The sequence below is a fragment of the Streptococcus sp. genome (assembly GCF_032481935.1).
GTDB lineage: Bacteria > Bacillota > Bacilli > Lactobacillales > Streptococcaceae > Streptococcus.
This window is the reverse complement of sequence record NZ_JAWERU010000011.1, coordinates 1-57,671: the sequence shown is the minus strand read 5'-3', so window position 1 is coordinate 57,671 and position 57,671 is coordinate 1. Positions and strand designations below refer to the sequence as shown.

The 57,671-nt window shown below is 37.2% G+C and carries 59 protein-coding genes and 2 pseudogenes (1 of these 61 running past the window's edge); 21 read left to right on the top strand and 40 right to left on the bottom strand.

The genetic code is table 11. The annotated features are described in order from the left end of the window. From E7C97_RS03475 to E7C97_RS03440, 8 genes are all read left to right on the top strand, one after another. Positions 1–274, top strand: the 3' end of a protein-coding gene (locus E7C97_RS03475) for a glycosyltransferase (protein ID WP_398581201.1). Its footprint begins 770 nt before the window's first position; only the last 274 of its 1,044 coding nucleotides appear in the window; the start codon falls outside the window, past its left edge; its stop codon occupies positions 272–274. After that, positions 271–1,182, top strand: coding sequence for a phosphodiester glycosidase family protein (locus E7C97_RS03470; protein ID WP_223140948.1), 912 nt, complete (start codon positions 271–273; stop codon positions 1,180–1,182). The genes E7C97_RS03475 and E7C97_RS03470 overlap by 4 nt, the downstream gene beginning before the upstream one ends. Continuing rightward, entirely contained in the window at positions 1,163–1,609 is a 447-nt protein-coding gene (locus E7C97_RS03465) for a hypothetical protein (protein WP_316108169.1), read from the top strand. The genes E7C97_RS03470 and E7C97_RS03465 overlap by 20 nt, the downstream gene beginning before the upstream one ends. Before the next feature lie 214 nt (positions 1,610–1,823). Continuing rightward, entirely contained in the window at positions 1,824–3,836 is a 2,013-nt protein-coding gene (locus tag E7C97_RS03460) for a glucosaminidase domain-containing protein (protein ID WP_316108156.1), read from the top strand. Positions 3,837–3,912: 76 nt separating this feature from the next. Further along, positions 3,913–4,245 carry an Imm40 family immunity protein gene (gene imm40 / locus E7C97_RS03455; RefSeq protein ID WP_316108155.1) on the top strand — a complete coding sequence of 111 codons (333 nt, stop codon included), beginning with the start codon at positions 3,913–3,915 and terminating at the stop codon, positions 4,243–4,245. A gap of 168 nt (positions 4,246–4,413) precedes the next feature. Next, complete coding sequence (gene ylqF, locus E7C97_RS03450; protein ID WP_316108154.1) at positions 4,414–5,265, top strand: ribosome biogenesis GTPase YlqF; 852 nt, start codon at positions 4,414–4,416, stop codon at positions 5,263–5,265. Then, on the top strand, positions 5,252–6,031 hold the full coding sequence (locus tag E7C97_RS03445; RefSeq protein WP_316108153.1) for a ribonuclease HII: 780 nt from the start codon (positions 5,252–5,254) through the stop codon (positions 6,029–6,031). Before ylqF ends, E7C97_RS03445 begins: the two co-directional genes overlap by 14 nt. 15 nt (positions 6,032–6,046) lie before the next feature. Beyond that, complete coding sequence (locus tag E7C97_RS03440; RefSeq protein ID WP_316108152.1) at positions 6,047–7,597, top strand: chloride channel protein; 1,551 nt, start codon at positions 6,047–6,049, stop codon at positions 7,595–7,597. 568 nt (positions 7,598–8,165) lie between these two features. Here E7C97_RS03440 and E7C97_RS03435 read toward each other — a convergent pair. Both E7C97_RS03435 and E7C97_RS03430 read right to left on the bottom strand, forming a co-directional pair. Beyond that, positions 8,166–8,756: pseudogene (locus E7C97_RS03435) on the bottom strand (IS982 family transposase); the annotation flags it as partial. Positions 8,757–9,316: 560 nt separating this feature from the next. Further along, positions 9,317–10,330 carry a hypothetical protein gene (locus E7C97_RS03430; protein ID WP_316108151.1) on the bottom strand — a complete coding sequence of 338 codons (1,014 nt, stop codon included), beginning with the start codon at positions 10,328–10,330 and terminating at the stop codon, positions 9,317–9,319. A gap of 205 nt (positions 10,331–10,535) precedes the next feature. Here E7C97_RS03430 and E7C97_RS03425 point away from each other — a divergent pair, with 205 nt between their 5' ends. After that, complete coding sequence (locus E7C97_RS03425; protein WP_316108150.1) at positions 10,536–10,799, top strand: zinc-ribbon domain-containing protein; 264 nt, start codon at positions 10,536–10,538, stop codon at positions 10,797–10,799. Between the two features lie 235 nt (positions 10,800–11,034). Beyond that, on the top strand, positions 11,035–12,105 hold the full coding sequence (xerS, locus tag E7C97_RS03420) for a tyrosine recombinase XerS (protein ID WP_316108149.1): 1,071 nt from the start codon (positions 11,035–11,037) through the stop codon (positions 12,103–12,105). 85 nt (positions 12,106–12,190) lie between these two features. Here the strand turns inward: xerS and E7C97_RS03415 are convergent, their stop codons facing one another. From E7C97_RS03415 to E7C97_RS03320, 20 genes are all read right to left on the bottom strand, one after another. Further along, positions 12,191–12,832, bottom strand: a complete 642-nt coding sequence (locus E7C97_RS03415; RefSeq protein WP_316108148.1) for a hypothetical protein — start codon at positions 12,830–12,832, stop codon at positions 12,191–12,193. 110 nt (positions 12,833–12,942) lie between these two features. Beyond that, a complete protein-coding gene (locus E7C97_RS03410) occupies positions 12,943–13,932 on the bottom strand; it encodes a lipoate--protein ligase (RefSeq protein WP_316108147.1) in 990 nt (329 codons plus the stop codon). 60 nt (positions 13,933–13,992) lie between these two features. After that, the gene (lpdA, locus tag E7C97_RS03405; protein ID WP_316108146.1) at positions 13,993–15,675 is read right to left on the bottom strand and encodes a dihydrolipoyl dehydrogenase; all 1,683 of its coding nucleotides are present in this window, start codon (positions 15,673–15,675) and stop codon (positions 13,993–13,995) included. 39 nt (positions 15,676–15,714) lie between these two features. Beyond that, positions 15,715–16,758 (bottom strand): dihydrolipoamide acetyltransferase, encoded by a 1,044-nt coding sequence (locus E7C97_RS03400; protein ID WP_316108145.1) that lies wholly within the window; start codon positions 16,756–16,758, stop codon positions 15,715–15,717. 215 nt (positions 16,759–16,973) lie between these two features. Further along, positions 16,974–17,966, bottom strand: a complete 993-nt coding sequence (locus E7C97_RS03395; RefSeq protein WP_316108144.1) for an alpha-ketoacid dehydrogenase subunit beta — start codon at positions 17,964–17,966, stop codon at positions 16,974–16,976. Positions 17,967–17,982: 16 nt separating this feature from the next. Continuing rightward, positions 17,983–18,951: a thiamine pyrophosphate-dependent dehydrogenase E1 component subunit alpha gene (locus tag E7C97_RS03390; protein WP_316108143.1), complete on the bottom strand. Its 969-nt coding sequence runs from the start codon at positions 18,949–18,951 to the stop codon at positions 17,983–17,985. A 177-nt stretch (positions 18,952–19,128) separates the two neighbouring features. After that, positions 19,129–20,469: an MATE family efflux transporter gene (locus tag E7C97_RS03385; protein WP_316108142.1), complete on the bottom strand. Its 1,341-nt coding sequence runs from the start codon at positions 20,467–20,469 to the stop codon at positions 19,129–19,131. A gap of 11 nt (positions 20,470–20,480) precedes the next feature. Continuing rightward, a complete protein-coding gene (locus tag E7C97_RS03380) occupies positions 20,481–20,741 on the bottom strand; it encodes a hypothetical protein (RefSeq protein ID WP_316108141.1) in 261 nt (86 codons plus the stop codon). 10 nt (positions 20,742–20,751) lie between these two features. Then, complete coding sequence (locus E7C97_RS03375) at positions 20,752–22,023, bottom strand: dihydroorotase (protein ID WP_316108140.1); 1,272 nt, start codon at positions 22,021–22,023, stop codon at positions 20,752–20,754. A 12-nt stretch (positions 22,024–22,035) separates the two neighbouring features. Next, entirely contained in the window at positions 22,036–22,500 is a 465-nt protein-coding gene (locus E7C97_RS03370) for an 8-oxo-dGTP diphosphatase (protein WP_001135775.1), read from the bottom strand. Positions 22,501–22,509: 9 nt separating this feature from the next. After that, on the bottom strand, positions 22,510–23,163 hold the full coding sequence (locus tag E7C97_RS03365; protein ID WP_316108139.1) for a uracil-DNA glycosylase: 654 nt from the start codon (positions 23,161–23,163) through the stop codon (positions 22,510–22,512). Between the two features lie 13 nt (positions 23,164–23,176). After that, on the bottom strand, positions 23,177–23,932 hold the full coding sequence (locus tag E7C97_RS03360; protein WP_316108168.1) for a DUF4336 domain-containing protein: 756 nt from the start codon (positions 23,930–23,932) through the stop codon (positions 23,177–23,179). Between the two features lie 120 nt (positions 23,933–24,052). After that, positions 24,053–24,268 carry a hypothetical protein gene (locus E7C97_RS03355; protein WP_316108138.1) on the bottom strand — a complete coding sequence of 72 codons (216 nt, stop codon included), beginning with the start codon at positions 24,266–24,268 and terminating at the stop codon, positions 24,053–24,055. 168 nt (positions 24,269–24,436) lie between these two features. Next, positions 24,437–25,405 carry a hypothetical protein gene (locus E7C97_RS03350; RefSeq protein ID WP_316108137.1) on the bottom strand — a complete coding sequence of 323 codons (969 nt, stop codon included), beginning with the start codon at positions 25,403–25,405 and terminating at the stop codon, positions 24,437–24,439. Positions 25,406–25,815: 410 nt separating this feature from the next. Further along, entirely contained in the window at positions 25,816–26,508 is a 693-nt protein-coding gene (locus E7C97_RS03345; RefSeq protein WP_316108136.1) for a YjjG family noncanonical pyrimidine nucleotidase, read from the bottom strand. A gap of 65 nt (positions 26,509–26,573) precedes the next feature. Then, positions 26,574–27,710 (bottom strand): phospholipase D-like domain-containing protein, encoded by a 1,137-nt coding sequence (locus E7C97_RS03340; protein WP_316108135.1) that lies wholly within the window; start codon positions 27,708–27,710, stop codon positions 26,574–26,576. Between the two features lie 307 nt (positions 27,711–28,017). Then, entirely contained in the window at positions 28,018–28,992 is a 975-nt protein-coding gene (pta, locus tag E7C97_RS03335; protein WP_075230517.1) for a phosphate acetyltransferase, read from the bottom strand. Positions 28,993–29,007: 15 nt separating this feature from the next. Beyond that, entirely contained in the window at positions 29,008–29,907 is a 900-nt protein-coding gene (locus tag E7C97_RS03330; protein WP_316108134.1) for an RluA family pseudouridine synthase, read from the bottom strand. Further along, positions 29,904–30,722, bottom strand: a complete 819-nt coding sequence (locus tag E7C97_RS03325; protein ID WP_025171265.1) for an NAD kinase — start codon at positions 30,720–30,722, stop codon at positions 29,904–29,906. Before E7C97_RS03325 ends, E7C97_RS03330 begins: the two co-directional genes overlap by 4 nt. Continuing rightward, on the bottom strand, positions 30,706–31,377 hold the full coding sequence (locus E7C97_RS03320; protein WP_000627444.1) for a GTP pyrophosphokinase family protein: 672 nt from the start codon (positions 31,375–31,377) through the stop codon (positions 30,706–30,708). Before E7C97_RS03320 ends, E7C97_RS03325 begins: the two co-directional genes overlap by 17 nt. Before the next feature lie 134 nt (positions 31,378–31,511). On the opposite strand from E7C97_RS03320, the gene E7C97_RS03315 reads away from it, so the two are divergent. The 7 genes from E7C97_RS03315 to E7C97_RS03285 all read left to right on the top strand — a co-directional run bounded on the left by E7C97_RS03315 (position 31,512) and on the right by E7C97_RS03285 (position 36,285). Beyond that, on the top strand, positions 31,512–32,081 hold the full coding sequence (locus E7C97_RS03315) for a CYTH domain-containing protein (protein WP_316108133.1): 570 nt from the start codon (positions 31,512–31,514) through the stop codon (positions 32,079–32,081). A gap of 124 nt (positions 32,082–32,205) precedes the next feature. Next, positions 32,206–33,150, top strand: a complete 945-nt coding sequence (locus tag E7C97_RS03310; protein ID WP_049503350.1) for a ribose-phosphate diphosphokinase — start codon at positions 32,206–32,208, stop codon at positions 33,148–33,150. A gap of 15 nt (positions 33,151–33,165) precedes the next feature. Beyond that, the gene (locus E7C97_RS03305) at positions 33,166–34,281 is read left to right on the top strand and encodes a cysteine desulfurase family protein (RefSeq protein ID WP_316108132.1); all 1,116 of its coding nucleotides are present in this window, start codon (positions 33,166–33,168) and stop codon (positions 34,279–34,281) included. A 4-nt stretch (positions 34,282–34,285) separates the two neighbouring features. Next, positions 34,286–34,633, top strand: coding sequence for a DUF1831 domain-containing protein (locus tag E7C97_RS03300; RefSeq protein WP_316108131.1), 348 nt, complete (start codon positions 34,286–34,288; stop codon positions 34,631–34,633). 9 nt (positions 34,634–34,642) lie between these two features. Continuing rightward, entirely contained in the window at positions 34,643–34,858 is a 216-nt protein-coding gene (locus tag E7C97_RS03295; RefSeq protein ID WP_153225327.1) for a DUF4649 family protein, read from the top strand. An 80-nt stretch (positions 34,859–34,938) separates the two neighbouring features. After that, on the top strand, positions 34,939–35,580 hold the full coding sequence (locus tag E7C97_RS03290; RefSeq protein ID WP_000660647.1) for a redox-sensing transcriptional repressor Rex: 642 nt from the start codon (positions 34,939–34,941) through the stop codon (positions 35,578–35,580). A gap of 15 nt (positions 35,581–35,595) precedes the next feature. Further along, the gene (locus E7C97_RS03285; protein ID WP_316108130.1) at positions 35,596–36,285 is read left to right on the top strand and encodes a gamma-glutamyl-gamma-aminobutyrate hydrolase family protein; all 690 of its coding nucleotides are present in this window, start codon (positions 35,596–35,598) and stop codon (positions 36,283–36,285) included. 23 nt (positions 36,286–36,308) lie between these two features. Here E7C97_RS03285 and radC read toward each other — a convergent pair whose 3' ends face one another. Together radC and E7C97_RS03275 are read right to left on the bottom strand one after the other, a co-directional pair. After that, entirely contained in the window at positions 36,309–36,989 is a 681-nt protein-coding gene (gene radC, locus E7C97_RS03280) for a DNA repair protein RadC (protein ID WP_000286951.1), read from the bottom strand. 63 nt (positions 36,990–37,052) lie between these two features. Then, positions 37,053–38,333: an O-acetylhomoserine aminocarboxypropyltransferase/cysteine synthase family protein gene (locus E7C97_RS03275; RefSeq protein WP_316108129.1), complete on the bottom strand. Its 1,281-nt coding sequence runs from the start codon at positions 38,331–38,333 to the stop codon at positions 37,053–37,055. A gap of 210 nt (positions 38,334–38,543) precedes the next feature. Here E7C97_RS03275 and E7C97_RS03270 point away from each other — a divergent pair, with 210 nt between their 5' ends. Then, positions 38,544–39,239, top strand: coding sequence for a VIT family protein (locus E7C97_RS03270; RefSeq protein ID WP_316108128.1), 696 nt, complete (start codon positions 38,544–38,546; stop codon positions 39,237–39,239). Positions 39,240–40,045: 806 nt separating this feature from the next. Here the strand turns inward: E7C97_RS03270 and E7C97_RS03260 are convergent. The 8 genes and pseudogenes from E7C97_RS03260 to E7C97_RS03225 form a co-directional block, all read right to left on the bottom strand. After that, complete coding sequence (locus E7C97_RS03260; protein ID WP_316108127.1) at positions 40,046–40,546, bottom strand: hypothetical protein; 501 nt, start codon at positions 40,544–40,546, stop codon at positions 40,046–40,048. Continuing rightward, on the bottom strand, positions 40,543–41,166 hold the full coding sequence (locus tag E7C97_RS03255) for an ATP-binding cassette domain-containing protein (protein ID WP_070678908.1): 624 nt from the start codon (positions 41,164–41,166) through the stop codon (positions 40,543–40,545). The genes E7C97_RS03260 and E7C97_RS03255 overlap by 4 nt, the downstream gene beginning before the upstream one ends. Next, positions 41,163–43,145 (bottom strand): hypothetical protein, encoded by a 1,983-nt coding sequence (locus tag E7C97_RS03250; protein WP_045762958.1) that lies wholly within the window; start codon positions 43,143–43,145, stop codon positions 41,163–41,165. The genes E7C97_RS03255 and E7C97_RS03250 overlap by 4 nt, the downstream gene beginning before the upstream one ends. A gap of 65 nt (positions 43,146–43,210) precedes the next feature. Next, positions 43,211–43,537 (bottom strand): hypothetical protein, encoded by a 327-nt coding sequence (locus E7C97_RS03245; RefSeq protein ID WP_398581205.1) that lies wholly within the window; start codon positions 43,535–43,537, stop codon positions 43,211–43,213. Between the two features lie 426 nt (positions 43,538–43,963). Continuing rightward, positions 43,964–44,333 (bottom strand): annotated as a pseudogene (locus E7C97_RS03240) (ATP-binding cassette domain-containing protein); the annotation flags it as partial. 292 nt (positions 44,334–44,625) lie between these two features. Continuing rightward, positions 44,626–44,898 (bottom strand): PspC domain-containing protein, encoded by a 273-nt coding sequence (locus E7C97_RS03235; RefSeq protein WP_049503317.1) that lies wholly within the window; start codon positions 44,896–44,898, stop codon positions 44,626–44,628. A 59-nt stretch (positions 44,899–44,957) separates the two neighbouring features. Beyond that, the gene (locus E7C97_RS03230; RefSeq protein ID WP_316108126.1) at positions 44,958–45,407 is read right to left on the bottom strand and encodes a SprT family protein; all 450 of its coding nucleotides are present in this window, start codon (positions 45,405–45,407) and stop codon (positions 44,958–44,960) included. After that, entirely contained in the window at positions 45,394–47,523 is a 2,130-nt protein-coding gene (locus tag E7C97_RS03225) for a Tex family protein (RefSeq protein ID WP_316108125.1), read from the bottom strand. The genes E7C97_RS03230 and E7C97_RS03225 overlap by 14 nt, the downstream gene beginning before the upstream one ends. A gap of 163 nt (positions 47,524–47,686) precedes the next feature. Here E7C97_RS03225 and E7C97_RS03220 point away from each other — a divergent pair, with 163 nt between their 5' ends. From E7C97_RS03220 to E7C97_RS03210, 3 genes are read left to right on the top strand one after another with little or no spacing between them, the layout of a single operon-like run. After that, a complete protein-coding gene (locus E7C97_RS03220) occupies positions 47,687–47,818 on the top strand; it encodes an SPJ_0845 family protein (protein ID WP_000268695.1) in 132 nt (43 codons plus the stop codon). Beyond that, positions 47,819–48,724: a permease gene (locus E7C97_RS03215; RefSeq protein ID WP_316108124.1), complete on the top strand. Its 906-nt coding sequence runs from the start codon at positions 47,819–47,821 to the stop codon at positions 48,722–48,724. Beyond that, positions 48,721–49,536 carry a TIGR03943 family putative permease subunit gene (locus E7C97_RS03210; RefSeq protein WP_316108123.1) on the top strand — a complete coding sequence of 272 codons (816 nt, stop codon included), beginning with the start codon at positions 48,721–48,723 and terminating at the stop codon, positions 49,534–49,536. The genes E7C97_RS03215 and E7C97_RS03210 overlap by 4 nt, the downstream gene beginning before the upstream one ends. A gap of 141 nt (positions 49,537–49,677) precedes the next feature. Here the strand turns inward: E7C97_RS03210 and E7C97_RS03205 are convergent, their stop codons facing one another. The 8 genes from E7C97_RS03205 to E7C97_RS03170 form a co-directional block, all read right to left on the bottom strand. Further along, complete coding sequence (locus tag E7C97_RS03205) at positions 49,678–50,091, bottom strand: type II toxin-antitoxin system death-on-curing family toxin (RefSeq protein WP_075227390.1); 414 nt, start codon at positions 50,089–50,091, stop codon at positions 49,678–49,680. Continuing rightward, positions 50,088–50,324: an AbrB family transcriptional regulator gene (locus E7C97_RS03200; RefSeq protein ID WP_049504513.1), complete on the bottom strand. Its 237-nt coding sequence runs from the start codon at positions 50,322–50,324 to the stop codon at positions 50,088–50,090. Before E7C97_RS03200 ends, E7C97_RS03205 begins: the two co-directional genes overlap by 4 nt. 344 nt (positions 50,325–50,668) lie before the next feature. Beyond that, the gene (aguB, locus tag E7C97_RS03195) at positions 50,669–51,544 is read right to left on the bottom strand and encodes an N-carbamoylputrescine amidase (protein WP_075227391.1); all 876 of its coding nucleotides are present in this window, start codon (positions 51,542–51,544) and stop codon (positions 50,669–50,671) included. 9 nt (positions 51,545–51,553) lie between these two features. Then, positions 51,554–52,639 (bottom strand): agmatine deiminase, encoded by a 1,086-nt coding sequence (gene aguA / locus E7C97_RS03190; protein WP_316108122.1) that lies wholly within the window; start codon positions 52,637–52,639, stop codon positions 51,554–51,556. Further along, positions 52,636–53,763, bottom strand: coding sequence for a carboxynorspermidine decarboxylase (gene nspC, locus E7C97_RS03185; RefSeq protein WP_316108121.1), 1,128 nt, complete (start codon positions 53,761–53,763; stop codon positions 52,636–52,638). Before nspC ends, aguA begins: the two co-directional genes overlap by 4 nt. After that, on the bottom strand, positions 53,763–55,022 hold the full coding sequence (locus tag E7C97_RS03180) for a saccharopine dehydrogenase family protein (protein ID WP_316108120.1): 1,260 nt from the start codon (positions 55,020–55,022) through the stop codon (positions 53,763–53,765). The genes nspC and E7C97_RS03180 overlap by 1 nt, the downstream gene beginning before the upstream one ends. Beyond that, positions 55,019–55,879, bottom strand: a complete 861-nt coding sequence (gene speE / locus E7C97_RS03175; protein ID WP_261056992.1) for a polyamine aminopropyltransferase — start codon at positions 55,877–55,879, stop codon at positions 55,019–55,021. Before speE ends, E7C97_RS03180 begins: the two co-directional genes overlap by 4 nt. Further along, positions 55,880–57,334, bottom strand: a complete 1,455-nt coding sequence (locus E7C97_RS03170; RefSeq protein WP_316108119.1) for an aminotransferase class I/II-fold pyridoxal phosphate-dependent enzyme — start codon at positions 57,332–57,334, stop codon at positions 55,880–55,882. Between the last annotated feature and the right edge of the window lie 337 nt (positions 57,335–57,671).

The following is a 57,671-nucleotide window of genomic DNA, read 5'->3' as shown; positions in this document are numbered from 1 at the left end:
AGTCGCTCGTGTGACTAGCTCTATTTTCAACTATTCTACAAATAAAAAACTAGTCTTTAAAAATGACGATAGCCTTGTAAAAACAGGGATGGGGTACTTTGGTCTAGCAGTCGGACTCTTTGTCTTAGACACGCTACTGATTCGTCTCTTCTTTACAGTCTTTGGAATCAACCTTCTGATTGCCAAAGTTATCGTCGGCATCCTTCTCTTCGCTGTCTCTTGGACAGTGCAGAAGAAATTCATCTTTAAAGAAAGGACATCAACTGTATTATGAAATTTTTAAAGAAACGCTATGCTTATGCCTCAGTTCTTGGCCTACTCTTGACAGGATCCTTTAGTTACTCCATGCTAAAGACCTTTGTCCTCGCTGAAACTATCTCGACAGTTGCCACAACTAGCACAAGTTCCAATGCTGCAGCAGCAATTCAAGCTGCTAAGACAGCTACTGTCACTGACTCTAGTTATAAAGATGACAATATTTCCGTCAATTTGTCTGAAACGACGGTCAATAATACACAAGTCTACGTTGCTGATATTACTCTGAGCTCATCAGATTATCTGAAAACTGCCTTTGCTCAAAATGCTTATGGAACTAACGTAACTGCAAAAACCTCTGTAACCGCAGCTGACAACAATGCCATTTTAGCAGTAAACGGGGACTACTATGGTGCTAACTCTACAGGTTATGTTATCCGTAATGGCGTTGTCTATCGTGATACTGTTCGTGAAGATTCTAGTAATGGCGACTTAGCTATTTATAAAGACGGCTCTTTCAAGGTTATTTACGAAGATCAGATATCAGCTGAGCAACTAGTTAATGACGGTGTCGTCAATCTCTTGGCTTTTGGACCAGCCTTGGTCGAAAATGGTGAAATTGCAGTTGATACCAATACAGAAGTAGGACAAGCAATGGCTTCAAATCCTCGTACAGCTATTGGTATTATCGATGAAAATCACTATATCATCGTTGTTTCAGATGGACGTACATCAGAAAGTGAAGGACTCTCTCTTTATCAGCTAGCTGAGGTCATGAAATCTTATGGTGCAAAGACTGCCTACAATCTTGATGGCGGTGGATCATCTACACTTTATTTCAACGGTCAGGTTATCAATAAACCAACGACTGGTGGAAACAAAATTTCAGAAAGGGCGGTGAGTGACATTGTCTACATCGGTTACTAATCTTGGCAAAAAACGTTTTAAGAAAGCAGTCATTTCTTACACACTAATCACTATTTTCTTCTTTGCATTTTCTAGAATTTATGAAGCTTTTAGTTTTGGAGAAACTTCTGTTCATATGCACTATTTATTTGCAGCACCTCTTGTAGGGGGGATTCTACTAGCAATCTTTCTCAAGGTTCTCCCTCATTTCTCTCGTATTAGTCTGAATCTATGGAATTCGTCAGTAGCGATTATTACAGCGGGTACACTTTTCCGAGGAATTGTCAATCTTTCTGGACGCTCAACAACCTTGGATGCACCCTACTGGTATGTTGGGATTGGGTTTGCAATACTAGCAATCGTCACTATTTTCATCAATCCAAACCTTTGGAAGAATTCTACTAAAGCAACTAAAACAAATCGCAAAGAAGTCTATGGTCAGGCATAATGTTATAAAAAAGTAGTCGTTCAGCTGATGTTCGACTACTTTTTATTGACTTTTATTTCTAAAATATTTTAAAAATATTACAAGTTCTTTTCTTCTGAAAGATACTACTTTTATATTTAACAGAATATTGTATAATATAGTGGATAATTACTGTTTTTTACACAATATATAGAAACATCAAATCCACTATTTAGATATTTGTAAGGAGAAAAGAATGAAAAAAATATTGCTGGCAAGTACAGTTGCCCTCTCTATGGCAGGTTTTGCAAAAACGACCGTCTATGCCGAGGATTCTCAAGCTACCAATAATGTTCAATCATCAGAAAAGATTGCTACGAATACAGTCAGCAATGAAAAGAAAAATCAAAGCGAAGCTGAAAAAGCAACTTCTCAAACTCCAGAGACCAAAGAACAACCTTCAAAAGAAACAGTAGTAGAAGTAGTTAACAAAGAAGGTTGGCAAAAAGAAAATAACCAATGGCGTTATTATGAGGATAATCAGCCAGTTTCGAATTGGAAAAAAATAGCTGGTGTTTGGTACTATTTTAATCAAGATGGTATCATGCTTAGTAATACTATCTTTAATGATTACCTATTGAATAATAGCGGTGCTTTGACAGAATCTTCTTGGGTAAAAATTGACAACCAGTGGTATTATTCCACTGAGGACGGGAAAGTTACTCGTAATAATTGGAAAAAGATAGCTGGTGTTTGGTATCGATTCGATGAAAATGGTATCATGATCAGCAATGCTGTTTACGATGATTATCTATTCAAAGCAAGTGGTGCCTTAGCTGAAAATAGCTGGGTAAAAATTGCTGATAAATGGTATTATGGGAATCAAGAAGGTAAAATCAATCGTGACAAGTGGGCAAAGATTGATGGACAATGGTATCGATTTGATGAATCTGGTGCCATGCTAAGTGCTACTATTTATAAAGACTATCTCCTCAAGACTAGTGGAGCTATGGCAGAAAATGCCTGGGCAAAACTCGAAGATAAGTGGTATTATGCTACAGCATCAGGAAAAATTATTCGCGACAAGTGGGAGAAAATCAGCGGTTCATGGTACTATTTTAATAAAGACGGTGTCATGTTAAGTAGCCAATGGAAAGAGAAATACTATCTAAAAGATAGTGGAGCCATGGCCAAAAGTGAATGGATTTTCGATGAAAAATACAAGAGCTGGTTCTATCTCAAATCAGACGGCACCTATGCTGAAAATCAATGGGTAGGTTCTTACTATCTCAAACCTTTTGGTTATATGGCAAAAAATGAATGGATTTTCGATAAGGACTACAATGCTTGGTATTATTTAAAAGAAGACGGAGCTTATGTAACTGGGAACTTCACCATTAACGGGAAAGACTATACGTTCCAAAGCAATGGAAAATGGATTTCTGATACAGCAGCATACTATAAAGTAAAACCAATTACAGCAAATGTATATAGCGCTTCTGGTGAGAAACTCAGCTATATTTCCCAAGGAAGTATTGTAGCGATTGATGGTGCAGAAGCCAAAGACGGTCGACTTCCAGTCAAAATTTCAGGCCTTTCAGGATATATGAACAAGAGTGATCTAGTAGCGGTCAGCTCTGATAGTGACTTTATTCCTCACTATGCCACTGATGGTAACTATCTCTACCACGAATTGTCACCATACGCAAGTATCCGTGTAGCACCTCATAGTTCATCAATGGCAATTGGCAAAAAATACTATTCAGCTGATGGTATCAATTTTGAAAACTTTACAGTTGAAAATCCTTTCTTATTTAGAGATTTAAGAAAACCAAGCAATTACACAGCTGAAGAATTAGATAAAGTCTATTCTCTTATGAATATCAAGGGAAGTCGTCTGGCAGGTAAGGGTGCAATCTTTAAAGAAGCTGAAGAACGCTATCAGATCAACGCTCTCTATCTAATTGCCCATAGCGCCCTTGAAAGTTCATGGGGACGTAGCCAAATTGCTAAGGATAAAAATAACTTCTTTGGTATCGCAGCTTACGATACAACACCATATGATTCAGCTAAAAGCTTTGACGATGTTGACAAGGGTATCTTAGGTGCAGCTAAGTGGATTCGCGAAAATTACATCGATAATGGCAGAACATACCTAGGAAATAAATCATCAGGTATGAATGTTCTTTATGCTTCAGATCCATACTGGGGAGAAAAAATTGCAAGCATCATGATGTCAATTAACAGCAAGCTTGGTGAAAAAGACTAAAAATTATTAAAATCGATAACGACTGTATAGTGGTTATCGATTTTGCTTATCAAGAGAAACTTGAAAAATGAACTTTATGAAACAGTATTTCGAGAATACAAATATAAGAGGAATTGATTTACGTGACTTAGGGATTGACGCATACGCTTATGATTATTCAGTAATCCCAGACTTACTTGATAATCTCAAAACCAATAATCAAATTATACTAGGTGGAGATGTTTTTTGCTACAAGAATGGCCAATTGACACATACTTATGATAATTGGTATTACGAAAAACAAGATCCAACTATTGATAGCAGGAAATCCATTTTCCAAACAGAAAAGTATATCAGCAACTATGTAAAAAATCATGGTGAACACTATTATTTTTCAATCGTTTTAGACAATGAGAAATTTCATTTGTGACTGATTTACTTAGAAAACATTTTACAATCGGCATTGAATCAAGCGTCAAATACGAGAAATCATGTTATAATAAAAGATAGTGATTTATTTTAGAAAAAGGATTTGTATTTAATTTTTGAAACTGGAAAAATAGATACAAATCCAATAAGAGAAAGGAATTATACTCTCATGGCAACTATTCAATGGTTTCCTGGACACATGTCTAAGGCGCGTCGTCAGGTTCAGGAAAATTTAAAATTCGTTGATTTTGTGACAGTTTTAGTAGATGCACGTTTGCCCTTGTCAAGTCAAAATCCGATGCTGACGAAAATCATCGGAGATAAACCAAGACTATTGATTTTGAACAAGGCAGACCTAGCAGACCCAGCATTAACAAAAGAATGGCGTCAGCACTTTGAATCACAAGGCATTCAAACACTGGCAATCAATTCTAAAGAGCAAATTACGGTAAAAGTCGTAACGGATGCTGCTAAGAAACTCATGGCAGATAAAATCGCTCGTCAAAAGGAACGTGGGATTCAAATCGAAACCTTACGTACCATGATAATCGGTATTCCAAACGCTGGTAAATCAACCCTGATGAACCGTTTGGCTGGTAAGAAAATTGCTGTAGTTGGTAACAAGCCAGGTGTGACAAAAGGTCAGCAATGGCTTAAAACCAATAAGGACCTTGAAATCTTGGACACTCCGGGGATTCTCTGGCCAAAATTCGAAGATGAAACCGTAGCACTCAAGCTTGCATTAACTGGAGCTATCAAAGATCAGTTGCTTCCAATGGATGAAGTGACGATCTTCGGGCTTAATTATTTTAAAACACATTATCCTGATAAGCTTCAAGAACGTTTTAAACAAATGAATCTGGACGATGAAGCTCCTGAAATTATCATGGACATGACTCGTATCCTTGGTTTCCGTGATGATTATGATCGTTTTTACAATCTCTTCGTCAAAGAAGTTCGTGATGGAAAACTAGGTAACTATACATTAGATACATTGGAAGACCTCGATGGCAACGATTAAAGAAATAAAAGAAGAATTAGCAAAGATAACTGAACTTGAAAGTCCTCTGTTTAAGGAATTTGAAAAAGATTCTCGTTCAGGTGTACAAAAGGAAATTGAAAAGCGTAAGAAAGCCATTCAAGCTGAAATTGATGAAAATCTCCGCATAGAAGCCATGCTTAGCTATGAAAAAGAGCTTTATGCTCAAGGTATTAGCTTAATTGCAGGTGTAGATGAAGTTGGACGTGGGCCTTTAGCTGGGCCTGTTGTTGCTGCAGCAGTCATTCTGCCAAATAATTGTAAGATAAAAGGCTTGAATGACAGTAAAAAGATCCCTAAGAAAAAACATGAGGAGATTTTTCAAGCCGTTAAGGACAATGCTCTAGCAATTGGTATTGGCATTATGGACAATCAAGTCATTGATCAAGTCAATATCTATGAAGCAACTAAACTAGCTATGAAAGAAGCTATCTCTCAGCTTGACCCTCAACCAGAACATCTTTTGATTGATGCTATGAAGTTGGATTTGCCGATTTCTCAGACATCCATCATCAAAGGTGATGCCAACTCCTTATCTATTGCAGCAGCATCTATCATTGCTAAGGTTACAAGAGATAAGATCATGGCTAACTATGACGAAGAATTTCCAGGCTATGATTTTGCTCAAAATGCTGGCTATGGAACTGCTAAGCATCTAGAAGGAATTGAAAAGCATGGTGTCACACCTATTCATCGCACCAGTTTTGAACCGATTAAAACGATCGTTTCAGAAATTAGTAAAAGATAATTAAAGGAGAGAATTATGGAGGAACAATCGGAAATACTTAGTTCCAAGAAAGAATTTGCCTTCGCGTCCAGTACGATCTTAGCTCAAGTAGGGCGAGGTATTATTGTCGGATTAGTCGTAGGAATTATTGTAGGATCATTTCGATTTTTGATCGAAAAAGGCTTTCATATCGTTCAAGGATTTTATCAAGACCAAGAGAATCTGATACGGAATCTATTGATTATTTTATTGTTTTATATGCTAATTTGCTTAGTTAGTGCCAAATTAACACGCTCAGAAAAAGATATCAAAGGTTCTGGTATTCCTCAAGTTGAGGCAGAGTTAAAAGGTCTCATGTCTCTCAAATGGTGGAGTATTCTCTGGAAAAAATATATTTTAGGTATATTAGCAATTGCGAGCGGACTCATGTTAGGCCGTGAAGGTCCCAGTATTCAGCTAGGTGCCGCTGGAGGAAAAGGAATTGCTAAATGGCTCAAGTCTAGCCCTGTTGAGGAGCGTTCTTTGATTGCTAGCGGAGCTGCTGCTGGACTTGCTGCAGCCTTTAATGCACCGATTGCGGGGTTATTATTTGTAGTAGAAGAAGTCTATCACCATTTTTCACGATTCTTCTGGGTTTCTACCTTGGCTGCTAGTCTAGTAGCAAACTTTGTTTCCCTTCTTATCTTTGGCTTAACACCTGTACTTGATATGCCGGACAATATCCCTCTCATGAACTTGAGCCAATATTGGATTTATCTGGTGATGGGAATTTTTCTTGGACTCTCAGGTTTTCTTTATGAAAAAGCCGTTCTGAATGTCGGAAAAGTTTATGATTGGATTGGGAAAAAGGTTCACATTGACAAAGCTTATCATCCAATTTTTGCCTTTATTTTTATTATTCCAGTAGGAATATTTCTACCTCAAATACTTGGTGGAGGCAATCAGGTTGTCTTATCCTTAACAGAACAAGATTATAGTTTCCAAATTCTTTTAATTTACTTCATCATTCGCTTTATCTGGAGCATGATTAGTTACGGAAGTGGACTGCCAGGTGGTATTTTCTTGCCAATTTTAGCTTTAGGCTCCTTACTTGGTGCTCTAGTAGGCGTTATTTGTGTCAATCTAGGCCTTGTTACCCAACAGCAATTTCCTATATTTGTAATTCTTGGAATGAGCGGTTATTTTGGGGCTATCTCAAAAGCACCTTTGACAGCTATGATTCTTGTGACGGAAATGGTTGGTGACATCCGCAATCTCATGCCTTTAGGTATGGTGACACTAGTTGCCTACATCGTCATGGATTTACTAAAAGGAGCGCCTGTCTATGAAGCTATGCTGGAAAAAATGTTACCTGAATCAGCAACTGATGATGGAGAAGTTACACTAATTGAAATTCCGGTTTCAGACAAAATAGCTGGTAAACAAGTACACGAACTCAATTTACCTCATAATGTCCTCATCACAACCCAAGTACATAACGGTAAAAGTAAAACAGTTAATGGATCTACAAGGATGTATCTAGGTGATATGATTCATCTCGTGATTCCAAAAAGTGAAATTGGAAAAGTAAAAGATTTGTTGCTGTAGGAACCCGTTTACATAATTTATGTTATGTTGTATCAGATAATGATTTAAGAAAAAGATTTTTCAGACTTATTTGATCGACAGATTCTTATAGATGAAAACAATATAAAAACAAAAACTCGGTCCCTAAAAGATGGAATCGAGTTTTTATATTATATTTGAATAGACTGAAGAAGATTAGAAATTTTAAAACTATAAGTTCAATGAAGCAATGAATTACCAAATTATAAGCGATTTTTTCAAAATTAAAAGTTTATGTACAATTGACTTAACGTGAGCTAAACTATTGATACAACTGAATTAGAAGCATAAAGTACATTCTTTAAGGAGTGTACTTTATTTTTATTTTGTACATTATTTTGAAGTGTTATTTTGTATATTTTCTAGTTCATAACATCATCTGATTTAAGGAATTGATTTGTACATTTTTACTCTAATAGGTGCAGAAGAAGTAGTGGTTCAATTGTGCATTTTTTGAAGCTTATTTAAGTTCCTATTGAACGCAAGATATAGATTTTTACTCGTGGTGCTAGTTAATCTCAAAGTATCTCAGATTATAAGTCAGTACAATTTACTCCATTCTCAACTGCAATCCTGTTAAGCCTCTAGCAAGTGTTTGTTCGACATCAAAAAAAGCACAAAGTTCTGAAAATCGAGTTTCAATAGTCCGTCTCATAGCCATTAGTTTACAATGATTATGTTGTTTAGCTCTTGCCATATTTTGACGTAAAGGCGTCCAAAGATGGTAACCTTTCTGTTTCAACTGTTCTCTAAGTTCATAGCTAAGATAAGCTAAATCAGCTAAAACATAGAGTTGAGAACAATTTTCTAGTAAGTCATCAACTGCCCTAATATCATGTACTGAGGCAGGCGTTACAACATAATTCAGAATATAGCCTGATAGGGTGACCAGCATATGTACTTTGAATCCATAGACCCAAAGGTGCTTAGAGGAATTGTAACCAATGTCGGCTAGTTCATTAAAAACATGTGCTCTATGATTACGGACTGGTTGACAACGTGATAAGGGGAAACTATCTATGATGACAATGTTATTGGGAGAAATTTGAGTATTTATGGCTTGCCGAATAATTTGGACTAACCAAATCAACTGCCTTGACCGTCGATTAAACCGACTTCTTTCAAGGAGACACCCACAAGGATTCTTGTTTAGAAGCACCGAATCATCAAGAAGGAGCATCCTGAGGTTCCAGCATTTGAAGAATATGACAAGCTACTTGAAACAATCAAAAAATCCCTATAAAGGGATTTTTTAATACCTATAAAGGGATTTTTTAATACCTATAAAGGGATTTTTTAATACCTATAAAGGGATTTTTTAATACCTATAAAGGGATTTTTTTATACCTATAATACCTTGTGCAAAATAGTCGTATATATCAAAATTAGAGTCACGTTACCTACTATTAGACCAAAAGTCGCAAGCAAGGTCTTTGCTGTACCCGGCTTAAAATCTGCACTAATCAAATATGGCCAAAAGCATACCATTGGGAAAACGGCTACTAACACGCATACATAGGTAGGAAAGCTTGTCCAAAGAAAGCGTGTCGTCTCTAACCAGTGACCCCATGAAGGTATCACTATTTTGCTTATAGTGAAAAGTATGCATATAAGGTGGACCACTAGAAGATAAATAGCATACTTTGTTTTACTTAGTACTTTTTTCTTTTTCATTTTGCCTAATTATCCCTGCAAATTCTTCTATCGCTCTGCTGCAATATTAGAACTAAAATTAAAATTAACTATATCATTATTCGAATCAAGGTCTAAATTCATAAAATAATGATTCCAAAAGAATTCATTGTTACCTGCTCCCCACTGCACACCATAATGACCCAAATATTCATCTCTTGGCTCGCTTGGAGTCAGCCATATTTTTTTCCCAAATACTTTCGTGAACTCGTTTTCGTCAAGCTTCTTTAGCAAATCTATACCATCTATATTATATGAAATTCCATATTTTGTGGCAACAGCTGTGCACTCAGAATCGAAGCAAACCTGCGTAACTACACAGTCCTTCAGCTCCGTACTCTTCCTCTTATCTCCGTAAACACCTATACATCCGAGAACTACATTCTTCTTTACAAGAAGATAAGTCGATCGCGTAACTGCTGAGTCATATGACTTAAAGCCGTTTGGTACGCTAACCCCAGCTCCTTGGTATTTAGTATAGCTTCCCGTTGTCAAAAGCTCGTTATAATTAGGATAATCATGTCTACCATTTGACACATAAATTTCAAATCCCTTGTCTATCAAATCCGAAATATTAGTCTCTGTAAGATGAATTTCAGTTCCGTCAATTTTAAGTGGAGGTGCGTTATCAGGTAGACCTATAATTATATATACAAACATCAAAAACACGAATATCATAAGCACTGCAACGATACCCATCCAAGATTTCCCGGTTCTCCTTCGTGCATTGAAAAGCGACATTATAGAAGGCGTGATTATAGCAGCACCAATTGGCGCCGCCCCATGACGGAACATGCTCATGACCTTAAAGGCAATTACAGCGCTAATTAGTATTAAAATTATGTGCACTGCATACTCTCCTACGCTTAGCTTACTCGTCCTAGTCTGATTATTTGCTGGGGCATCGTACACTGGAACACCGTTCTCAAAGGTGTTCTTCATTCTAAAACGCAGCCAAAACAATATTCCAATAAACACAAATGCCAAGAACACTAGCATTCCGATAAAAACTAATTTTTCCATCTGTAACCTTTTCTCTGACCTAATTATCGTCCATCAAAATTCATATCTAGTCTACCACATTTTGAAATTGTTTTACAATATTTACATATTACATACTTGTGCACGAATCAAAAATGTATACAAGCTTTTCAGAATATTTATTCTTTACACCTCTTTTTCGCTATGTTAAAATTGTATTAAGTTTAATACTTGTTTTATTCTAAACGTGCGCATCATTTTAGCGCAAAAAACAAATTTAATTCCGTTGTTTGAATGGGATTATTTAAATAACCTTCTAATAGCAAGTCAAACTGAAATCACAGAGTTGAGTAATATGTCTGTATGGTGGATATGTCAGGAAAACCCAGATCATCGTTATAAAATTCAAGTTAAAGAAAGAATGGCGTACAGAAAACGAAATAAAAAGGCATGTTCGATTTGCAAAGGTTTAAGAAGAAAACAGGAGCATTTTGTTAGATTAAAGATGTAATAGAATATTAAAATCAAACAAGCTAAAAACACTCTAAAGATCATTAAATTTATATTAAAGTGTTTTTTATTGTCAAAATGTACATTTGAAAAATTTTTAGTTTTTTTGGTTATATTTATAGTTAGTTAGGCAAGCCCAAATATCTCCTATATCATCTTTCCGAAAAACTATAATTTTCTTGAAAAATATATCTAGCTATGCTATACTATTAGTATAGAAAGATTTGGAGAAAAACATGAAACGCGAGATCTTATTAGAACGGATTGATAAACTTAAACAAGTTATGCCCTGGTATGTTCTTGAATACTATCAATCGAAATTAGCTGTTCCATACAGTTTTACGACCTTGTACGAATACTTAAAGGAATACGATCGATTTTTTAGCTGGGTTTTGGAATCTGGTATATCGAATGCTGATACTATGGCAAATATTCCCTTAGATGTTCTTGAGAACATGACAAAGAAAGACATGGAATCTTTTATTCTTTACTTACGTGAACGTCCTTTGCTTAATGCTAATACAACTAAAAATGGTGTCTCTCAAACAACAATAAACCGTACACTTTCAGCACTTTCTAGTCTCTATAAGTACTTGACTGAGGAAGTTGAAAACGAACAAGGGGAACCTTATTTCTACCGTAATGTCATGAAGAAGGTTGCTACCAAGAAAAAGAAAGAAACTTTAGCTGCACGGGCTGAGAATATCAAGCAAAAACTCTTTTTAGGCGATGAAACGGAAGGTTTCCTTAACTATATCGACCAGGAATACCCTAAAACTCTCTCAAATCGAGCCTTATCGTCCTTTAACAAGAATAAGGAGCGAGATTTAGCCATTATTGCACTCCTTCTTGCATCTGGTGTCCGTCTCTCCGAAGCAGTTAACCTAGATCTTCGTGATCTCAATCTCAAAATGATGGTCATCGATGTTACTCGTAAGGGCGGAAAACGTGACTCGGTTAATGTCGCTGCCTTTGCTAAGCCTTATTTAGAGCAATATCTTGCTATTCGAGACAAACGTTATAAGACTGAAAAGACCGATACAGCCCTCTTTTTGACCTTGTATAGAGGTGTTCCAAACCGGATTGATGCTTCTAGTGTTGAAAAGATGGTGGCCAAGTATTCTGAAGACTTTAAAGTCCGCGTAACCCCCCACAAACTGCGCCATACATTAGCAACTCGTCTCTATGATGCAACCAAATCCCAAGTTTTGGTCAGCCATCAACTTGGGCATGCAAGCACGCAGGTAACGGACTTGTATACGCATATCGTTAATGACGAACAGAAAAATGCCTTAGATAGTTTATAAAACACATAATATAAATTATGTAATATTTTAGCGTTAGAAAAAGAGCGTAGGATTTTTTATGGAATCTTACGCTCTTTTATTCTTTCTATAAAAATTCAATCCAATAATTACGGTGTGGCTCAATAATGACTGGTTTTCCCCAGAATGATTTTAGATAGGCCAAATTTGCAGGGGTGACAGGTTTTTTTTCACCATTGAACTTCTCTGCACTCTCTTCCGTTAGAAAGCATTTAACTGCTTCATATGGTGTACCATCGCTAGCTACTCGATCAATTCCTAAATAAGCAATTTCATCACCGTTTTTTGGAAAATCTGTAAATAGTTTACCAATAAAATAAACCGTCTTATCTTTCATTAATTCATAAGCCTTACTATTTTCCAGTCTGTTATTCGCTGCAGCGTACATAATACAAAAACTGTCCACAATATCTTTCAAAGGCATTAATTCTTCTTTGCTGACTATAATTTCGTCGGGAGCAAGTCCACCAATGATTAAATTTTGATAATGAGGTTGCTGAATGATATTATCTAAAGCCATTCCTAATGGTAGTTGGACACTCTGATAGCCTAATGGTTCTAGCTCTTGCTTTTTCTGGTCAAGGTGTTCTTGTGTAATACTGATATTCAAATCATATGGACTTGAAGGTTGTTTCTTGCTAAAAAAAGCCACTACTATACGATCTAACTGTTCAAATAGAGCAAGTTTTTCCACTGGAATTTTCATCATCGAATATAATCCCCTTTTTTTGTTAAGATTTCTTCTTTATTCTACTCTCATTATTTTTGAATATCAAGTCTAAGATAAAAGATATCCATGTTAAATGGATATCTTTTACTTTATTCAACAACTGCTTCTGCAATTTCTTCAGCAGTAATTCCTGCGAAATAACGGCCTAAGTTAATGGTTTGAAGGGCTTTGAGGACGTCTTCACGTTCGTATTTAACACCACGAAGGACATCTTCTACAGCTGCTACATCTTCGATACCGAAGAAGTCACCATAAATCTTAATGTCTTGAATTTTTGATTCAATGACATTAGCAAAGATTTCCACCTTACCGCTTGGGAATTTAGTTCCACGACGGATATTGTATTCAGGTGATTTCCCATAGTTCCAGTCCCAAGTTCCAAACTTAGTATCTTTGATACGATTGATTTCAGCCAATTCTTCATCTGAGAATACATACTCAGTCATCTCAGGGTATTCTTTTTTCATGTATTCCAAGAGTAAATCACGGAATTCTTCAACAGTGATCTTTTCTGGCAACTCATCGATAATATTCGTTACTCGAGCACGGACTGATTTAACCCCTTTTGATTCAAACTTATCTTTAGACACTTTAAGTGCGTTAGCTAGGACTGACAAATCCACGTCAAAGAGAAGACAACCATGGTGCATGATACGGCCATTGATATAGGCTTGTGCATTTCCACAGAATTTCTTACCGTCTATTTCTAAGTCGTTACGGCCTGTAAATTCAGCTTTAACACCAAGTTCAGCTAAGGTATTGATAACCGGAGTAGAGAAGCTCTTGAAGTCAAAAGCCTTGTTTTCATCTTCTTTTGAAATGATTGTATAGTTAAGGTTGTTCAAATCATGGTAAACAGCTCCACCACCACTGATTCGTCGGACTACTTCAATTCCATTTTCACGAACATAGTCACGGTTAATTTCTTCAATCGTATTTTGGTGACGTCCTACAATAATAGATGGTTTGTTGATCCAAAGAAGGAAGATTTGATCCTCGTCCAAAAGGTGTTTAAAAGCATATTCCTCTAAAGCAATATTAAAGGCAGTGTCATTTGAATGATTGATAATGTATTTCATAAGTTACCTTCTAATACGATAGAGACTGGAAAATATCTTTCCAGCCTAGTCTATCTATTTTTATTTTTTCTTAGGTGAATGGATGGCCATTCCAAGAACATCAGCAAATGCTTCGTACATAACTTCAGAGTATGTTGGGTGACCGTGGATTGTTTTAAGCATTTCTTCTACAGTGATTTCCATTTCGATGATGCTTGACGCTTCGTTGATCAATTCAGCTGCTGCAGGACCAATGATGTGAACACCAAGGATTTCACCATATTTCTTGTCTGCAATGACTTTAACAAATCCTTGAGCAGCATCTGATGCAATTGCACGTCCGTTTGCGGCAAAGTTGAATTTACCGATTTGGACATCGTATTTCTCACGAGCTTGTTCTTCAGTCAAACCAACTGCTGCTACTTCTGGAAGTGTATAGATAGCTGCAGGAGTCAAGTTCAATTTAGCAACATGGTGATTTCCTTTAAGGGCGTTTTCAGCAGCTACTTCACCCATACGGAAGGCAGCGTGAGCCAACATCTTAGTACCGTTGATATCACCTGGTGCATAAATACCAGGAACAGAAGTTTCCATGTACTCGTTAACCTTGATACGACCACGGTCTAACTCAAACTCAACTTCTCCGATTCCTTCAAGATCTGGAACACGGCCGATTGAAAGAAGAGCTTTATTTGCGATGATATCATCTTTTCCTTCAACTTTGATACGAAGTTTGCCATCTTCTTCAATGATTTCTTGAAGTTTAGTGTCTGTCAAGATTGTCATACCTTTACGTTCAAGGATTAAACGAAGATTCTTAGATACTTCAGCATCCATAGCTGGAACGATACGATCCATCATTTCGATAACAGTAACTTTTGAGCCAAATGTCATGAAGGCTTGTCCAAGTTCGATACCAACGACACCACCACCGATGATAACGAGACTTTCTGGAACTTCGTTCATTTCAAGAATATCGTCACTAGTCATCACAAGTGGTGATTCCATACCCGGAACGTTGATTTTGCTTACTTTTGAACCACCAGCAAGGATGATCTTCTTAGTTTCAAGCAATTCAGAACCATTTACCAAGACATTCTTATCTTTAGTAATAGTACCGATACCCTTATGAACATCAACTCCGTAGCTACGAAGAAGTCCTGCAACACCACCAACAAGTGTATTAACAACTTTAGATTTAGTTTCTAAAAGTTTTTCCATATCAACAGTGAAGTTAGGATTTTCAATCACAATACCACGATTTGCTGCATGACCGATACTCTCGATAATTTCGGCGTTGTGAAGGTAAGTCTTAGTTGGGATACATCCACGGTTTAAGCAAGTTCCACCAAGTTCAGATTTCTCAACAAGAGCAACCTTACCACCTAATTGAGCTGCTTTAATGGCTGAAACATAACCAGCAGGTCCACCACCGATAACAACGATATCATAAGCATCATCGCTCTTACCATCATCGTTTGAAGCACTTACTGCAGGTGCTGGTTTAGCTTCTGGTGCAGCTGCTCCAGCTGATGGGATGTTTTCCCCTTCTTCACCAAGATAACCGATAACTTCAGTAACAGGAACAGTCTCGCCGTCACCTTTTAGGATAGCGATCAAGTAACCGTCTTCTTCTGCTTCTAATTCCATGCTGACTTTGTCAGTTCCTTCTTTTACAAATTCTCCGACTTTTTTATTCCATTGGACGATTTGTCCTTCTGTCATATCCACGCCGGCTTTTGGCATAATTACTTCTAAGGCCATATCTTACTTCCTTTATCTATATTTCTAAAAATAAACTCTTTAAACCAACATTGAGATTGGGTTTTCAATTAAAGCTTTCAAGTCTTTCATAAACTTAGCACCAGCCATACCATCTACGACACGGTGGTCAATTGTCAATCCAAGACTCATAATTGGACGAATCACGATTTCACCATTAACTACAACTGGTTTCTCAACTGTTGAGCTAACCCCGAGAATTGCTGAGTTTGGTTGATTGATGATAGGACCAAATGATTGAACACCAAACATCCCCAAGTTACTGATGGTGAAGGTTGAATTTTGCAATTCGCTAGGAGCTAGTTTTCCTTCCAAGGTACGTCCAATAACGTCCTTAAATGCAACTACCAACTCAGACAAGCTCATTTTTTCTGCATTATAGACAACTGGTGTCATCAATCCATTATCCATACCAACTGCCATCGCAAGGTTGACATAATTGTGAGTGATGATTGTCTTACCATCTTCAGTCAACGAAGCATTGATATATGGATGTTTCATCAGTGTCTTAACAACCGCAAGTGAAAGCAGATCTGTAACAGTGATTTTCTTACCAGTTGCTTCCATGATTGGTTCAAGGACCTTCTTACGAAGGGCAAGCAATTCAGACATATCTACATCATAGTTAAGCGTGAAGGTTGGTGCAGTCAAGTAAGAATCAACCATACGTTGAGCAATAACCTTACGCATAGGAGTCATCGGAATACGCTCGATTTCTCCATAAGGTGTTACGTTATCTGGAACTTCTTCCACTTTCTCAATTTGAGCAGGTGATTTAATCGTATCGTTTTCGATATTTTCAGGAAGAAAGGCTAAAACATCCTTCTTCATGATTTTACCACGATGACCTGTTCCTTGAATTTCTTGCCAAGCAATATTATGCTCTAGTGCAATTCGTTTTGCGAGTGGTGAAATGCGAACCACGTTAGTGTCTTTATATGTTTCCACGTCTTCTTTGTGGACACGACCGTTTGCGCCTGAGCCAGAAATGTCGTAGAGATTTATCCCTAAATCATCTGCTAATTTTCTAGCCGCAGGAGTCGCTCTTAGCTTATCATCAGCCATGACCTCTCCTATTCTATTTATGATGCAAAGGGCGTTTAAAAGCGACCGAAAAATAGGAAATCAACGCAGACTTCGATGAAGTCAAGGAGATTTATCTTTTTTCCGAGCTTTTAGCCCGTGCTCTAATCTAAGATACTAAGTACGCAGAGAACTCTGCACCTAAAAGATACAAAGTTTCTCATATTGTTGATTTTTTACATAATTTATGTTATGTATTATTGTTTGTTATACGTTTTACGGATTGCATCTTTGATGCTTTCAACTGTCGGAATCATTGCATTTTCAAGATTTTGTGCGTAAGGCATTGGTACATCTTCACCTGCGCATCGACGAATTGGAGCGTCTAAGTAATCAAATGCTTCTGATTCAGAAATGATAGCTGAGATTTCTCCGATAAATCCACTTGTCTTATGAGCGTCATTGACAAGAACCACTTTTCCAGTTTTCTTAACTGAGTTAATGATGATTTCTTTATCCAAAGGAACCAAGGTACGTGGGTCTACTACTTCTACAGAGATTCCTTCTTCAGCCAATTCTTCAGCTGCTTGCATAACACGACGAAGCATTTTTCCGTATGTTACAACAGTGACATCAGTTCCTTCGCGTTTGATTTCTCCGACACCAAGTGGAATGGTGTAGTCAGGATCAACAGGCACTTCGCCTTTTTGGTTAAATTCTGATTTGTATTCAAGAATGATAACAGGGTTGTTATCACGAATAGAAGACTTGAGAAGTCCCTTCATATCAGCTGGTGTACCTGGAGCTACTACTTTCAATCCTGGGATGTGCGTAAACCATGTTTCCAATGATTGTGAGTGTTGAGCTGCAGAACCAACTCCGTTACCAGCTGCACAGCGGATTGTCATAGGCACTTGACCTTTACCACCAAACATGTAACGAGTTTTAGCTGCTTGGTTGGCGATATTATCCATGGCAATAACTGAAAAGTCCATGAAAGTCATATCAACGATTGGACGCAGCCCTGTCATAGCAGCACCAGCTGCTGCACCTGAAATTGCCGCTTCAGAAATCGGACAGTCACGAACACGTTCTGGACCAAATTCTTCAAGCATACCTACTGAAGTTCCGAAGTCTCCACCAAAAACTCCGACATCTTCACCCATCAAAAGCACATTTTCATCACGACGCATTTCCTCAGACATTGCAAGGATAATGGTATCGCGGAAAGACATTAATTTTGTTTCCATATTTCTCTACTTCTCCTTAGTCTGCGTAAATATCTTCAAATGCTGATTCAAGCGGAGGGAATGGACTTTCTTCTGCAAATTTAACAGATGCTTCCACTGCTTCCTTAACTTGTGCTTGAATTGCTTCAAGTTCCTCTGCACTTGCAATCTTGTTCTCAACAAGGTACTTGCGAAGATTTTCGATTGGATCTTTTTGTTTCCACTCTTCTACTTCTTCACGTGTACGATATTTACCTGGGTCTGAAGATGAGTGACCAAGCCAACGGTAGGTTACACTCTCAATCAAGACAGGACCTTTACCAGAGCGAACATGGTCCACTGCTTTCTTAAATCCTTCGTAGACAACGATTACATTGTTACCATCTTCGATAAACATACCAGGAATACCGTAAGCTGCGCTACGTTCATGGATATGTTGAACATTGGTCATTTTCTTAATATCTGCTGAAATTCCGTAACCATTATTGATACAGTAGAAAATAACTGGGAGATTCCAGATCGAAGCCATATTCACCGCTTCGTGGAAGACACCTTCGTTTGTCGCTCCGTCACCAAAGAAGCAGACAACGATTTTACCAGTGTTTTTCATTTGCTGAGTAAGGGCAGCACCTACTGCGATGCCCATACCACCACCTACAATACCGTTGGCACCAAGGTTACCTGCATCAAGGTCAGCGATATGCATAGACCCGCCTTTACCTTTACAAGTTCCAGTATATTTACCTAGGATTTCAGCCATCATGCCATTAAGGTCGATTCCTTTAGCAATAGCTTGACCGTGGCCACGGTGATTTGAAGTAATCAAATCATCTTCGTTTAGAGCTAACATAGCCCCAACGTTAGCAGCTTCCTCACCAACAGAAAAGTGCGTCATTCCTGGCACTTTTCCTTTTTTTACTAATTGAGCAATTTTTAAGTCCATACGACGAATTTCTTCCATCTTACGGAACATCTCAAGCAAAAGATTTTTATCTAAAGTTGACATAATCTTGCCTTTCTAAGTTTAAATTCTTATAGTTCTATTTTACTTTATAGGTTAATTAGTGTCAAAAAATATGCCTGTAATTTTTCACAATATAAAAAAAGAAAAGTCAATAAAATCGAGACTTTTCTTTGTGTAAAATACAAATTTCACAAGTTTTTTTCATCGTTTTTCAACAAATTATTTGAATCTTTTCATAATAACTTGTAAACGCCACTGATAAAGAATTCCACTTACCATTAAACTAATGATAAGAGCAATCCAATAGGAGTACGCACCTAAACTAGTCGAATAATCAAGATATAATCCAAGCGGAATCCCAACACCCCAGTATCCGAGAAGACCAAGACAAAAAGGAACAATCGTATCCTTGTAACCTCTTAAAATTCCTTGTAAAGGTGCCGCAAAGGTATCAGCTAACTGGAAGAACAAACTATAGGTCATAAAAGATGCTGTCAGTTGAATAAATTCTGAATCTTGACCATATAGTCTAGCTACATTTTCACGATAGATGTAGAGAAAACTAAGTGTTAAAACCGCAAACACCATAGCTGTTAAACGACCAATATGGATATACTGTTTAGCATCGTCTAACCGTTTAGCTCCTACCTCATAAGAAATCACAATGGCCATGGCAGTTGAAATACTCATAGGAAAAGCATACATCAGATTTGAAAAATTCATAGCTGACTGATGACTGGCAATAATTAGTGATGAGAATTTCGCCATAATCAAACCAACAACTGAAAAAATGGCAACCTCAGCAAATACCGTCCCACCAATTGGTAGACCAAGATAAATAGCTTCCTTGATTTTTTTGATTTGTAGAGGCATAGGTTTTTGGAGTTGATATTCCTTGAGCTTTTTATGCTTTAATAAGACCAAAGTCGAAATCAGTAACAATGCCCAGTACGCAAGGGAAGTCCCCAGACCTGCTCCTGCACCTCCTAACTCAGGAAAACCAAAAGCTCCATATATTAGTAAATAGTTAAATCCACTATTTAAAGGAAGTAAAAGAAGCATAAGATACATAGACAACTTTGTCAATCCTAGCGTATCAAGTAGCGATCGAATAACACTAAAAAGCAAAAGTGGAATAATACCGATGGCTAAGAGCCACAGATAACGTATGGCAACACTGGATACAGCCAATTCCAGCCCCATGAATTGTAAGACAATTGGTGCTAAAAAGAAAACCAAGTCAAAAAGTACGATAGATAAGGCTAAAGCCAAATAAAGAAATTGATAAAAATCCGAAGAAACTTCTTTCTTTTTTCCTTGTCCCAAATGGTGACCAATAATAGGGACCAAGGCTGAGACAATCCCTGTCAGGAAGGTAAAGAAAGGATTCCACAAACTAGTCGCAATGGAAACACCCGCTAGATCCAGTGTATTATATTGCCCTGTCATCGTGGTATCGACAAAAGATGCGGAAAAATTAGCGAATTGATAAATTAGAATAGGAAAGAAAATTTTTAAAAATAAGATGATTTTGTCTTTAATAGTTTTTGTTGTATGCATACCTACTCTTTCTACTCCTTTTCATCCAAGCCAAAAAGCTTTAAGCCATATTTTCTCAAACTCAAGGGTGGATTACTAGCTTTTGATGTCGTGTGCCAACAATTACATGAGGCGCAATAATAGCTTCTAACCAAGCCACCATTATCATACTCTACAGCATGATCAGCTTTTTCCTTGGTTTCATACTGAATTTTAGCACGGTTAGCGGCTTGACAATATACTCCATGGCAAGCATTTCGTTTACGATTTCTAAGTTTACGAAAATAATTCATCCTCAAGCTCCTAATCTGCTTGATAAACGATTTGTCCCATACAGATAGTATATTTAACCTGCCCTTTTAATTGTTCACCAATAAATGGAGAATTAGCTGATTTAGAAGCAAAATGCGTATCAACGATTCGGTCAGCTTTATCATCGAAAATTGTAATATCAGCTGGGCCGTTTTCAGCCAAATATCCTGCTTCAAAATTATACAATTTGGCAGGGTTTACTGTCATTTTTTCTAATAATTCCATCAGGGTTAGCTCACCAGCTTCGACTAAGTAAGTTAAACCGAGTGACAAAGAAGTTTCTAAACCTGTCATACCTGATGGAGCTTTGGTAATATCCTCAACATTTTTTTCGTCAGCATGGTGAGGCGCGTGGTCAGTAGCAATGACAGAAATGACTCCAGATTTAAGTCCTTCAATAACTGCACGACGGTCAGACTCCAGACGAAGAGGTGGATTCATCTTAGCGTTACTTCCTTTAGTCAAAAGAAGAGCTTCAGTCTTAGAAAAATGCTGGGGTGCTACTTCTGCAGTTACGTTTGCTCCCATATTTTGAGCAAACTCGACAACTTTGACACTTTCTTCTTTTGACAAATGCTGGATATGAACATGGGCTTTTGTTGCGTAGGCAATCATGACATCGCGAGCAATCATAGCATACTCTGCAACTCCAGTTGCACCGCAAATATGAAAATGTTCTTTAGCGATATTTTCATTAAAACCAAGTGTACCATTTAAACCAGGATCTTCTTCGTGCAGACTGATAAAGGTGTTTAACTTTTTAGCCTCTTCCATGGCTTCCTTGACCACTTTACTGCTTTCAAGTGGAATCCCATCATCAGAAAATCCAACAGCTCCAGCTTCTAAAAGCGACTTAAAGTCAGTCAAATCTTGGCCATTAAAGTTCTTGGTAATTGTTGCTACAGATTTAACGTTGATCTTTTCCTTTGCCGCAGATTGAAGAACTTCCTGCAAAGTCTCAACATCTGAGATAGTTGGATTGGTATTAGCCATCATAACGACAGTTGTAAAACCACCTGCTGCGGCTGCTAAAGCACCTGTATGAATGTCTTCTTTATGTGTTTGACCTGGTTCACGAAAATGAACATGGATATCTACCAATCCAGGCGCAACTACAAGACCAGTAGCATCTATTACTTGAGCACCTTCTTCCTGGATTTCAGGAGCAATTTGAACAATTTTCCCTTCATCAACCAAAACATCATAAACTTGATCCAAACCAGACTTTGGATCCATCACACGGCCGTTTTTGATTACTAACATAACAATACTCCTTTATTCGTAGAAATCCACTTGGGTATCCAATAACTTATCACCATCATAGACAAACTTTGCTGAAAAGAAGGGTTTATCTTCTAAAAGCCACTCGACAAAGGTATGGTCACCTTCCCAGGTCGGTTTGCTTAAAACTTCATCGTAAGGAACCCATTCTAATGTTCCTTCATTACAGTCAATCAATTCACCCTCAAATTCTGTCACCTTAAAGACGTAGGTGTACCAGTCCAAGTCCGGTGTGAACTCTGGAAAGGTGATCACTCCTTTTAATACTGGTTTTGCTTTTAGACCAGTTTCTTCTAAAATCTCACGAGCAGCACATTCTTGTGGAGTTTCTCCACGCTCTAACTTTCCACCTACACCGATCCATTTTCCTTCATGGACATCATTAGGCTTTTTATTGCGATGAAGCATGAGTAGCTCTTTCCCGTTATCAATGTAGCAAATTGTCGCTAACTGAGGCATATTCTCTCCTTATCTAAGCCAATCAATTGGCTCTTGTCCACTTTCTTTTAAGAATGCATTGGCCTTGGTAAAGGGCTTGGATCCCCAAAATCCTCTGTAAACTGAAAGAGGACTTGGGTGGGCTGATTCGATAATCAAGTGCTGAGGATTTGTAACTAAGGACTTCTTCTTACGTGCATAAGCACCCCAGAGAACAAAAACTAAGGGTCTATCAATATTATTGACAACCTTGATCACAGCATCTGTAAAAGGTTCCCATATCTGCCCAGCATGACCATTGGCCTGACCAGCCGGAACTGTAAGGCAGGCATTTAACAAAAGAACTCCTTGCTCGGCCCAGCTAGTCAAATCATGTGAATTCTTAACTCCAATATCATCTGCAAGTTCTTTCAAGATATTTTGCAAAGAAGGAGGTGCTGGAATAGAATCTGGAACTGAAAAACTCAAGCCCTGAGCTTGACCAGGCCCATGATAGGGATCTTGGCCTAGAATCACCACCTTAACCTCTTCCAGAGGAGTTGTTATAAGAGCCTGAAAAACCTTTTCTTTAGGAGGATATACAGTTCCTTGAGCATAAGCCTGCTCCATAAAGTGATTGATTTTCCCAAAATAACCCTCAGGTAATTGCTCTTTAATCAAAGCATGCCAAGATGAGTGTTGCATAGCTTTCTCTCCTTTATCGTATCCATCGAAAAGCACGTCTTAATTCATCCGTACCATTTTTAAAAAAGCATAAACCATGTGCAAGTATGATTTTATCCGGTTTCCAGTTTAACATACGGGAAAAGGAAGTTTTTGCTTCCCTTTGTCTTCCTATGAAAGTCATCCGATAATCGATAGGAGTTTGTCCATCAGGGGATGTTACACGAGCTAAACGATAGAATCTTCTGCGGATTGGACTAGCTATCTTTTCCAGTTCAAAATTCTCTATGAGGTCTGTCACAATCAGTGTTTTAGTTGATTTATGAAAAAATACCACCTCTTCAATGACTGAACTTCCCTTAAAAATGAGTTGTTCAATCTCATCAGACCATAAGTCAGGAGCCTTATCTGTTAAGGGAGCATCAAATACAACCTTGACTTTCTGACTTTTTACTCTCTCTTCTACTCCTGGGCTAGACCATGCTTGCGCATGAGGATACCTTTGTTTCCAATCTGCAATATAGGCGTAGTGAATCTTATTTGGTGAAATCAGGTAAGCGACTTTCCCCAAAGCGTCCAGTTCAGTAAAAAGTTTCTCATTTGGAGCAATAGGAGAATGAATCCAAAGTTTGTCATCATTTAACTTAATCACCGTCATACGTGTCTGAAAAGGAAGTTTGAAGACCTTCATATCCATTTGTATCAAATCACCTTCTACTATCCAGATATTTTGATCAACTTCCTTTAGTAAATACAATGGTTCATAAAGAGAAAGAGGTGGCCTAGACATCATTTACTACTCCTTCGTTGATACTGCCTCTATTATAGCAAAAAGTGGCTATCTAAACCACTTTTAAAAGTATCTATTGAAATTTGAGAAGTTTTATAGAGAATTTATACTAAATAGCCTTTATTCACCACCTTTTCTCGTGTTAGAAAGGATAAATTCTTTGTCGATTTCATCAATAATCAATTCTGTTAGAGTATTAAGTTTTTCATCAAATCTTTTATTCAATTCCTTTACAACTCTTATCTTAAACTCATCACTTGATTTTTGGTTATAGTAATCAAAACCTCCAGAAGCCGCGCTACAGCAACTCCTCCAATCTGAAAGATAGCTAGTCATTTCAAAAACTATTATTATATTTTCAAATCTCTTCCTTGCAAAATTTTTTAAATCTCCTGTAAAAAAATTAGATTAAATCTCCCCTTTGCTCGAGCAAAGGGGAGATAGGTAGGACTATGTTTAAGCACTTCCTTAAGATTGAATTTTTGAATTCAATCAATAAAGAAACTATCTAACAATCAAATAATGTGCATCTTTTATTTTATAATTTTCTAAACTGATAACTGTTTGTTTCTTATCAAGAATATCATATTTAACCAGTGAATCATTAAATAAAAAATAATAGATGTTGTCTTTAAATGTAAAATACGGTGCAATATATCGCTCTGTACTAAAGCCTTCCAGATGAATAATATCTTTTTCTAAATTGTCTAGATTGACTGTAGTAAAGGAAAATTCGCCATTATACAATCCCTCATTCTCTATAATCAATTGATTATTTTTAGCATCATAGTGAATATTTGTTGGATACTTTTCAGGAATATCGATATAATTCTTACTCTGATTTTTTAAATCAAAAACCAATAATTTATTTCCTGACTTATATTCCCCATCAGAATTACGCCCACTAAGTGCTTCCACAATATACAAGACATCATCTACATTAACCATTCTCATATATGCTGATGTTTCGTCAAGATTATACTTTTCGACGATGTTGAACTCTTTATCCATTTTCCAAATTTCTGTATTAGGAACTTGTGTTGATAAATCCAATGTGGTTACAAGTAAGTATAAATAATTATCTACAATAACAAACTGTTGACTGGCATTTAGCTGACCATCATTTTTCACGGTAACATTAGTGACAACCTCTAAATTATTATCATATTTATAAAATTCAATTCTATCTGTAAAGACAGCAGTTGCATATAAATAATCCCCATCTGTTATAGATGCGTATGCATCATTTCCCTCTGCTAATTTAAACGTTTCACTTAAATTTTCCTTATTAATTCTAGATACATATCTTTTTAGACCTGAGGTATCTTTTGTTTTTGCAGTTGAATAGGATCCTGCTTCCGAAAAACTTTCTGCCCAATAGATATATTTTTCTTTTCTAGATATATTACCCTTGAACTCATTTAAATCATAATCATCAAAGACAGCTATTTTATCGCTATCCCAGATAGCCATTTTATAATCATCTACCGAATTTACCTTATTTGACTGACAGGCACTTAGACAAATAAGGCAGCAACAAGCACTTATTAACATCAACATGAAGTTTATGGTTCTTTTATTACTTTTCAATACCATACTGAGTTGCTCCTATATAGCTTTTTATACCAATTTAAGACGTTCAAACAGATGAATAGAGAATTTATTGACTAGTTTAGATGCTTCTTTTTAATACCTGCTTGATTAACTGTACTACCAATTTGATATCCATATACAACTTAACGGTAGATGACAATCACAATATTCTTATCATTATATCCTAGTATGATTTATTATATCAAAAAAATAAAACGTTTTCAAAAAAAGCCAAAATTTCTTGCACTCCATGCTCCAGGTTTTCTAGAATTTTATATATTTTGTGATTTTTAAAGGAGCCCCAAGCAATCAAGCAGAGCCTGATAAGAGTCGACTTCATAAGTTGGATGGGCTTGGGTCTTATTTTCCAGATGATGAGGGTTGTACCAGATAGTATCAATTCCAGCATTTTGCCCGCCCTGAATATCAGCTGATAAAGAATCACCGATCATAAGGGCATAGTTTTTATCAAAGTTAGGGATACAAGCTCCAATTTTTTCATAGAACTCAGCATCTGGTTTTTGAGTATGGAGTTGTTCTGATATAAAAATTTCCTTGAAATATGATGCGATTCCAGATTGTTCCAAACGACCTGTCTGAATATAGGTAATCCCATTTGTTGCAGCATAAAGCTCATAACCTTGACTTATCAATTTTTTTAATAAATCTTCGACACCTGGAAAAGTTTGACCTTGTTTAGATAGGAAAAACTGATAGCGCTCTGCCAAGTAGGCGCCATCTTTTTCAATGCCAAAGTGAGCAAACAACTTTGCAAAACGAGTATTGACCAATTCTTTTTTTGTAATTTTTTTCTGTTCCAAATCTTTCCAAAGTGCTTTGTTCATAGGTACATAATAATCTTTGTATGCTTGGATATCCTCTACTCCTTCTTCTTTTAGGAGTTGTGATAAGGCAATATCTTCTGCAGCATCAAAATCGAGTAAGGTGTGGTCGAGGTCGAAGAGTAAAAATTTGTAATACAATTCTGGAAAGTTCCTTTCTATGGGGGAAAAGATTGATATATTCTAAAAATTATCAGCTAAGATAATTAAGATGTCAAATCAGGAAAAGATTTCGTTTTCAAATTATTTTTCACATGATACATTAACTGATATTCTAACTCCTTAAGAATATCAGTTAACTCAAATAACTCTGTACAAAAATCCTCATAGTTAGTAATAATGAATTCTTCCTTTGCTAATTCTTTAGCCTCCTCCATAATATCCCAATCAATTTTTGTTTGCTCAATACTATCGATTATCTCACTAGGCGCTTTTTCTTGGTACTCTCTTGACAATAAATCTATTTTTATTGTTTTTTCATGTTCAGGTATCAAACTAGAATTAACGGCCTCTACATCCTGATTATACTTTTTCTTCAATTCATCAATTTTCTCATGAACTAATCGATTATATACTGATATACTTTCACAATCTGAATAATCTAAACTATCAGATTTCTCAAATAATAATCGTGATTTTTCCTGAATATTTTCTAAGTCAAATTCATAAAATGAAGATATTTGACTTAGAAAGTCGTCATTATTATTTAGTTCTACTTTTTGTAAGTAGTCCCTAAGATTTGTAATATCTATAATTATTTTATCAGTTACTTCTTCATACGAATTAGTTAAATCAGTTATATCATTAGCAATCTTAGATAATTGACGTGCTAAACTTGTCATAATAACTATGGAATCTTCTTCAATTGGAATTGCAATCTTAAATATCTCGTCAAAAAAAGATTTATACAATTCGGTAATAAAAGAACTATCATGAATAATACACCCAGTCTCAATATTTTTCCGATTAAAAGAAAGATTGGCAGATCCAAAGTAAACAACTGATTCTGTTCCTACAATTTTACCGTGATTATCTTTTGAAAACTTGATTTGGATATTTTTCTTTCCAAGAAGTGGTTTCAAAATTTCTTTATACTTTTTATAAGCTGCACTCACATCTGAACCATACTGCCACGATGGAATACTTGTAACAATTCGTATTGGAACATTATCATCAATATCTGCAAGATTGGTCACTAATTCTCTAAACTCTTTATTTTTTGATATATTATAGGTTAAGATATTTATCAATTTAGCTTGACCAAAGTTATCCAATACATTTTGATAGTCTATGCTATCCCCAATATTACCAATAAATTTACCCTTACTAAAGTTAATAATCATGTTAAATTTCCCTTGTTTTATATTATAGATTCTATACTAGTTTATTTTATTATTGTATCAATTAATCATAATCACCCGTTAGACGGGTGGTTATGACTTATAAAATGTATACTTTTTTCTAGAGTTTTAGAATAATAGAAATTTGTATTTCAATCTATAAAATCCTTTCTGTATTTGGAAGATAAAGAAATTGAATAATTAACACTTTAGAGCTGACTAGTCAAAAAAACTAGAACAAAGCATGAGAATCTCTTTAATCTTTCCTACTTGAAAAGCTCCTTTAACAGAAAAGGAGCTATCTTGTCTTTTATTGGTGTACAGCTTGGGCTGCTGTGATAAGAGTAAGTTTGAAGACGTCGTCTGAGTTACATCCACGTGAAAGGTCATTAACTGGTTTGTTCAAACCTTGCAATACTGGACCAACCGCTGCAAAGCCACCGAGACGTTCTGCCATCTTGTAACCAATATTCCCTGCTTCAATACCTGGGAAGATAAAGACGTTTGCTTGTCCAGCAACCTTGCTTCCTGGTGCTTTAAGAGCAGCTGTTTCTGGAACGAAGGCAGCATCAAATTGCAATTCCCCATCAATTTCAAGGTCGGGACGAAGATCATGAGCAATCTTAGTTGCTTCAACAACTTTATCTACGCTTTCACCAAAACCAGAACCTTTAGTTGAATAGCTTAGCATCGCAATTTTTGGTTCGATACCGAACATCTTAGCTGTGATAGCAGAGTTAATCGCAATCTCTGCCAATGCTTCAGCATCAGGATTGATATTGATGGCACAGTCACCAAATAGGTAACGCTCAGTGCCACGAACCATAAGGAAGGCACCTGAAGTACGACTAACATTTGGACGTGTTTTAATGATTTGAAGGGCTGGGCGAACAGTTGCCGCAGTAGAGTGAATAGCTCCTGAAACCATTCCATCTACCAAGCCCATGTATACCAACATAACACCAAAATAGTTCACGTCTTTAACCAAGATTTCGCGAGCTTCTTCTTCAGTCATTTTTCCTTTACGACGTTCTACAAGTGATGCTACCATGTCTTCAAATTGAGGGTAATGCGCAGGATCGATTACTTCATAACCATCCATGATTCCTTCGATTTCAAGATAGATTTTAATTTTGTCAGGGTTTCCTAGCAGGACAGGGATAACATCTGTTTCTTTTACGATGCGTTTTGTTGCTTGAAGAATACGTGGTTCTTCACCTTCAGGCAAGACAATACGTGCATTTTTTCCAACTAGGTTGGCTTTTAAACTTTCAAAAACTTCCATGAGTTTTTACTCCTTTTAAGATAAATTATTATTTGATAACTGAGTAATAAGGGTGTTGAAATCATCCGGCAGTGGACTTTCCATCTCCAACTGCTCTTCAAGAAAAGGATGATAAAACGATAAGTAATGGCAATGCAGAGCTTGACGCTCTATGCCATGTTCAAGACTACCACCATATAGGTCATCACCAAGCAAAGGGAAACCTATATGAGAGAAATGGACACGAATCTGGTGTGTCCTTCCTGTATGCAGTCGAATATCAACTAGATGAATATTGCCATAAGACTGCACTATTCGATAAGAAGTATGGGCATACTTACCACCTTTTGCCACTCGTCTAGTGATGATTGAATCTTCATCACGGGCAATCGGGGCAATAATTTCACCTTGAGGTTCCAGAACCCCATCTCCTTTAACGAGTGCAAAATAGCGCTTTTCAATGGCTTTCTTTTGCAACTGCTTGTCTAGTCTAGCATGAGAATAACCATGTTTAGCAAAAAGCATGAGACCCGAAGTATCGCGATCTAGTCTGGTTACAATGTGAACCTGCTGATTTTCATAGTTCTGTTTCACATAGTAGCCCTTGATAAAATTAGCGATGGTATTGGAATGATTGACACTAGGAATCGAGGCCACACCAAAGGGTTTGTTTAGGATTAAGAAATGATCATCTTCAAACAGAATATCCAGTGGATAATCAATTGCTTCCAGTGTCTCAAAACCTTCCTCAGGAGGAATGTCGATGACAACCACATCCCCTATATCTAAGAGATAGGTTGCATTTTGTGGATGACCGTTTACGCGAATATCTCCACCTCGAAACTTGATTTTGGCAAGCAATCCTTTAGAGACTTCATGCTTTTTCAAAAATGTCTTTACCTTGACGTGTTCGTCAGCAATAAATTCAAACCTCATTCATCCACCTCACCAATAAAGGCATCTTTGACACGATTCCAAAAACTAGTATGGCTTGGTGTTGCTACAAAATGAATCTTATGATGGTCTATCTGGTATTCTATTCTTTCAATATTACGGTAAGAATAAATGCTATTGTCAACAGAAATCGTATGATAGTCATTACGAGTTGGTATCAATTCTATCTTATCCTTCTTAGGCACAATAATAGAAGAACCTAAGGTCCGGTAGACACGATTGTTAAGACTCGCAATTTCTGTCAATTGTAGGGCCTCAATAGTAGGGTGCAAAACAGCTCCACCAAGAGATTTATTATAGGCTGTACTCCCAGTTGGCGTCGATACCGTCAGGCCATCTCCTCTAAAACGTTCAAATGGCACTTGGTTAATGATAATATCGGCAACCATGGTCCTATCAGCTCTCCGAATGCTAGCCTCATTCAAAGCACGGAAAATTTTCACTTCTCCATTTTCCAAAAATATCTTTACATTTAACAGTGGGTAAGACACACGAGCACCAGTATCCAACTGTAGATTAGTAAGCAGTTGATCTAGTTCAAAATCACGGTAATCAGTATAGAAGCCTAAATGACCTGTGTGAACACCAACGAAGCGAACCTTATCCAGCTGGTCTTCATACTTGTGAAAAGCAGACAAAAGCATCCCATCCCCACCTATGGAAATCACGATATCGGGATGTTTATCATTTAATATAAAGTTATTCTTTTTTAGTCGATCTCTTAATTCATATAAGACTCTTTGACTTTGAGGTTTGCGATTAGCGATTAGATCAATTCGTTTACCTGTATTCTTCATCGGTATCGTCACTATTACCTACCCCGTCATTTAACTTTCTATGCAATGGATCAAAGAGTGCCTGTGCTTCCTGGATATCATCACGAATTTTACTCATTTCTTCATCCAATTGGTGGGATATCCTTGCTGTGATTTCCAGGCGTTTCTTAATTTCTTCTGGAAAATCCCCTTGATATTTATAATTGAGAGAATGCTCGATGGTAGCCCAGAAATTCATAGCCAAGGTACGAATCTGAATCTCCACCAGAATCGTTCTTGCCCCATTGATTGTATCAACTGTATACTCAATAATCAAATGGTAAGAACGATAGCCTGAAGCCTTTCGATGAGTAATGTAGTCGCGTTCTTGGACAACTCTCATGTCTTGCCTCTTACGAAGGATGGCAACAACCTCGCTCACGTCATCTACAAATTGAACCATGACGCGTAAACCTGCAATATCTTGCAAGTCCTGTTCCAACGTATCGTATCCGATCCCACGACGAGCCATTTTTTCTTTTATACTTTCGATCGGTTTGACTCGACCAGTTACAAACTCAATTGGAGAATGTTTATTTTGTTTGCGGTATTGTTTTCGAATACCTCGGAGTTTTATCTTCAGCTCTCCGACAGCCTGAATGTAAGGATCTAAAAATTCTTCCCATTCTGTAATCATATATCTTTTTCATCCAATTCTCTATACACTTCGATTTATCTAGTTTTTGATTTTCTAGGAAAAATCTTATACAATAAATACAATGCTTATTATACCATACAATCGCTTTCAAAGATAAGGAAAAAGTAAAAAAAATGAAACATTTAGAAATTGAAATGAAAACACTTCTAGAAAAGGATGAATATCAAAGATTACAGGAGCACTTTTCAGGAGTCACACCTATTACACAAAAAAATTACTACTTAGACACGCCTGATTTTTACCTTCGGAAACATAAAATCGCTATGCGCATTCGTACTTTTGAAAATAGCGCTGAATTGACCATAAAAATCCCACAAAAAGTTGGAAATATGGAGTACAATCAAGATCTCAGCCTTGAGGGAGCAAACCATTGTCTTAAAGAATGTATACTTCCACAAGGAATGATTCTTGACGAATTGACTAGCCGTGGACTTTCAACCAGTGGCTGGGTAGTTTTAGGTTGCCTAACTACTGTTCGTTACGAAAAGCAAACTCCTATCGGACTCATGGCACTTGATCAGAGCCAATATTTTGATATTGTTGACTATGAGCTTGAATTAGAAGTGGAAGATGGCAACCAAGGAAGTCTTGATTTCCAAGAATTTTTACAAGACAATGAAATCCATTACAAAAAAGCTCCTTCAAAATTGGTTCGTTTTATAGAAAATATGAAAAAATACTGAAATAATCTTCTTTTTTTGATAAAATAAAAGGGATGAAAAATAATGGAATCTGTTGTAGAGAGCATTTATCACTAAAAGTGTTTCACTACAGCGATTCACTTAGTTTAAAGAGGACGGTTTATCGATGTCAGATACAAAAAACATGAAACTTTTCGCACTATCTTCCAACCAGGAAATTGCTCAAAGAATCGCAGATGCTGCAGGTGTTCCACTTGGAAAAGTATCTTCACGCCAATTTTCAGATGGTGAAATCCAAGTTAACATCGAAGAAAGTGTTCGTGGATATGATGTTTATATCATCCAATCAACTAGTTATCCAGTAAATAACCACTTGATGGAACTCTTGATTATGGTTGATGCTTGTGTTCGCGCTAGTGCTAATACTATTAACGTTGTACTTCCATACTTCGGCTACGCTCGCCAAGATCGTATCGCTTCTTCACGCGAACCACTTACTGCAAAACTGGTTGCAAATATGTTGGTGAAAGCTGGAGTTAGTCGTGTATTGACTCTTGACCTCCATGCCGTTCAGGTTCAAGGATTCTTTGACATTCCTGTAGATAACCTCTACACAATCCCGCTTTTTGCCAAACACTACTGCGATAAAGGTTTGACTGGTTCAGATGTGGTTGTTGTCAGTCCTAAAAACTCTGGTGTAAAACGTGCGCGTAGTCTTGCAGAATACCTAGATGCTCCGATTGCTATCATTGATTATGCGCAAGATGATTCTGAACGCAGTCAAGGTTATATTATCGGAGATGTCGAAGGTAAAAAGGCAATCTTGATCGATGACATTCTGAATACTGGCCGTACCTTCTCTGAAGCTGCTAAAATCTTAGAGCGTGACGGCGCAACTGAAATCTATGCTGTATCCAGTCATGGATTATTCGTTAACGGTGCTGCAGAGTTATTAGATGCAACAAATATTAAGGAAATCTTGGTTACAGATTCTGTTGTGACAGAAAGTAGAAAACCTAAAAACGTGCAATACATCACTGCTAGCGAACTGATTGGTGATGCTATGGTTCGTATTCATGAAAGAAAACCAGTTAGTCCACTATTTAAATAGAAATTAGGTGAGTTTTTGATTTATTTGGATAATGCTGCAACGACTCCGATGTCTTCAATAGCTATCTCAGCAATGACTCAAGTCATGCAAGAAACTTATGGCAACCCTTCTAGTATTCATGGCCATGGGCGCCAAGCAGGTAAACTATTACGAGAAGCTCGTCAAGAACTAGCTAGTTTACTAGGAACAAAGCCACAACATATATTCTTTACCACTGGTGGCACTGAAAGCAATAATACTGCTATCATTGGTTACTGCCTTCGCCATCAAAATCATGGAAAGCACATTATCACTACTGCGATTGAGCACCATGCTGTTCTAGAACCCATCAAATACTTGGTTGAAAATTTCGGTTTTGAAGTGACTATTTTACAGCCTGAACATCAAGAAATCACTGCAGACCAAGTTAAAAATGCACTTCGTGAAGATACCGTTCTTGTTTCTACTATGTTTGCCAATAATGAAACTGGTACACTATTACCTATTGCTGAAATTGGTGCGGTTCTAAAAAATCATCCAGCCGTCTATCATGTCGATGCAGTTCAGGCAGTCGGTAAATTAGAAATTCTTCCTGAAAAATTGGGAATTGATTTTCTCAGTGCTTCTGCACACAAATTTTATGGTCCAAAAGGCGTTGGTTTTCTCTATGCTGCATCTACAGATTTTGATTCCTACCTTCATGGTGGTGATCAAGAGCAGAAAAAAAGAGCAGGAACAGAAAATCTTCCTGCCATTGTAGGAATGGTAGCAGCCCTAAAGGATGATCTTGAAAACCAAGCACAAAACTTTGAAAAGGTTCAACAACTGAAAGACACCTTCTTAAAGGAAATGGCTGAGACAGACTATTACCTCAATCAAGGAAAAGACCAGCTACCTTATGTCCTTAATATTGGATTTCCAGGTCAACGAAATGATCTACTACTTCTTCGTCTTGATCTTGAAGGGATTTCTATTTCAACTGGTTCTGCTTGTACTGCAGGAGTCGTTCAGGTTAGTCATGTTCTTCAGGCTTTCTACGGAGAAGACTCTCCTCGCTTACACGAATCAGTTCGCGTCAGCATTTCACCTCAAAATACAGAGCAAGAAATGATCACCCTCGCACAAACTCTAAAAGAAATCATTGGAGGATAACTCAATGGCATTCGAAAAAACTATTAGTCTCAAAAATTGCCGTTACGATTACACAATCAGTCCAACTGTCAAAAAGTTTACTCTAAAAGATAACACTTTTTTTGAAACAAAGGTTGGTAACTATGAACTAACACGCCTTCTTGAGAAGGTTCCAAATAGTGGGGAAGGTTTCCAACTTAAGATTATCATCAACAAAGACTTAACTGGTGCAAAAATCAACATCACTGATAAATTTGGTCTACGTTTGGTTGATATCTTTAAGTCAGAAGAAACTCATATCCACCAAGAGAAATTCTACTTCTTGATGGACAGTCTTGTGGAGCGTGGTGTCTTCACTAAAATCGAAAGATAGAAGGTCCCTATGTTTCGATTAACCTATAAGGATACCTATCAAGTCGATCGCATTTTAGAATACGAAGATTACGAAGCACTCATGTTGTCACTTTCAGGATGTGTGACTCTTCCAGATACGACCGTCATTACTTCTCTTACCTATAAGGGAAAAGAAATCTATCAAGGTCTTCTGGGAGATCTCTATCGTTTTCTATATCACTATGATTTTACAAAGATAAACTAAGATTTTCTTAGTTTTTTCTTATTTTTGTTGATTTTTTCACAATCTTTCTATAAAATAGTATTTAGAAAGGTTGTGATTTTGTGAAAGAAAAACAGTCTGCTATTCCAAAAGCAACAGCAAAGAGACTGTCTCTTTATTATCGTATCTTTAAAAGATTTCATGCAGAAAAGATTGAAAGAGCCAACTCAAAACAAATTGCCGAGGCCATTGGTATTGATTCTGCTACGGTTAGACGAGATTTTTCCTACTTTGGTGAACTTGGTCGCCGTGGATTTGGCTACGATGTCAAAAAACTAATGACGTTTTTTGCTGATCTTCTAAATGATAATTCTATTACAAATGTTATGTTGGTGGGTATTGGTAATATGGGGCACGCTCTCCTTCACTACCGTTTCCATGAACGAAACAAAATGAAAATTATTATGGCTTTTGATTTGGATGACCATCCTGAAGTTGGGACGAAAACTCCCGATGGAATTCCAATTTATGGAATCTCCCAAATCAAGGATAAAATAAAAAATGCAGATGTAAAAACTGCAATCTTAACTGTTCCGAGTGTCAAATCACAAGAAGTAGCTAATCTCCTTGTCGAAGCAGGTATTAAAGGAATTTTAAGCTTTTCACCCGTTCATCTCCAACTACCAAAAGATGTGGTGGCTCAATATGTGGATTTAACTAGTGAATTGCAAACTCTCCTCTATTTCATGAGAAAAGAGGATTAGAAAGCGTAAGCATTTATGAAAAAACCAGTTATTGGGATTACAGGAAACGAAAAAGCTCATCCTGATGATGAGCTGATGATGAGCTATGCTGCAAAGGGCTTTGTTGAAGGAGTCAAGGAAGCTGGGGGAATTCCCATTATCCTACCAATTGGTGATCAAGAAATGGCCAGTTACTACATTGGCTTGATTGATAAACTCATTTTAACTGGTGGACAAAATGTCGATCCAAAGTTCTACGGTGAACCTAAAACGATCGATAGCGATGACTACCACCTTCAAAGAGATATTTTTGAGCTAGCTCTTATAAAAGAAGCCATTAAACAGAAGAAACCCATTTTTTCTGTTTGTCGAGGCACCCAGCTCTTTAATGTGGCTATGGGAGGAACTCTTTATCAAGATATTGAAGACCATTGGCAGGATACTTCAGCCGAGTATACAACTCAACGTTTAGTCACCGAGCCTGATACTATTCTTCGAGATATCTATGGAGAAATCTCTCATATCAACTCTTTCCACCATCAGAGCATTAAAGACCTTGCTCCAAATCTAAAAGTTGTAGCACACGATCCTAAAGATGGAATTATCGAGGCAGTAACAACGACTGATGGTTTCCCTTACCTCGGTGTTCAATGGCATCCTGAATTTCTTTTTGAAAATCGCCCTAAAGATAAAACACTTTTCGACTATGTCGTCAATGAACTGTAAAACCTGTATCATATACAGGTTTTTTAAATCAGATCCGTCTTCTCACGGTAACTAAAATAATCGGAATGTGAAACAATGAGATGGTCCAATAAGACCAAACCCATTAATTCGCAGGCTTCTTTAACAAGTTTCGTAACATGGTCATCATTTCTACTTGGCATAACAGCACCAGATGGATGATTATGAACCAGAATCACGGATGTTGCCATATGCTTTAAGGCATAGTGGAGAATTTCCCTTGGTTCCGCAATACTTCTAGTAGCAGATCCAATAAAAATGGTTTGTTGGTGAATAATTTGATTTTGTGTATTCAGATAGAGCGCCACTAGGTGCTCTTGTTTTTTATCTCCCAATTCTTGTTGCATCTTTTTAGCCAGTCTTTGACTACTAAGAATGCTCTCTGCCTCAATAGTTTCATGTTTGTGAATACGACTTCCAAGCTCAATCATAGCTTGCAATTCAATAGCTTTTACTCTCCCGATTCCTGATAAACTCTGCAGTTCTTGCAAGGTCATTTTTTTTAACTCAGTTAAACTGTTCAATTGAGACAATACTTTCTGTGCAATTTCAAAAACAGTAGATTGACGAGTCCCTGTTCGTAACAAAATGGCTAGTAACTCCTGATTACTCAAACTCTCTACTCCTTCTGTTACCAAGCGTTCCCTTGGTAAGAGCGAATCTTCTTGAAAAGAAATACTATACATAAAAATCCTCCTCACTTAATTATTCGTGAGAAGGATTTATAATTCGATAAAAACTAGTTATTTTTAGATTTTTTCAAGAGCTAGTCGCAAATCTTCAACCAAATCATCAACATTTTCAAGACCGATTGAGAGACGGATTTGATTTTTAGTTACTCCTGCTGCTTCTAGATCAGAGTCTGACAACTGAGCATGTGTTGTAGTTGCGGGATGAACCACCAATGATTTAGCATCTGCTACATTGGCTAAGTTCGAAAAGATTTCCAAGTTGTCAATCACTTTACGTGCTTCTGCTTCTCCACCTTTAACGTGGAAGGTAAAGATTGAACCAACACCTTTTGGTAAGTATTTTTCAGCCAAGGCATGGTAAGGACTATCTGGAAGTTTTGGATAGTTGACTTTTTCTACCTTTGGATGATTCACAAGGAAATCAACAATTTTCTCAGCGTTTTGAACATGGCGTTCTACACGGAGAGAAAGTGTTTCAAGACCTTGCAAAAGCAAGAATGAGTTAAATGGTGAAAGGGCAGCTCCCATATCGCGAAGCAATTGAACACGAGCAGCGACGATAAAGGCAGCAGCACCAACATCACGAGTATAACTGATATTGTGGTAGCTTGGATCTTCTTCGACTAATTGAGGGAATTTCCCTGAAGCAGCCCAGTCAAACTTACCACTATCAACGATGACACCACCAATAGTTGTACCGTGACCACCGATAAACTTAGTTGCTGAGTGAACCGCAATATCAACACCATGAGAAAAAACATTGATAAGATAAGGTGTTGCAAAGGTATTGTCTGCAACCAAAGGAATCTGATGTTTATGAGCAATTTCAGCTATTTTTTCAATATCAGGAATGTTGATGACTGGATTTCCCAAGGTTTCAATCAAGACAAGTTTGGTATTATCTTTAATCGCTGCTTCTACCTCTTCTAGATTATCGATATCAACAAAAGTTGTGGTGATTCCATAGCGAGGAAGGGTTTCTTTCAAGAGGTTAAAGGTACCACCGTAGATAGTTGAAGCTGCAACAACATGATCACCTGCATGAGCAAGTCCAAGAATAGTATAAGTAAGAGCCGCCATTCCAGAAGCTGTGGCAAGTGCCCCTACTCCGCCTTCAAGAGCAGCAATACGTTCTTCAAAGGCTGAAGTTGTTGGGTTAGTGATACGAGTATAGATATTACCAGCTTTTTGAAGGGCAAAAAGGTCTGCACCCTCTTGTGTATCTTCAAATACAAAGGAAGTTGTTTGGTAAATTGGTACAGCACGAGATTTGGTAGTAGCATCTACCACTTGTCCTGCATGCAATTGCAGAGTTTCAAATTTAAATTCACGAGTCATATTTAGACCTCCAAAGATTTCATTAGGTTCATTGTATCACCTATTAGAATAGGTTACAAATACAACTTTGTTATATCTTGGCATAAGAAATAGCTATGGCTACTTCTATTTACTTTGTCTAAAATTAGAATTGTAGAACTTTTTTCAGATAGTTTAAAAAGTTTGTATTCACTTCCTCTTTACTTTATAATGGACAGGAAGGAGAAAACTATGTCAGAAATTACTCATGAAATTGATGCAAACTTTGCAGGGCGTTTAAATATCTTGCGTGCTGGTGTACTAGGAGCTAATGACGGGATCATTTCCATCGCTGGAGTTGTTATCGGGGTTGCCAGTGCGACAAGCAATATCTGGATTATTTTCCTCTCAGGATTAGCCGCAATTCTTGCTGGTGCCTTTTCTATGGCTGGTGGCGAGTATGTATCTGTATCCACTCAGAAAGACACTGAGGAGGCCGCTGTAGCCCGCGAACAACTTCTTTTAGATAAGGATTTGGATGCTGCTAAAAAATCCCTCTATGCAGCTTATCTTCAAAATGGTGAGTGTGAAACATCTGCTCAACTACTAACCAACAAAGCCTTTTTGAAAGATCCACTCAAGGCTTTGGTTGAGGAAAAATACGGAATCGAGTATGAAGAGTTTACAAATCCTTGGCATGCTGCAGCATCTAGCTTCATCGCTTTTGTTCTTGGTAGTTTACCACCAATGCTTTCCGTTACAATCTTTCCAAGTGACTACCGAATCCCTGCTACTGTTGTTATCGTCGCGATTTCTCTATTAGTTACCGGCTACACCAGTGCCAAACTCGGGAAAGCCCCAACAAAAACAGCCATGATCCGTAACCTTTGTATCGGTTTGTTGACTATGGGAGTTACCTATCTATTCGGACAGTTGTTTAGTATTTAAGAGAAAAAAATGATGCTGGGTAAAAACTAGCTTTAAAATAAAACCACACAGTGATTTCAGTCTTGAATTCCATCAAGAAGAAAGAAATACTGTGTGGTTTTTGAATAATAGATATTTTAGAGGCTGGATTCTTGACTAATTTTGTGAAATTCATAGTCATGAAAGTGAATCCTAACTCTGTTTAAATGGCTTGTTTGCCTCAAATATGAACTCTTCGCAGGAAAAAAACAATCTTTACTCTACATTATCACAGTTAATTAGAACGAATTTACTTACAGATAACACTTGAAGAGCATAAGTCAACAGTGCATCTTCATAAACATAGTTGGATGAAATCTAGGGCAACCAGTATGAGAATTTTCCTATAGAAACATTTGACTTGGGATACTGTCAACAAATAAACTAATCATTTAATATTCATGAGTTGTTAGAATATAACAGAACAGAATTACTTCCAAACTCAACCGATTTATGTTATAACCTGTAAACATTATCAGGATTTTCTATGTGTTCTTTGTTACTGTAATTATAAAGCATGACATGAGAAAGTGATTCTTTCATAAAATACTGGTACTGAACCTCTGAAATATCAAATGAAGCAACAACTGCTCAATTATTGATAAACATAAATTGATGGTGCTATGAACCTAACTTTGTATACACACGATGCAAATAAGTAAACTGAATGTCATTGTCTTCTTCAGGACTATTTGTAAGTTTTATCAACTAAAAAGCGCGATCATCAAGATAAGATACTAGGATTAAAAATTGACTTTTTTCGATCAAAACAGGCAAATAAATCGCAATCACTTACTTTTTTCTTTAAAAGATTCATATAATTTTTTATATAACTCTTTTATATCTTTTTTCTGAGAATTCAACTCTTCTTTACCGTAGTCAAAATTTGCTACTACGAATCCCTCGTCATCAGTAGAAAAAGTAAAAAATTCTATTTCAATGAGTTTATTATGCTTAGAGTCCTCAATAGTATCTCCTAAATTATTATTAAATTGCTTTACCTCTTCTTCACGAACTCCGAACCCAAAAGCAGCACCATTTGCAATAATGTTTGAAAATACTTCTTCTGAAGACGCTACTTCTTTCACAGTTATGAAGTATGTAGCTTCTTCCGTTTCTACTTGTTTCACTTTATTCCATTTTTCTGTATCACTAGAAGAAACCGTAAAAACGGTTAACTCCAGTGTTGGTTTATTGGTATTTTCTTTTATGATCATTTGTTTTCCAAAAAAGAAGAAGGCAAGTAACCCAGCTACAAAGATCAAAGCAATATAAATTATCTTTTTCATACATTATCCCCTATATCTTTCATATCAATGATCACATCAACTTTGTTATAGACAGCTGGATCATGCGTCGCTATTATAACATATTTGTCTTCATCTCTTTCATTTAATAATAAACGAATAATTTCTTTTCCAATCTCACCATCTAAAGCTCCTGTGGGTTCATCTGCTAAGATAATTTTACGTGGTTTCATTAACATTCTGGCAATAGCTACACGTTGAGCCTGCCCTCCAGACAATTCATATATTTTTTGATGTAAATAGTCGCTTGACAGTCCTACTTTTTCAAGTACATCAGTTATTATTTTTTTGTCTTTAGTGATAAGTTTCAGATTATCATATACTGTTTTGTTTTCGATTAAAGAATAATTCTGAAATACATATCCAACAGTATTTTTAAAGAAGGTTCTTTCTTTTATCTTCCAAATATCCTGTTTATCAACTAAAACGTTCCCACTATCAATTTTTTCTAATCTTCCTATAATATTAAGAAGAGTACTCTTACCAGAGCCAGAACCTCCAATCAATGCATAGCTTTTTCCAGATTCAAATTTTAAATTTAAGTCTGTAAAAATCTTTTTTGATCCAAAACTTTTTGAAACGTTCAAAAGGTCAATTGTCATGTTTCATCTCCTTTTAAAATTTTAGTGTAGCTTTCAGATAATTTTCTAAAACTCATTATGATTGACAACATCAAAACTAGTATAGAAGCAAGACCAATATACAGCAACTCTATTTGACCTGTCATAAGAAATGTAAATAGGATAACCATTGTAATAATAATCATAAAATACTTGAGACTTGAAATTGCTATATATGTTTTTGACAGACCCAAAATGATTTTTTTCACATATTCATTCTGTTTTAGGGCAATATAAAGTTGGACATATTGATAAATGAGTATAAAGACAATACTGTAAATTATCTTCTGCAAGATTTGTGAAAGTAGAATTTGGTGCTCTAAGGACAGGATCTTTAATTTCACAATTTGATAAACATCTACTGGATTCATTGAAACATTCAACTGGGTAGCCATCTCATTTATTTTCTTTACCGCCTCAGGACTAAAAAGAGACTTATTAGTTATATTACTAGCCAAAGTAAACTTGTTGTTTTCGATCATTTTGTCTGTATCTAACACAACAACAATGTTATCTTTACTATCTGCTAGACTTGCCATTGGTAAAATATCTTTATTTTTATGATCGATATCAGCATCCTCATTGAAATAAAAAATTTTATTACCATCAGGAATTATTTGTACTGCAAGCTCTTCTTTTGTATAGTTTGTTCCAATAAATTGTTCTGCTACAACTGTATTCTCAATGGATTTCTGGTTTTCTTTCCATTTTTCAGGAATATAGATGGTTGCTATCTTATTATCTAAAAGATGATAGTTTGTTCCATTCACTTTATTTTGTAGGTTAGCACCTGCTTGATTGATATAAATCAACTCTTTATTTATTTCTGGATTCGTTATTCCGTCATTTTCTAATTGTTTAGAAAAGTCTTCTAAAGCATGAGATGTTTTCATAAAATCTGGAACATAGGCCGAGGATCGTTCTATATATAAATAATCTAAGTTTTTTAAGGAAGCAGCTATCTGTAGATACTGACCATCCGAATCACTTACTTCTCCATTTTTAGCAGAGTTATTTTCAATTCCAAGGAACTCAATCCTTCTCCAGTCTTTTACTGTGTCCCATGGTACTAAATTCTGTATCTGGATGTTGATACTGGATTGACTACTCTTTGTTTCTTGTAAAAAAATTCCTGATACAACGATAATAATCGAAATAATGGCAAGCCATACGACAAAAATAAGCTTGTTTTTCGCCTTGTTTTTGATAATTTCAATGGGCTTTTCAATCTGAATCGTCAACCAAAATAAAACAAAGGTAATGAGATCAATGATTTGAAATAATATAAAATTCGTTAAAAGCAGAGAGAAAAATAACTTAGAACTATAGGTTAAGAAACCATTTCCCAAAAAAGAACTGTAAAAAACCATCAATAAAGCCATCATAATCAGTTCAAAAATAAGAGAAATGCCATACTCTCTTCTTAGATCGTATACAGGCAATCCCAAAGAACGTCGTATCACTCCCTCTTTAATCTGCCTCGTTCTAACTACAAATAACACAACTAATAAAGTTAAGTAAATTGAACTCATTAACAGTATTCTTAAAGTTCCAGTGAATTGTAACATTCCTCCTATATACCAAGGATAAGACATATATACTGTTTGCAGCCCTGTCATCGTAAGTGGTTTCAAAGTGTCTACATCCATTTTCCCAAGGGTGTAATACATCCCTATTATCGGTACTGACTTTAACTGTTCACTGTTTTCATCATCGAAATTTACATACTTAAACTGACCCGAACTCTGAACGATTGGCTTGTAAATGATAACTTTTTCCGTTTTTGATAAGTCACGAAGCATTTCGTATATTTCGTTATTAGAAAGATTGCTTTTCCCTTGAATAGAAAAAGCACCATCAATTGGTAAAGGTATGGGGGTTTCAGTATCACTGATAGTGACCAAACCAATTGCAGCAATCAAACAAAAGAAGAATCCAATGATACATAATTTTAATTTCATAAGCACTTACCATATTACAAAAGACCCCATCTTATAATCGGGTCTCTTGTTTTCATAAATTATTTTTAAAATCTATAATAATCCCAATATGCATTTAATCGAATATCGCTCCAAGATTTTTTTGCACTTGAATATGCCCATCCATAATCTTTTTTATCGTAAGCTTTAACGGTTCCCCAATAATTCGTTACTGAAGATTTTGAACCAATATTATCTGGAGAACTAACAAAGTAATTTGAATAACCATAGCTATTATCTACACCATACTGCCATACATCAATAATCGGATATGGAGCAGGGTGTGCTGTAGTTGCACTAACAACACTAGCTGCAGAAGCAAAGCTAAAACTTAAAACACTTGCAGCTAGAAAAACAAAGATTTTCTTATTAATTCTTTTTTCATTTTACTTCTCCTTGAATTAAAATATTTTATAAAACTCTGTACTAATCCTCTTTTAGTAACTCCGTATTACTTTAATATGAATTGATAATATTTAGGTTTTTAATCACCGTTATGGTATCTAGAATCGTTATAATATTTCATAACTATCCCTCCTTTTTGAAATTGAACACATTTCGGTGTAAGTGTTTACATTTTTTATTTTAGTACTTTTTTTGAGGTTTGTCAAGTGTTTTTAAATATATTTTTTTGGAAAATAGGGATATCTATAAAGTAAGAATTTGTAAAACAAACTCATAACCCCCATGTTCTTCAGTAAATGAATATGGTTATGGTACAATTAAAAATGAGAATTCAATCGTAATTATTTCTATATTAAGATCCTTAAAATACATCTTATACCTCTTTCTTATTGGAATAAGAGATTGTCTCTAACAGAAAATGTAACTAACAAATGGTATTTTTGAAATACAAAACCTAAGATTCCACAAGGAAAACTTGTTACCTCTTATTTTTTATGGTAGTTGTGTTTATTCCATTTAGAAATAGCTGACATCGAGTTGATTTGTCAAGAATGACAAGAATATTGAGTACTGTTGATTTAGCATAACCAAACTTACCCATGATGGCAAGGTAGTAACCTTTTTCTACAGTCAATAGATGTTTTTCAGAGATTCTACTTGATTGTTTTGAAAACGAGTTTTAGAAATCCTTTGAACGTATTTTAAATTCAAAAGGTCATGATAGACACCTTCTTTATATCCTGTTAATTGATATCGATCCTGCATAATGGTACTATCAAGCTTAAAATGTTCGGTCTCTTTTGAAGTTGGTTTACTGATTTTCTTTATTTACAATTTGTTTAATATTTTTCTCCCTTATCTTACTGTTATAAGTGTACTCTAAAAAATGAGACCATTCCATAACATAACTTTACAAAAGAGACTTTTAATCTTACATTTTTGTAAGATTGACATATTTTTTTAAATTTTACTACTATTAGTTTGTCATAATTTTTTAAGAAAAACAAAACCCCTTGATACTACAAGGGATTAATTCTCTAATGATCAATAAAATGATTTACCAAAACCAACCTTCGTCATCATTGATAGGCTGGGCTTCTTTGATCTTGCGTGGGCCTGTTCCATACATTTCAGCTTCGATGTCTTCTTTTGTTGGTAGGATCGAAGCTAGGATAATGTAGATAATAATTCCGAGTCCAAAGTTTGCGATTGTAAAGATTGCAAAAAGGAAACGAACTAGTGTTACATCAAGATTCCACTTATCAGATAGACCTGCAAGAACACCTGATATCATGCGATTTCGTCTCATTTTATAAAATTTTGTATTCATAATTTATTCCTCTTTCGGATTTCTTAATCTTAGTATAGCACTAAGCTAGATTTGTTACATCAGTCCTTAGGCCGATTTAACAAGAGGAGCTTTCCACGACAGAGACCACAACGATAACGCTTGGTATCAATTTTTCGCTTTCTTTGATAGATTTGCTGACAAGACTGACAAGCATAGACTAAGCTTGGTTTTTGATTGGAACTTGATAAGGGAGGAACAAAGCGGAGCCCATCTACCTCTTTTAAAAGTTGCTTAAAGGCTAAATCTTTATGCTGATAGCCCTTGCCTTCAAAGTAAAGATGGTAATGGCAGAGCTCATGCCGAACAATTTTACGAAAAACCTCTAAACCAAGTTCTTGATATACTTTGGGATTGAAATCCAAATGACCATCCTTAGGGAAAAATCGCCCACCTGTCGACCGTAGACGAGTATTCCATTGAGCTTGGTGTTTGAAAGGTTTTCCAAAATCTTCTATAGAAACCTGTTTAACGTAATCAGTTAGATTCATTAGGTGCAAGAAGCGACAGATTCACTTTTTCGCGGTCAGCATCGATTTTTTTAACCCAAACGGTTACCAAATCGCCGACCGATACTACTTGACTTGGATGTTTGATAAATTTCTTACTCATGTGAGAGATGTGAATGAGACCGTCCTCATGGATACCGATATCAACAAAGGCACCGAAGTCAACGACGTTGCGCACAACTCCTTCAAGCTTTTGCCCAACTTGTAAGTCTTTGATGTCCAAAACATCCTGGCGAAGAACTGGAGCGTCAAAAGAATCACGGAAATCACGACCTGGTTTGAGAAGGTCTGCGATAATATCTTTAAGAGTTTCCTGTCCTAGATCTAACTCTTGGGCCATTTCCTTGATTGAAATAGATTTGAGTTTGGCTTGCGCTTCTTCATTTAGGTCTTTAATGTCCAAACGTTTGAAGAGTTCCTTAACAGCAACATAGTTTTCCGGGTGAACACCTGTGTTGTCAAGGATATTGCTACTTTCAGGGATACGGAGGAATCCTGCAGCCTGTTCAAACGCTTTAGCACCTAAACGGGGAACTTTCTTGATTTGAGCTCGTGAGGTGATTTTTCCTTCTTCTTCACGATACTTAACAATATTTTCTGAAATAGTTTTGTTAAGCCCTGCGACATGAGAAAGCAAGGATGGACTAGCTGTATTGATATTGACACCAACTTGGTTCACTACTGTATCTACCACGAAATCAAGACTTTCAGATAGTTTCTTTTGGCTAACATCGTGTTGATACTGGCCAACACCGATGGATTTAGGGTCAATTTTAACCAATTCAGCAAGTGGGTCTTGCAAACGACGAGCAATAGAAATAGCAGAACGTTTTTCAACAGTTAACTCTGGAAACTCCTGACGGGCAAGTTCACTAGCAGAGTAGACAGATGCACCGCTCTCATTAACAATGACATAGCTGACCTCTGGAAAATCCTTGAGCACTTCGGCGACAAAAGCTTCACTCTCACGACTAGCAGTACCATTACCGATGGCAATGATTTCCACACCATATTGACCAATCAAATCTGCCAAATCTCTCTTTGCTTCTTCAATCTGACGGGCAGAGGCTGGTTTGACGGGATAAATGACTTGCGTTGTTAGCATCTTGCCAGTCGCATCAACGACCGCAAGCTTGGCACCTGTACGAAAGGCAGGGTCAAATCCAAGAACCACGCGCCCTTTAAGAGGTGCAACAAGGAGAAGATTTCGAAGGTTTTCTGAGAAGAGTTGAATGGCTCCTTCTTCTGCCTTCTCAGTTAGTTCGGTACGAATACGGCGCTCAATAGCTGGCAATACTTTTTTCTTAACAGATTGCTGAATAACTTCGTCAATATAGGCGTTCTTAACTTTGAAACGAGCAGCAAAGAAAGCCTGTATACGTTCGACCGCATGCTCAAAACCAATCTTCAAAATGCCTAACTTCTCACCACGATTAAGGGCAAGAGTACGATAGCCCTGCATGTTAGCAACCGTCTCTGAGAAATCGTAATAAATCTGAAAGACTTGCTTTTCATCAAGACTCTCGTCTTTAAGTTGAGATGTAATCTTAGAATGTCTAAGGACCTCTTGATAAGTCATTGAACGCAAGTTGATATCTTCAGATAGAGCTTCAACCAAGATATCAACTGCACCTGCTAAAGCATCTTGTGGAGTTGGAAATCCTTCACAGACAAATGCTTCTGCTTCTTTTTCTAGGTCAGAAACATTTTGCAGGATTAGGCGAGCAAGTGGAAAGAGTCCAGCTTCACGCGCAATTGTCGCCTTGGTGCGCCGTTTTTCTTTATAAGGAAGATAAAGTTCTTCAACATCCGCTAGTTTTTCAGCAGCTAAAATGGCTTCTTCTAACTCTTTGGTCAACTTACCTTGCTCTTTGATTTTTGCTAAAACTGCTTCCTTACGGTCATTGAGGTTGGTAAGACTTTTATCAAGGTCGATAATAGCTTTAATAGCCACCTCATCCAAACTACCAGTCATGTCTTTCCGATAACGAGCAATAAAGGGAATGGTTGCTCCTTCTGCTGTCAAAGACAAGACCGTATCAATTTGCTTTAAGGTTACACCCAAATCTTGGGAAATTTTTTCATATTTTTTATCCATGAAACTATTATACCATAAGCAGGAAAGCTTGTTTTCATTAATGTCATAGTTAGCTTGGTATTTGTTGAAGATAAAAATTCATTTGTCTTGTCAATTTAAAATTAAACTTTTTGGCTGAAATAATAGTATAATAGAGGAAACAATAAGAATCGAGGTATGCCTTATGGCTGTTAAATTTACAAAAACTGATGACTTAGATAAGATGTTCGAAGAGTTCGCTAAACTACCTGATTTAAAGCAAGTGACATTTCCAGATGACAAAGAAAAGAAAGATAAAGCAGAAAAGAAAAAATAGATGACACTCTTTCAAAGTCTACCTTCTAGTGTGTTACAAGCTGGCGCTATCTTTTTATCAATCATCATTGAAGCCCTACCCTTTGTCTTAATTGGTAGCATTATCTCTGGTGCTATTGAAGTCTATGTGACTCCTGAAAAAGTATATAGATTTCTCCCTAAAAATCGTTTGGGGAGGATCTTTTTTGGTACATTTATAGGGTTTCTCTTTCCCTCTTGTGAGTGTGGAATTGTTCCTATCATCAACCGTTTCTTGGAGAAGAAGGTTCCAAGCTATACAGCTGTTCCCTTTCTAGTAACAGCTCCTATCATCAATCCCATCGTACTTTTTGCAACTTATTCAGCCTTTGGTAATTCATTTAAAATGGTCTTACTCCGCGCTTTAGGTTCGATTCTTGTTGCTACTATCTTGGGTATCTTTCTTGGATTTTTCTGGGAGGAACCTATTCAAAAGGAAAATAGATTGGCTTGTCATGAGCATGATTTTTCTCACTTGAGTAAAAGTCAAAAAATCCTTCAGGTATTCATTCAAGCTATTGATGAATTCTTTGATATGGGGCGTTATTTGGTTTTTGGCTGTCTGTTTGCCAGCATTGTCCAGGTCTATGTACCAACTCGGATCCTGACTTCTATCAGCGCAACACCACTACTTGCTATTGTTCTCTTGATGGTCTTATCCTTCCTTCTATCACTCTGTAGTGAAGCCGATGCTTTTATTGGCTCTTCGCTGCTCTCTAGTTTTGGATATGCGCCAGTTCTTGCCTTTCTGGTTATTGGACCAATGCTTGATGTCAAAAACCTACTCATGATGAAAAATTATCTCAAAACTCGCTTTATTTGGCAGTTCATGACCATTGTGACTCTTGTTGTTCTTGTCTATTCTTATCTAGTCGGGGTGATGATATGATACGATTTCTTATTTTGATTAGTTATTTTTTCTTAACCCTTTATCTACACCTATCTGGTAAGCTCAATCAATATCTAAACCTCCACTACTCTTATTTGGCTTATATCACCATGGTTCTATCTTTGTTACTAGCCATTGTACAAGCCTATATTTGCTTCAAGCGTTTGAAAGAACACAGTCACTTACATAAGTTTTCTGCCAAGCTTGCTAGTTTTGTCCTCCTAAGTTTACCTTTGTTAGTTGGATTTACATTTCCAACTGTCGAGCTAGATTCGCAAACAGTATCGGCAAAAGGATATTATTTTCCTCTGTCAGAAGGAACTGACAAGGCAATCCAAGCAAGTGAAGGAACTAGCAGTCAGTATCTTAAACCAGATACGAGTAGGTTTTATTCACACACAGCTTATGTAGATACTGTTCGTAAGAGTGCTGATAAATACTTGTCCCAATCAAGCATTGTCATCAAGGATGAGAATTACTTGGAAGTCATGGAAGTTATCTACGATTTTCCAAATGAATTTGAAGGTAAGGAAATAGAGTTTACTGGCTTTGTTTACAACGATCCAAATCATGCCAATAGTCAATTTGTCTTTCGCTTTGGTATCATGCACTGTATCGCTGATTCGGGAGTTTTTGGCCTTTTGACCACAGGAAATACCAATCAGTATGACAATAACACCTGGGTAAGAGTCAGAGGTAAGATTAGTAATCACTATCACAAGGAACTTAACCAGGTCCTCCCAACCCTTGAAGTTCAATCCTTTATCAAGGTTGATAAACCAGAGAATCCTTATGTTTATAAAGAATTTTAAAAAAGTAGCCTGAGTGGGCTACTTTTTCTTGTTTAGTAAAGTTGAATGTTTGACGTATTCAAAAGATTAGTTTTCTGCATTACATAATTCTAATACTGTCTGTTTATCTATTTTTTTCTTTTAGGATTTAAACATCCAAGCTTAATTGTTGCCATTAACTCTAAAAGAATGTTCGGAAATCCATTTGGTGTAGCTAGCTAATCTTTCATCTGTTAAGGATTCTACTGCAATAGTTACACACATATCCACCGCTTCTTCAACTGTTACAGAAAAACGATAACCATTTAACTGTAGAAATTTCACCAAAACGAAGAAAGCAGTTCGTTTATTAGCGTTGGCAAAAACATGCTTCTTGATTAATTGGACAAATAGTATCGTTGCCTTATCAAAAATTGTTGGATAAAGAGGTTTGCCAAAAACAAATTGTTCTGGTAAATTGACAATCATATTTAAGGCAGAAGGACTAACTGTCTGAATTTTTTCATTAGGTGAATACCGTTGAATTGCTAAAGAATTGATTTTTTCAATTTGTCTTTCTGTAAGATAGACTGTCATTTTTCCACCAAAGCTTTGAAAACATCATCGTATTCATCAAAGATTTTATCTAAATTTAAGTCAAAGGCATCATCAGATACATAAGAAATTTGATGTTCAGACTCTTCGGGAGTAAAGATAATTTCACCACTTGGTAACAATTTCGCTTCGTATTTTACACCACTTGGAATATTGAATTCACTTGGAATGGTAATGGTGATTGAATTTCCTTGTTTTCTTGTTTTTACTACCATCTGATTTCCTCCTTTGAAGTATTATAACAAATAATTACCGTAATTACAATGACAGAATATCAGCCAAAATACTCTTGCATGAGAGATTTATTCAAATAACTCATCCGAATAAACCGAATAAGCATTTGGATCAGGGGCTTTGTGGTCGTTCATTGCTTGACCACATCTACAAGTCCATTTTCCCATAATTAACCTCAGTCACGGCTTAATTCTTCAAGAAAAAATTGATTGAGAGCTCCCCAACCTCTCTTATCATTCTTACACTATGTTCATTTTATCAGATTTCTAATACTTTATCAAAAATTACTATAGTATCTACAGAAAAAAGCCTGGGATAGGCTTTTTCATCTGACAATATCTTTATACATATCTGGTCTTCTATCTCTAAAGAGGCCCCAGTTTAGGCGTTCAGATGCACCTTTTTCAAGATCATAGGTAGTCAATAAAACAGCGTCTCCTTGCCGTTCGGCTTGACTTAAAATAGCTCCTGTTTCATCGGTCATAAAGGATGAACCGTAGAAATTAAGACTTGAACTTTGGTTACCATTTTCCTCGCAAGGAGTGACTTCTTCTAAACCATAACGATTGGCTGCGATAACTGGCACAATATTTGCTGCTGCATGCCCTTGCATGGTACGTTGCCAATGACCACAACTATCAGTATCCAAAATAGGCTCTGAACCTATGGCTGTTGGGTAAAAGAGTAATTCTGCTCCATTTAATGCAAGGCAACGGGCTGTTTCAGGGAACCATTGATCCCAACAGATGCCAATTCCAATCTTGGCATAGCGAGTGTCCCAGACCTTGAAGCCTGTGTTTCCAGGTGTAAAGAAGAATTTCTCCTGATAATAATGGTCATCTGGGATATGAGTTTTGCGATAAACTCCTAATACTTCTCCATCCGCATCAATGACAGCAATGGAATTGTATAAGACATTACCATCTTTTTCATAGAAACTGATCGGTAAAACGACCTTTAGCTCTTTGGCAATTCCTTTGAAATGCTGAATAGCTGTATTTTCAGACACAGACTGGGCATACTGGTAGTAGTCATACTGACGTTCCTGACAGAAATAGGTACGTTCAAATAATTCAGGCAAGAGAATAATTTGGGCTCCTTTGTCTGAAGCTTGTCGAACTAAACGTTCAGCTGTTTGGATATTGGTTTCCACATCCTTAGCGCATTGCATCTGAATAGCTGCAACCGTTACATTTCTCATCTTTTTCTCCTATTCTGGAATTTGTTGGGTAATGCAGTGGATATTTCCACCACCTAAAAGAATATCCCTAGCTGGGATTCCTACGACTTCACGGTCTTGGAAACACTGACTGAGAATATCCAAGGCCACTTGATCGTTTACATCCTGAAATTGTGGCATCAAGACAGATTTATTGGCGATATAGAAATTGACATAGGAAGCAGCAAGACGCTCGCCCGCATAACGCTCTTCTTCCCCTTCTTCATAAGTATAGCCCGGCAAATCCTCCTCTGTAACTACTTGATGAATAGCTGGGATTGGAAGTTTATGAATAGTGAAACTCCGGCCTTTTGCATCAGTTTCCTTCTCTAAAAGAGCTAAATCCGCTGCAGACATGGCATACTGGGGATCATCTTGGTCGTCCGTCCAAGCTAAAACAACTTCTGCAGGGCCTACAAAGGCAGCAACATTGTCGACGTGTTCATTTGTCTCATCTTGATAAATACCGTAAGGCAACCAGATAACTTTTTCAGCACCAAGACTCTCTAATAAGATCTCTTCAATTTGCTCTTTAGTCAAGTGAGGATTGCGACCCGGACTGAGCAAACAACTTTCTGTAACAAGAATGGTTCCTTGACCGTCACTGTGTATAGCTCCACCTTCCAGTACAAAAGGTTTGGCATCATAAACAGGTATCTCTAAAACTTCTGCAAAGCGGCTGGCTACTTGGTCATCTGCTTCATAGTCTTGGTAGAGACCGTCAACAGCACCACCCCAAGCATTGAAAGACCAATCTACCGCCAACTTTTCCCTTTGATCATTGAGGAGAATAGTTGGACCTGTATCACGTGCCCAGGCATCATTTGTCGGAATATCTAAATAAACAACCTTGTCTCCTAGATAGGATTGCGCTTCAGATAGATAGTTCTCCTCAACCAAAAGGTAGACTGTTTCCCCCTGAGCAATCGTTTTGATAATCTGGCTAAAAGATTTTTTTGCAGCCCTTCCTTGAAAAGGCCAAGAGCCTGGTCGAGTCGGCCATATCATGAGAGTCCCATGATGGGGTTCATACTCTGCAGGCATACGATAACCTAATTTCTTTGGGCTGTCCATCATGATAATCTCTCCTTAAAGTCTTGGTAACCAAATGCTTTAACTAGACTGCACTCACCCTCTTTATCCATGAGATATAAACTTGGAAGCCCAATGCCGTTAAAGGTATTATTTTTGACAAATGAGTAAATAGCCATGTCTTCAAAATAGAGGCGATCGCCGATTTCAATCGGTTTTTCAAAGCTGTAATCCCCAATGATATCTCCTGTCAGGCAAGTATTTGAAGAGAGTCTATAAGTATAAGGTTTTTCTTGCGCTTCAAATCCATCTCTCAATGGGGGGCGATAAGGCATCTCAAGAACATCTGGCATATGACAACTTGCTGAAGCATCTAACACCAAGGTCTCAATCCCGTTTTCGACAATATCCAAGACTTCTGTCGCTAGATAACCCGCATTAAGGGCAATGGCTTCACCTGGTTCGACATAGACATCAAGGTTATAAGTTTCTCGAACGCGTTTAATCTCAGAAATCAGCAAGTCCACATCATAATCATCTCTCGTAATATGATGGCCACCACCCATATTGAGCCATTTGACTTGATGCAAATAGGCTCCAAACTGCTCTTCTACTGCTTTCAAAGTCGTTTGTAAATCATCTGCCCCTTGCTCACAGAGGGTATGAAAATGAAGCCCGTCAACCAAATCCAATAAATCACTTGGTATCTTTTCCAAAGTTACTCCAAAACGAGAGCCAGGAGCGCAAGGGTCATAAAGCGCGTGGTCACCCTGCGTTGAACATTGAGGATTAATGCGCAAACCGATACTAATACCAGTCTCACGACAAAGTTGACCATATTTACGTAGTTGTCTTTCTGAGTTGAAAACAATATGATCCGATATTTGCAGTAGCTCTTCCATATCTGATTCCTTGAAAGCGGGCGCAAATACATGAACTTCTCCCGGAAACTCTTCTCTAGCTAGCTTAGCTTCAAAGAGACCACTAGCTGTCGTACCTGACAGATAGTGACTAATCAAAGGATAGGTTTTATAGAGAGAATAAGCCTTTTGAGCTAGCAAAACCTTACAACCAGCCTTTTCCTGAACCTCTTGTAGAATGCTACAATTTTCTTCTAGTTTAGCTAAGTCAATGATATAAGAAGGCGTTGGTACTTGTTCTAACTTCATTAGTCCACCATTTGTGGATTTTCAACCACAACCCATGGCAAACCGTATTTATTTAAAGCATCCATGAATGGATCTGGATCCAACTCTTCAAGATTATAAACTCCAGGTTGTTTCCAAGTGCCATCCATCACTAATTTTGTTCCAATCATAGCTGGAACTCCAGTAGTGTAAGAAATGGCTTGTGAACCAACCTCTGCGTAACATTCTTGATGATCACAAACATTGTAGATGTAGATTGTCTTTTCAACGCCATCTTTGACACCTGTAAAGATACAACCGATATTGGTTTTACCAACAGTACGTGGTCCAAGGCTTGCTGGATCTGGAAGCAAGGCTTTCAAGAACTGGATTGGAACGATTTCTTGACCATTGAAGTTAATAGCATCTGTACGAAGAAGTCCAACGTTTTCCAAGCATTTCATGTGCGTTAGATAAGATTGGCCAAAAGTCATAAAGAAACGAATACGTTTAACTCCTGGGATGTTTTTAGCAAGCGATTCAATTTCCTCATGGTGAAGAAGATACATGTCTTTTTGCCCAACTTGAGGGAAATCGTACTCACGCTTGATAGACATAGCTTCGACTTCGACCCATTTTCCATCTTCCCAGTAAGAACCTGGTGCAGAAACCTCGCGGAGGTTGATTTCTGGGTTGAAGTTGGTCGCAAATGGATAACCGTGGTCACCACCATTACAGTCTAAAATGTCGATATAGTGGATTTCATCAAAGTAGTGTTTGAGGGCGTACGCTGAAAAGACGCTGGTTACTCCTGGGTCGAAACCAGATCCAAGCAGAGCTGTCAATCCTGCTTCTTTGAATTTTTCTTGGTAAGCCCATTGCCATGAATAGTCAAAGTAAGCCGTAAATCCAAGCTCTTTGCAGCGTTTCTCATAAATCGCACGCCATTCTGGGTCTTCTGTATCCTCAGCCTCATAGTTGGCTGTGTCGATATAGTGGACTCCTGTCGCCAAACAAGCGTCCATAATAGTCAAATCTTGGTATGGTAAAGCTACGTTCAAAACGGCTTCTGGCTTGTAGCTTTCAATCAACGCAATGACTTCTTCGACATTATCAGCATCAAGAGCAGCTGTTTCAATTTTTGTACTTGTTTTACCTTCTAATTTAGCCTTCAAGTCATCACATTTTGACTTGGTACGGCTAGCAATCATAATCTCTGTAAAGGTTTCGCTATCTTGACAAATCTTTGAAATAGCGACTTGGGCAACGCCCCCACATCCAATAACTAATAAACGACTCATTTTTTTCCTTCCTCTTCTTCTAAAATGTCTTCAACGTATTTTGGCAACATAAAGGCACCAACGTGTAAGTTTGCAGTATAGTATTCTGTGAATAGCTGGCGTTTTTTCCAGCCGTCCTTATCAAAATCTTTGACAGGGTGATATTTTTTCGATGCAAATCCAAATAACCAATAGCCAGCTGGACTGGTTGGGATATGAGCCTGATATACCCGGCTAATCGGAAAGGCTTGATTGACCTTGCGATGCATGCTTCGGCAAGCAGACTCATCTTCGTCAAAAAATGGACTACCATGCTGGTAAATCATAATACCGTCTTCTTTCAGAGCACGGTAACTATTGCCGTAAAATTCCTTAGTGAAGAGTCCTTCCGTATGGCCGAATGGATCTGTCGCATCATTGATGATAATGTCGTAATCATCTTCGCAGTTTCGTAAAAAGCGAAGCCCATTTTGGTAGTAGATGGTAACACGAGGATCATCTAGCCCTGCAGCAAAGTCGGGGAAATACTCACGACAGACCTCAACCAACATCTCATCCGGTTCCACGATATCAATTTGCTCCAGTTCAGGATATAGCGTTAATACTTGGGCAACACCTCCGTCACCACCACCAATAACCAAAACTTTCTTTGGATTAGGATGGACAGCCATTGGAACATGAACTGTCATTTCATTGTAGACAAAATCATCTGCATCTGAAAACAAGACATGCCCATTTAAAATCAATATCTTCCCAAAAGCAGGCGTGTCTAAAACTTCGATATCCTGCCATTCACTTTTACCAGCGTAGAGTTGTTTGGCTGTTCTCAGAGACAATTTCACATCTGGAGTATGAACTTCAGAAAACCATAAATCCATTTAGTTCTCCTTTCTCTCAATAACATTGATGTGATTGACCTCTGGATCTTCAGTACCTTGGAGGGAACAACCACGTTCTTTGGCGAATTGAATATAATCGACAATTTCTCGTGTAATGCGTTCACCTGGCGCTAGAATTGGAATACCTGGAGGATAGCACATGACAAATTCCCCGCATACTTGACCAACGGACTCGTCCAAGGTTAAGCTTCTTCTTTCTGAATAAAAGGCTTCCTGAGGAGATAGAACCAACTCGGGCTGGATATATTCTCCAGCTATCAAGTCCTTCCCATCTCTCGAGTAAAGTCTCTTGATATCAGCTAGCGCACCCACCAAGCGTTCAATGTCTTGAATGCGGTCACCAATTGAAATGTAGGCCAAGATATTCCCAATATCACCAAACTCAATCTGAATATCATATTCGTCTCGCAGGAGATCATAAACTTCAATACCTGTTAGACCAATCCCCTGAGTGTAGACTGACAACTTAGTAACATCAAAATCACAGACAGACACACCGTCTACTAGCTCTTTTGAGTAGGCATAGTAGCCACCGATGGCATTGATTTCACGACGAGCGTACTCAGATAGCTCAATGACCTTCTCAAATGACTCTTTCCCACGAAGGGCCAGATTGCGGCGAGAAATATCCAAACTAGACATTAGTAAGTAAGATGCTGATGTTGATTGGGTCAGGTTAATGATTTGACGCACGTACTCAGGATTCATCTGATCCCCAACTAAAAGAAGCGAACTTTGAGTCAAGCTACCACCAGACTTATGCATAGACACTGCTGACATATCTGCTCCTGCATCCATAGCAGATAGAGGAAGTTTATCTGTAAAATGCAGATGGGCCCCGTGCGCCTCATCTACTAAGACTTTCATTCCTGCAGCGTGAGCCATCTCTGTTAGCCCCTTAAGGTCTGAACAAATTCCATAGTAGGTAGGATTGTTAATTAGGATAGCCTTGGCATCTGGATGTTCCTCAATAGCTTGTGCTACACGGTCATTTTCAAGCCCCAAAGCAATACCGATTTTGGGATTCACACTCATCTCAATATAGATGGGAATAGCACCACATAAAACGAGTGCATTGATGGCTGATTTATGGACATTTCGAGGAAGGATAATTTTATCTCCCGCTTTACAGGTGGAGAGAATCATAGTTTGAACAGATGAGGTTGTGCCGCCAATCATTAAAAAGGCATGAGCAGCCCCAAAAGCCTCAGCCGCTAGTTGCTCTGCTTCTCTGATAATCGAAATGGGATGCCCCAGATTATCCAAGGGCTTCATAGAATTGACATCAATCCCTACACATTTTTCCCCTAAAAGTTCAACTAACTCTGGATTTCCACGGCCACGCTTGTGACCAGGTACGTCAAACGGTACAATTCTTTTCTTTCGTAATTTGACCAACCCCTCATAGATGGGAGCTTGGTTTTGATTTAACATTATAAAGACATACTCCTTTATCATATTTTTTACACCTTAACCATGTAAGGCTCTAAAGGATACTTATGAAAAAAGAGCAGGTTGGCACCTGCTCTACAATCTACTGACGTGTTTATGTTTGTTTCTTTTGAGTATGTCTGTTCCTGATGTTTCCTAACTCTCTAGTAGCAAATATTACGTACTTTATTGATCGTTTCACAAGATGACGTGTGCTTTCACCACACTAACAAATCTATACGAATTAGGACAAGTGTCCTAACATCAACTTATAAAAGTAGGCTTTTAACCCTATCAATAATGTGGCTTTTCAACCACGCTTCGGCATTCAACCCTGCCT

Excerpts from the sequence above, each read along its gene's own strand:
- E7C97_RS03315 (WP_316108133.1), top strand. The coding sequence starts at position 31,512 with ATGAAACATTTAGAAATTGAAATGAAAACACTTCTAGAAAAGGATGAA.
- E7C97_RS03260 (WP_316108127.1), bottom strand. The coding sequence starts at position 40,546 with ATGAAAAAGATAATTTATATTGCTTTGATCTTTGTAGCTGGGTTACTT.
- E7C97_RS03440 (WP_316108152.1), top strand. The coding sequence starts at position 6,047 with ATGGAGGAACAATCGGAAATACTTAGTTCCAAGAAAGAATTTGCCTTC.
- xerS (WP_316108149.1), top strand. The coding sequence starts at position 11,035 with ATGAAACGCGAGATCTTATTAGAACGGATTGATAAACTTAAACAAGTT.
- speE (WP_261056992.1), bottom strand. The coding sequence starts at position 55,879 with ATGGATTTATGGTTTTCTGAAGTTCATACTCCAGATGTGAAATTGTCT.
- E7C97_RS03445 (WP_316108153.1), top strand. The coding sequence starts at position 5,252 with ATGGCAACGATTAAAGAAATAAAAGAAGAATTAGCAAAGATAACTGAA.
- E7C97_RS03470 (WP_223140948.1), top strand. The coding sequence starts at position 271 with ATGAAATTTTTAAAGAAACGCTATGCTTATGCCTCAGTTCTTGGCCTA.
- E7C97_RS03275 (WP_316108129.1), bottom strand. The coding sequence starts at position 38,333 with ATGACTCGTGAATTTAAATTTGAAACTCTGCAATTGCATGCAGGACAA.
- lpdA (WP_316108146.1), bottom strand. The coding sequence starts at position 15,675 with ATGGCCTTAGAAGTAATTATGCCAAAAGCCGGCGTGGATATGACAGAA.
- E7C97_RS03300 (WP_316108131.1), top strand. The coding sequence starts at position 34,286 with ATGGCATTCGAAAAAACTATTAGTCTCAAAAATTGCCGTTACGATTAC.
- E7C97_RS03215 (WP_316108124.1), top strand. The coding sequence starts at position 47,819 with ATGACACTCTTTCAAAGTCTACCTTCTAGTGTGTTACAAGCTGGCGCT.
- E7C97_RS03415 (WP_316108148.1), bottom strand. The coding sequence starts at position 12,832 with ATGATGAAAATTCCAGTGGAAAAACTTGCTCTATTTGAACAGTTAGAT.
- E7C97_RS03210 (WP_316108123.1), top strand. The coding sequence starts at position 48,721 with ATGATACGATTTCTTATTTTGATTAGTTATTTTTTCTTAACCCTTTAT.
- E7C97_RS03170 (WP_316108119.1), bottom strand. The coding sequence starts at position 57,334 with ATGTTAAATCAAAACCAAGCTCCCATCTATGAGGGGTTGGTCAAATTA.
- E7C97_RS03235 (WP_049503317.1), bottom strand. The coding sequence starts at position 44,898 with ATGAATACAAAATTTTATAAAATGAGACGAAATCGCATGATATCAGGT.
- E7C97_RS03325 (WP_025171265.1), bottom strand. The coding sequence starts at position 30,722 with ATGAAGAATACAGGTAAACGAATTGATCTAATCGCTAATCGCAAACCT.
- aguB (WP_075227391.1), bottom strand. The coding sequence starts at position 51,544 with ATGAGAAATGTAACGGTTGCAGCTATTCAGATGCAATGCGCTAAGGAT.
- E7C97_RS03250 (WP_045762958.1), bottom strand. The coding sequence starts at position 43,145 with ATGAAATTAAAATTATGTATCATTGGATTCTTCTTTTGTTTGATTGCT.
- E7C97_RS03380 (WP_316108141.1), bottom strand. The coding sequence starts at position 20,741 with ATGAATTATTTTCGTAAACTTAGAAATCGTAAACGAAATGCTTGCCAT.
- E7C97_RS03340 (WP_316108135.1), bottom strand. The coding sequence starts at position 27,710 with ATGATTATTAACTTTAGTAAGGGTAAATTTATTGGTAATATTGGGGAT.
- E7C97_RS03220 (WP_000268695.1), top strand. The coding sequence starts at position 47,687 with ATGGCTGTTAAATTTACAAAAACTGATGACTTAGATAAGATGTTCGAA.
- nspC (WP_316108121.1), bottom strand. The coding sequence starts at position 53,763 with ATGAAGTTAGAACAAGTACCAACGCCTTCTTATATCATTGACTTAGCT.
- E7C97_RS03225 (WP_316108125.1), bottom strand. The coding sequence starts at position 47,523 with ATGGATAAAAAATATGAAAAAATTTCCCAAGATTTGGGTGTAACCTTA.
- aguA (WP_316108122.1), bottom strand. The coding sequence starts at position 52,639 with ATGATGGACAGCCCAAAGAAATTAGGTTATCGTATGCCTGCAGAGTAT.
- E7C97_RS03360 (WP_316108168.1), bottom strand. The coding sequence starts at position 23,932 with ATGTCTAGGCCACCTCTTTCTCTTTATGAACCATTGTATTTACTAAAG.
- E7C97_RS03410 (WP_316108147.1), bottom strand. The coding sequence starts at position 13,932 with ATGAAATACATTATCAATCATTCAAATGACACTGCCTTTAATATTGCT.
- E7C97_RS03390 (WP_316108143.1), bottom strand. The coding sequence starts at position 18,951 with ATGTCAACTTTAGATAAAAATCTTTTGCTTGAGATGTTCCGTAAGATG.
- E7C97_RS03310 (WP_049503350.1), top strand. The coding sequence starts at position 32,206 with ATGTCAGATACAAAAAACATGAAACTTTTCGCACTATCTTCCAACCAG.
- E7C97_RS03330 (WP_316108134.1), bottom strand. The coding sequence starts at position 29,907 with ATGAGGTTTGAATTTATTGCTGACGAACACGTCAAGGTAAAGACATTT.
- radC (WP_000286951.1), bottom strand. The coding sequence starts at position 36,989 with ATGTATAGTATTTCTTTTCAAGAAGATTCGCTCTTACCAAGGGAACGC.
- E7C97_RS03255 (WP_070678908.1), bottom strand. The coding sequence starts at position 41,166 with ATGACAATTGACCTTTTGAACGTTTCAAAAAGTTTTGGATCAAAAAAG.
- E7C97_RS03350 (WP_316108137.1), bottom strand. The coding sequence starts at position 25,405 with ATGGCTATCTGGGATAGCGATAAAATAGCTGTCTTTGATGATTATGAT.
- E7C97_RS03375 (WP_316108140.1), bottom strand. The coding sequence starts at position 22,023 with ATGTTAGTAATCAAAAACGGCCGTGTGATGGATCCAAAGTCTGGTTTG.
- E7C97_RS03370 (WP_001135775.1), bottom strand. The coding sequence starts at position 22,500 with ATGCCTCAGTTAGCGACAATTTGCTACATTGATAACGGGAAAGAGCTA.
- E7C97_RS03200 (WP_049504513.1), bottom strand. The coding sequence starts at position 50,324 with ATGGTAGTAAAAACAAGAAAACAAGGAAATTCAATCACCATTACCATT.
- E7C97_RS03385 (WP_316108142.1), bottom strand. The coding sequence starts at position 20,469 with ATGCATACAACAAAAACTATTAAAGACAAAATCATCTTATTTTTAAAA.
- ylqF (WP_316108154.1), top strand. The coding sequence starts at position 4,414 with ATGGCAACTATTCAATGGTTTCCTGGACACATGTCTAAGGCGCGTCGT.
- E7C97_RS03400 (WP_316108145.1), bottom strand. The coding sequence starts at position 16,758 with ATGGCTGATGATAAGCTAAGAGCGACTCCTGCGGCTAGAAAATTAGCA.
- E7C97_RS03430 (WP_316108151.1), bottom strand. The coding sequence starts at position 10,330 with ATGGAAAAATTAGTTTTTATCGGAATGCTAGTGTTCTTGGCATTTGTG.
- E7C97_RS03320 (WP_000627444.1), bottom strand. The coding sequence starts at position 31,377 with ATGATTACAGAATGGGAAGAATTTTTAGATCCTTACATTCAGGCTGTC.
- pta (WP_075230517.1), bottom strand. The coding sequence starts at position 28,992 with ATGGAAGTTTTTGAAAGTTTAAAAGCCAACCTAGTTGGAAAAAATGCA.
- imm40 (WP_316108155.1), top strand. The coding sequence starts at position 3,913 with ATGAAACAGTATTTCGAGAATACAAATATAAGAGGAATTGATTTACGT.
- E7C97_RS03365 (WP_316108139.1), bottom strand. The coding sequence starts at position 23,163 with ATGCAACACTCATCTTGGCATGCTTTGATTAAAGAGCAATTACCTGAG.
- E7C97_RS03230 (WP_316108126.1), bottom strand. The coding sequence starts at position 45,407 with ATGAATCTAACTGATTACGTTAAACAGGTTTCTATAGAAGATTTTGGA.
- E7C97_RS03355 (WP_316108138.1), bottom strand. The coding sequence starts at position 24,268 with ATGACTAGCTATCTTTCAGATTGGAGGAGTTGCTGTAGCGCGGCTTCT.
- E7C97_RS03295 (WP_153225327.1), top strand. The coding sequence starts at position 34,643 with ATGTTTCGATTAACCTATAAGGATACCTATCAAGTCGATCGCATTTTA.
- E7C97_RS03205 (WP_075227390.1), bottom strand. The coding sequence starts at position 50,091 with ATGACAGTCTATCTTACAGAAAGACAAATTGAAAAAATCAATTCTTTA.
- E7C97_RS03180 (WP_316108120.1), bottom strand. The coding sequence starts at position 55,022 with ATGAGTCGTTTATTAGTTATTGGATGTGGGGGCGTTGCCCAAGTCGCT.
- E7C97_RS03460 (WP_316108156.1), top strand. The coding sequence starts at position 1,824 with ATGAAAAAAATATTGCTGGCAAGTACAGTTGCCCTCTCTATGGCAGGT.
- E7C97_RS03270 (WP_316108128.1), top strand. The coding sequence starts at position 38,544 with ATGTCAGAAATTACTCATGAAATTGATGCAAACTTTGCAGGGCGTTTA.
- E7C97_RS03395 (WP_316108144.1), bottom strand. The coding sequence starts at position 17,966 with ATGGAAACAAAATTAATGTCTTTCCGCGATACCATTATCCTTGCAATG.
- E7C97_RS03285 (WP_316108130.1), top strand. The coding sequence starts at position 35,596 with ATGAAAAAACCAGTTATTGGGATTACAGGAAACGAAAAAGCTCATCCT.